Genomic DNA, 57,671 nt, shown 5'->3' with positions numbered 1-57,671 from the left:
GGCCGGTGGCATCAGGCTGCCGGTGGCGCGGGCGGCCTTGCGGGCCATGTTGTAACCCTTGTACACCGCATTGGATTTGGGGGCGGTGGCCAGATGCACCACAAGCTGCGCCAGGGCCAGTTCGCCTTCGGGCGAGCCCAGGCGCTCGAACGTTTCCCACGCCGCCACCGCCAGCGGCAGGGCGTGGGGGTCAGCCATGCCCACGTCCTCGGCAGCGAAGCGGGTTAACCTGCGGGCGATGTAACGCGGGTCCTCACCACCTTCGAGCATACGGGCAAACCAGTACAGCGCCGCGTCCGGGTCCGAGCCACGCATGGATTTATGCAGCGCGGAGATCAGGTTGTAATGCTCCTCCCGGTCCTTGTCATACAACGCCGCGCGTCGGGCCAGCAGGGTGGACAGGCGGGCAGGGTCCAGCGGAGCCTTCTGCGGTGGCAGGGCCAGAAGCTGCTCGACCATGTTGAGCAGGTAACGCCCATCGCCGTCTGCCATGGCGCGCAGGGTGGCGCGGGCTTCGGGTGTAAGCGGCAGGGGCGTGCCGGTCGTGGTTTCGGCGCGTTCCAGCAGTTTTTCCATCGCCGCGTCATCCAGCCGGTGCAATACCAGAACCTGACAGCGCGACAGCAACGCACTGTTCAGCGCAAAGGACGGGTTTTCCGTCGTGGCGCCCACAAGCACCACAGTGCCATCTTCCACCACCGGCAGGAAACCATCCTGCTGCGCGCGGTTGAAGCGGTGGATTTCATCAACGAACAGGAGCGTCCCGCCACCACTGGCACTGGTGCGCCGTGCATCCTCGAACGCGCGCTTGAGGTCAGCCACGCCGGAAAACACGGCCGAAAGCTGGACAAAACGCAGCCCTGCCGCATTGGCCAGCAGGCGGGCGATGGTGGTCTTGCCCACACCCGGACCGCCCCACAGAATCAGGCTGGCCAGCGAACCGCGTGCAAGCATCTGCCGCAGGCTGCCATTAGGCCCAAGCAGGTGGTCCTGCCCCACCACGTCATCAAGCGTGGCCGGGCGCAGGCGGTCGGCCAGCGGCTGGGTGCGCGCCGGTGCGGCGTGGGAAGAGGCGGGAAAGGGCATCGGCCCCCGTTCTGCCTGCTGTAGGGGCGGCGCGCCAAACAGGTCTGCCGGGCCATTATCCATGCTGTCGCGCCTGCCTGCCATGTGCTCCTGCCTGTGCCATGCAGCCCCATGTGGGACCAATCATTCTAGGTGGGATATATCACATCCCAATACCAGTCCTGTGGGTACAATACACGCTGTAACACCGCCACACGCCTGCAATACCACGGGGAACATGCTGCGGGTCAGGACTGGGTTTTGAAGGAATAACTGTCACGGAAAGCCCGGAAGCCACTACTTTTCTGAAAAAAGGCGGCACCCAAAAACTTTTATTATTTCCTGTCAGTGACTTGTCAGAACTGAAAGTAGATGAACGGCTCTGGCGGGCGGCCTCCGATCAGGAATATCAGCAGCACGAAGGCCACGCCCGCCCCCACCGCCAACCATGGCGTAGGCCGTATATGTTCCAGCACCACCTGCTGCGACGCAGGCCCCACCAACGCCATCACGGCGGCCAGCGCCAGCACCAGCGGATGCCTGGCCGGAGCGAGGCCCATGCCGTGCGCGCCAGTCATGCCCGCCAGCACCCTGCCTGCTACAGGCAGGCTGCCGGCACGGAACACAACCCATGTCAGCAGCACGAACAGCAGGGTCAGTGCCTGTCCCGCAAGGCGATGCATGGACATACCCGCCCGCTCCCACGCATGCGCCACCGCCAGTGCCGCGCCATGCAGCAGGCCCCACAGCACGAACGTCCACCCTGCCCCATGCCACACGCCTGCAAGGGCCATGGTCACCATCACATTGCATACCTGGCGAGCAGGCTTGCAGCGGTTGCCACCCAGCGGGATGTAGAGGTAATCGCGCAGGAAGCGTGACAGGGTCATATGCCACCGCCGCCAGAAATCACGCACCGAAACCGCCCTGTAGGGCGCATTGAAATTGAACGGCAGGCGGATGCCCATCATCAGCGCCATGCCGATGGCCATGTCCGAATAACCGGAAAAATCGAAATAGATCTGCAGCATGTAGGCCACTGCCGCCAGCCATGCCGCCCCCAGTCCTGGCGCATGGCCGCTGGCTGCCGCGGCGAACACCGGCGTGCACACATCGCCCAGCGTATCCGCCAGTCCTGCCTTCTTGCCCAGCCCCACCAATACCAGCAGGCCACCCTGCCCAAGGTTAGCCCACATGTGGCCATTGCGCGGGCTGGCATCGAATTGCGGGATCAGTTCGTTGTGTCGCACGATAGGCCCGGCCACAAGTTGGGGAAAGAACGTCACGAATTCCACAAAGTCCGCCAGACGGTAAACCCGTGCCTGCCCGCGCCCCAGGTCGACAAGGTAAGAGATTTTCTGGAACACGAAAAACGACAGCCCGAGCGGCAGGATGACAGGCCACGGCGTATGCACCCGCCCCAGCACCTGAAAGACCACCCCCACCAGCCAATCCATGTATTTGAAACCGAACAGGACCCCCAGGTTGCACCAGACACCGCTCCACAGCCAGCCACGCCAACGCGTGCGCCCCCATGCCATGGCCACCAGCTGGTTGAAGCCGGTCAGACCAAGCAGGAAGGGCACAAACCGCCAGTCCCACAGCCCGTAAAAGACAAGGGATGCACCGATGACCACACCCTGCCGCGCCGCCCGGCTTGCGGCCACGGCATAATAAAGCCCCAGCACCACTGGCAGGAACACCAGAAGAAAAGGCTGGGAGGCAAACAGCATCAGCCGTGGCGTTCCGCTACCGCCTGCCCTGCCGCACGGCCACTGGCCCATGCCCACTGAAAATTGTAACCACCCAGCCAGCCGGTCACGTCCACCGCCTCGCCCACCATGAACAGGCCGGGCACATCGCGGGCTTCCATATCACGCGAGGAAAGACAGTCCGTATCCACCCCGCCGCGCGTGACCTCGGCCTTGACGTAACCTTCGGTGCCATGGGGGTTGAGCCGCCAGACGGACAGCACCCGCGCCATATTGAGCAGAACCGCATCCGGCATGCCCGCAAGCTGCCCTTCCGGCAGGTGCTGGCCTGCAAACAACTGGGCCAGACGCTGGGGCAGCAGCATGGACAGCATGGCCACACTGCCCGCGCGCGGGCGGTCGCGCTTGATCTCAAGCAGCCGGGCCGCCGCGTCCATGCCGGGCAGCAGGTCGATATCAACCGCCTGCCCCGGCTGCCAGTACGATGACGCCTGCAAGATAACCGGACCAGACAGGCCGCGATGGGTAAAGACCATGCCATCGCGAAACGTAACCTGCCGTGCCTGCCGGCCTTCACCCGCATGGCAGGTAATGCCAACCGTGGCGGACAGGCCGGCCAGCGGCTCCATCCATTCGCGGTCCTGCGCGCCGAAGGTCAGCGGCACCAGCGCGGGTGCGGGTGCCACCACACGCAGCCCGAAGCGGCGGGCCAGGTCATGCGCAAGCCCCGTTGCCCCCAGTTTGGGAATCGACAGCCCGCCGGTCGCCACAATCAGGCTGGGGGCATGGAACACGCCATGGTCCGTCTCAACCCGGTAATGGCCCGCCGCATCACGCGATACGTCGATGATGCGGTGCGACAGGCGCATGGTCACCTGTCCGTTCAGGCATTCGCGCAGCAGCATGTCCACAATATCGCGCGCCGAACGGTCGCAGAACAGTTGACCCGCCGCCTTCTCGTGCCACGGAATGCGGTGACGCTGGACCATGGCTACGAAATCGGCCGGGGTAAAACGGGCCAGTGCCGACTTGGCAAAATGCGGATTGGCGGAGATGAACTGTCCCGCCCCCGCATCCATGTTGGTGAAATTGCACCGCCCCCCACCAGAGATGAGGATCTTGCGCCCGGCATGCTGCGCATGGTCCACCACCACGACGCGCGCGCCCCCTTGCCCCGCTGTTGCGGCGGCCATAAGACCCGCTGCCCCGGCCCCCAGCACGATGGCGTCGAAACCAGCCGCAGCCTGAAATGTCATGGCGCTAGAAATCCAGGTCCGCATAATGGGCGGGCGGGTTGAAGCCGGTCATGCGGTCCTGTAGCAGGGAGCGGAAACACGGGCGGCTTTTCACGCGCGCGTACCAGTCCTTGGCCGCAGGCGCGCGCGCCCAGTCCACATCATCAAGGAAGTCGAGGCACGACAGGTGGGCAGCGGCGGCAAAATCCGCCATGGACAGCATGTTACCCGCCAGCCACTGCCGCGTTTCCGCCAGCCAGTCGATATAGGAAAGGTGGGTGCGGATATTGCCATAGGCCATACGCAGGGTCGCGCCATCGGGGTTACCCCGACCGGAAATGCGCTTCATCACCTTTTCATTGAGCAGCCTGCACGAGACCTCGCGGCCGAATTTCTCGTCAAACCACACCACAAGCCTGCGCACTTCCACCCGTTCAGCCAGCGTGCGGCCCAACAGGGGAGTGTCGGGATAGGCTTCCTCCAGATATTCGCAGATCACCCACGAATCGGGTATGCACAGGCCATTCTCCTCCTGCAGCATGGGCACCGTGCCGGCGGGGTTGCGGTCAAGATATTCCGGGCGGCGCTCCCATACCCGCTCGGTCTTGAGCTCGAACGGCAGGCGTTTTTCACCCAGCACCAGACGAACCTTGCGGGAATAGGGCGAAAGGGGGAGATGGTACAGAATACGCATATTTCCGCTTTATTCCATTGTCCCACCATTCGCCAAGCCCATACTGCGTGCCAGGGGCCTGATCCCCATGCAAAAACATACCTGTAAAGTGCAGGAATGGAGTGTGCGGCCCCCAAGGCTTGCCTTAATATAATAAGCTAACCTTCCCACCACGGTCCGGGCATGGCACGATAGCCGAAAAGCATGCCCACCCACCATATCAGGACAGGATCACGTTGCCAGACGAACTGCGCCCCACACCAAAAATCCGTGCACGCGGCCGGTCGTTTCTGGCACTGGTGCTCACCCCCGAACCCATGCTGGCGGACTGGCTGGCCGGGCTGGATGCACAGATTGCCCGCTCCAGCACGTTCTTTGCCGGCAAGCCGGTCATTCTGGACCTTTCCCTGCTGGCGGCCGATACCGAAGGCCTGGCGGAACTCTACCCCGCGCTGTGTGCGCGCGGCATCCGCATCATCGGCATAGAAGGCGGCGATCCCGGCTGGGCCGCCTGTGCGCAGTGGGACTGGCCGGCGGGTTTCATGGGCGGGCGCGCCTCCGGCGCGGTGGACATACCCGATGATGCCGCCCCACCAGGGGCGGAGGTGCCGCGCGCCTCTTCCATGATCATTGAGCAGCCAATCCGTTCGGGGCAGGTGATCATGAACCCGGATGGGGATATCATCATCCTCGGTTCCGTGGGGTCGGGGGCGGAGATCACCGCCGGTGGGTCAATCCATGTCTATGGCCCGTTGCGGGGGCGTGCGATCGCGGGCATGAACGGCCAGCCCGATGCACGTATCTTTGCCCATTCCATGCAGGCCGAACTTCTTGCCATCGACGGATATTACATTACGGCCGAAGAAATCGATCCCCGCTATGTTGAAAAACCAGCACAGATCATTCTTACAAATGACACACTTGTCGTGCAGCCGCTTGTAGCGCCTGCCTTTCCCGGGCGAAAAGCCTGACAGCCCACCCCCATCCCCGTCGCGCCATCCGCGTGCCCACCTCCATCAAAGCGTATCCATCAGCTCATGAACAAGAAAACACCCCCCAAAAGCGGACAAGGAACCACCCCCATGGCAAAAGTGCTGGTTGTCACATCAGGCAAGGGTGGTGTTGGCAAGACAACCTCCACTGCGGCCCTGGGCGCGGCACTGGCACAGACCGGGCAGAACGTGGTTGTGGTCGATTTTGACGTAGGCCTGCGCAACCTTGACCTGGTCATGGGCGCTGAAAGACGGGTCGTGTTCGACCTGATCAACGTAATCCAAGGCGAGGCCAAGCTCGCGCAGGCCCTGATCCGTGACAAGCGGGTCGAGACCCTGTCCATCCTTCCCGCATCGCAGACACGCGACAAGGATGCCCTGACCGCCGAAGGCGTGGCCAAGGTGATGCAGGAACTGCGCGAGAAGTTCGACTGGGTGATCTGTGACAGCCCGGCCGGGATCGAGCGCGGCGCGCAACTGGCCATGTACCATGCCGACCATGCGATTGTGGTGACCAACCCCGAAGTTTCGTCCGTGCGCGACAGTGACCGCATCATCGGCATGCTCGACAGCACGACCGCGAAGGCGAAGGGTGGTGGCAAGATCGAGAAGCACCTGCTGCTGACCCGCTACGACCCGGCACGCGCCGCCCGTGGCGAGATGCTGCGGATCGAAGATGTGCTGGAAATCCTGTCAATCCCGCTTCTGGGCATCATTCCCGAAAGCGAGGAAGTGCTGCGCGCCTCCAATCTTGGCGCCCCGGTTACCCTAAGCAGCCCCGACAGCCCGCCCGCCCGCGCCTATATGGAAGCCGCGCGCAGGCTGGAAGGCGAAAAGCTTGAAGTTACCGTGCCGACAGAACGCAAGGGCCTGCTCGCGCGCTTGTTCAAGGGGAAAAGCTGATGGGCCTGTTCGACTCTTTTTTCGGGCGCAGCACGAAAACATCCGCACCTGTGGCCCGCGATCGCCTGCAGATTTTGCTGGCGCACGAGCGCACGGGCAACGACGGAGATGAATCCGACCTGCTTAACAAGTTACATGCCGAAATCCTCGAAGTGATCAAGCGGCACATTCCCGTTGATCAGGACAAGGTGCAGGTCAAGCTGGACCGGGGCAATTCCGTCTCGATGCTTGAGATCGACATCGAGGTGCCGCAGATCAAGTCCCCCGGCCACCGCTAGGCGCGCAGGGGCCCCCGCCCCTCACCGTCAGGACGACAGGCGGGGTTCGATCCAGCGGCGGGCATGCTCGAAATCCCGCGTGACTGCAAGCTGGGCCGCGGTCACGTCGCGCTGGCGCAAGGCTGCGATCAGATCATCATGCGGGTGAGTGCGGCCTTCATGCTCGCTCTGGACCATGGGGCGTGACAGCGCGTAGAGTGGGCCAATCCGCATCCACAGGTTGCGCAGGATCGTGGCCGTAAGCGGCAGTTCGGCAATGGTCGCCACCGTTGTATGGAAATCGGCATTGAAGGCGGCCATGCCGCCATCATCACGCGCGCGTGAGGCATCCATGAACTGATGCTGGAGAATGACCAGCGCCTCGATGCCATGTTCGGTCGCACGCTGGGCGGCGGCGGCGGCAAGGCGCATTTCCAGATCCACGCGCAGGTCATGGATTTCGGCAAAGCTGCGCTGGGTCATGGCGGGCACCACGGCGGTGTTGCGATCATTGAGTTCCAGCGCATGCTCGGACACCAGGCGTAGCAGCGCCTCGCGCACCGGGGTCGGACTTAGCCCCAGTTCAGCCGCAAGCGGCCGCAGGACCAGGCGTTCACCCGAACGGTACCGGCTACGGATCAGCCCACGGCGCACATGTTCATAGGCTTCCTCACTCAGGGCGCGACGTGGGAGCTTGTCAAACTGGGCCGAGGTGAATGCGACCATGCCGTTCAATCATCCTTAATACAAATAGGTCTTATTAATACGGATCAATAATGGTCTGGTCGTGAATGGCAACGCCTGAACAGGGAGAAAAAGCCATTTTTAACGTATTTCCCCCGTTTCACGCCGGATTTGCCATGGTCACCATCGTTTTGGGGAACCCGTTCCCCATGGTTCCGTTACTCCAGCAATGATCTGCAACAGGCACTTGCCCTGTCGCGCACGTGGAACTGACAAGGGGCACACCATGACCAATGCTGGTGAAAACACTTTCCTGACCGATGTGCAGACACTGCGTGAGCGCGCAAAAAAGGCAATCGAAAAAGGGGCACTGACCCCTGCCTACCAGGGAGATGTCAAAACGGCGATCGACCTGCTGCAGACCGTGGTGGCAACCGAACTTGTGTGTGTTCTACGCTACACGATGCATTCCATTTCCGTCGAGGGAATTACCAGCGAAAGCGTGGGTGCCGAATTTGCCACCCATGCCAAGGAAGAGCGCGCCCACATGATGTGGGCGGCAGAGCGTATCGACCAACTGGGCGGTGTACCCAACCTCTCCCCCGAAGGGCTGGCCACACGCTCGGCCAGCGAATATGGCAAGGGTGGCAACCTGATCGAGATGGTACGCCAGAACCTGGTGGCCGAACGGCTGGTGATCGAACATTACCGCGAACTGATCCGCTACTTTGCCGACCATGATCCCACCACGCGCATCATGCTCGAAAAAATCCTGGCCGAGGAGGAAGAGCACGCAACCGATATGCACGACCTTCTTGTTGCGCATGAGGGCCGTCCCTTCCTGACCTGATCCCTCCACGCACGCCCTTCCTGTCTGTCCCTTTCCGCGTCGGCCCATCCTCTGCCCCCAGCCAAGGGGGCAGAGGATATCCTTACGTGTTCAGGACGGCGGGATGCAGGGCCTTTCCCCACACCAACCAACGGAGACCCGTTACCAATGGCTGAGCTGAAAACCTACGATCTGTTCATCGGTGGTGAATGGACCAGAGCCGATAATCCAGACCATGACACCATCAAAAACCCCGCTACCGGCGCAGTACTGGCCCAAGTGGCCATAGCGGGCGAAGCCGATGTGGAACGTGCCCTGCATACGGCCCGCGACGCCTTTCCCGCCTGGAGTCGGCTGGTGGCGACCGAGCGGGCGGATTACCTGTACCGTCTGATCGAACTGATCCGGCGCGATGCGGAAAAACTGGCCCGCATCATCACATCCGAAAATGGTAAGCCGCTGAAGGAAGCCCGCATCGAGGTCAATTTCGCCATCCAGCTCATCCGCTTCGCCGCCGAGAACGTCCGCAGGCTTGAGGGCAACATCATTCCCGGCAGTCGGCCGGGCGAGAAGATCCTGATCGAGAAAATTCCCCATGGCGTGGTGGCCGGGATCTCGGCATGGAATTTTCCGCTGGCGCTAACCGCGCGCAAACTTGGACCGGTCATAGCGGCAGGCAACACCTTTGTCATAAAACCGCATGAACTGACACCACTCGCCACCCTTGCGCTTGCGGAACTGACGGTAGAGGCCGGATTCCCCAAAGGCGTATTCAATGTAGTGACCGGCGGTGGCGCCATCGTGGGCAACGCGCTGGTGGTCAATCCGATCACGAAGCTCATCACCATGACCGGCAGCACCCCGGCCGGGCGCAAGATCATGGCCGCCGCATCGGAAGGGCTGAAGGAAGTGAGGCTGGAACTGGGTGGCAAGGCGCCTTTCATTGTCATGGAAGATGCGGATATCGATGCCGCCGTGAATGCCGCCGTGGCCGCGCGCTTCATGAACTGCGGGCAGGTCTGCACCGCCAATGAGCGCACTTATGTGCACACTGCCGTATATGACGAATTCCTCAAGCGCCTGCATACGAAGGTAGCGGCGCTGAAAACCGGTAACCCGCTGGATGACAGCACCGACATGGGCCCCAAGATCAGTGCCGACGAACTGAAGAAGGTGGACGATATGGTCCGCCGTGCTGTCGAGCAGGGTGCGAAGGTGGAACTGGGCGGCAGACGCCTGACAGGCGGCGAGTACGACAAGGGCAATTTCTATGCCCCCACGCTACTGACCAACGTGAAGGAGGATATGGACATCGTACGCAATGAGGTGTTCGGCCCTGTGCTGTCGCTCATCCGCGTCCGGGACTTTGATGATGCCATCGCGCAGGCCAACAATTCCCGCTATGGTCTGTCCGCCTACATGTTCACGCAGAACCTGAAATACATCATGCGGATGACCGCTGAACTCAACTTTGGCGAGATTTACGTCAACCGCGAAGGTGGTGAAGCAGCACAGGGCTTCCACCACGGTTATGGCGATAGCGGCCTGGGTGGGGAGGATGGGCAGTACGGCCTTGAGGCCTATGTCGATACCAAGACTGTCTACCTGAACGCCTGAACCACATACGCATGGTTACACACCATGGCGGCCCGGAGCGATCCGGGCCGCCTTTGTTTTCTGGTTAGTTGCGCCCAATGCGCCGCGCCTACGCACCGCGCGAGAGCGCCGATGGCAATCCCATTCCCGATGGATCTGGCCGGCACGGACATTTTTCAAAAAGCCCGCCTTTGGGAACCGGACCGGTCATAAAGAAGTTTTTGGTGGAGCTTTTCCCGAAAAGCTTCAGGGAACGTCACTTTATTTGAAAAAAGGCGACACCCGAAAAACCTTTGATGTCCGTACCAATCTCAGATCTGGCGCATCCACACGGTATCAATCGCATGGCTCGGGCTTTTATGCATGATTACACGCGCGCGTTCGCGCGTGGGCAGGATATTCTGCCGTAGGTTGGGCAGGTTGATCCGCCGCCAGATATCCCGCGCCTTGCGCTCGGCCTCCTGTGGCGAGAGGTCGGCATAGTGCTGGAAATAGGAGTTGGGCTTGTGGAAGGCTGTCTGCTGCAAAAGCATGAAGCGTTTGACATACCAGTCCTCGATCACCTGGGTATCGGCATCGAGATAGATCGAGAAGTCAAAGAAGTCAGAGGCCATGAACGGCTGTTCAGACACGGTCTGCAGGACGTTCAGCCCCTCGAAGATCAGGATATCGGGTTGGTCGATTATCTGATAACGACCGGGCACGATATCATACGCTTCATGCGAATAAACGGGCACGCGCAGGTTGTGCTCCCCCGCCTTGAGCGCGCCAAGGAAGGCGATCATCTGCCGCAGGTCATAACTTTCGGGAAAGCCCTTGCGGTGCATGAGATTGCGCGCCTCCAGCTCCCGCGTGGAATGCAGGAAGCCATCCGTGGTGACCAGCGCCACATTGGGATGGTCCGGCCAGCGCGCCAGCACGGCCTGCAGCAGGCGGGCGAACGTGCTCTTGCCCACCCCCACGCTGCCTGCAATACCGATCACGAACGGCGTGGTCACGGCGGGCGCGCCCATGAAGGCGCTCTTGACCATGTTGTTCAGCCCACGGCTTGCCATGACATGCAAGTTGAGCAGGCGCGACAGCGGCAGATAAATCTCGCTTATATCCTCCAGCGAGACCGGCTCGTTCCGTCCGCGCAGCGATGCGATATCCGCCTCCCCCAGCGATTGCGGCACATTGGCACGCAACGCCGCCCATTCGGGGCGGGGAAAGATCATGTAAGGCTGCACCATGCCGGGGGAAGGATGCGTGGAGAGGACAGGACGCGCCGCGTCCAGCACACAGTTCTCCATGCCCTTGTTCCTTTCTGCTGTGGTGCCCGCGCAGGAAGCACAGACCTTCTGGCGCGTATCACCATCACCCGTGCCAATCCAGACCGGCGCACCCCAAATTAGCGTGTGCAACGGCGTCAGGTCGCACGCTTTCCTGTATCCTGATACAGACGTGACAATTGTAACACACCGCTCCATCCTGCTCTGAGTAGTATGAAACGGAACGCAGGCACGCGCGCGCATGCTGTGGTGCCATCGCGCGTTACACACCGTAATCGTGCCCGGTCAGACCCCTGCCACAGGAGCCACAGACCCAGATGAACGAGCAGACCCCACCCTTCCCTGCCCCGCAACGCGACCTGACCACAATCGGCTGGACAGATGAACGCGCGCGCGCGGCATTACGCCGCATTCTGGATACCGCCATAGACAGCGCCATGCCCGCCAGGGTTCTGGCCCGCTACCTGCCGCCACCGCCAAAGGGGAAATGCGTAGTGGTGGGCGCGGGCAAGGCTGCCGCCTCCATGGCGGCGGCACTGGAACAGGCATGGCCGGATGTCGCCCTGTCCGGCTGCGTGGTCACGCGCGATGGGCATGGCACCGCGACACGACGCATCCGTGTGCTGGAAGCCGGCCATCCCATGCCCGACAGCCGCAGCGAGACGGCAGGCCGCGCCATGCTGGCCGCTGTTGCGGGGCTGGGGGGAGATGATCTGGTCATCGCCCTGATTTCAGGCGGCGGGTCGGCCCTGATGGAATGCCCGCGCGATGGCGTGACGCTGGAGGATATCCGCACCATCAACCGCGCCCTGCTCCATAGTGGGGCCAGCATACGCGACATGAACGTGGTGCGCCGCCACCTGTCCGCCATAAAGGGCGGCGGCCTTGCTGCGGCAGCGGCCCCGGCCCGTGTGATCACGCTGGCGATCAGCGATGTGCCGGGCGACGATCCGCTCACCATCGCCAGCGGGCCGACGGTGGCCGACCCCACCACGGCAGCCGATGCCCTGTCCATCCTGCACCACCATGGGCTGAAGGTGCCCGATGCGGTGGAAAAGGTGTTGAGACAGCCCCCAACCGACCGTACGCTGTCCCCGCGCAACCGCTACACCCTGATTTCCACCCCGTTCATGGCGCTACAGGCCGCAGCCGAAACCGCACGCGAATGCGGGCTTACACCACTGATGCTGGGAGATGCGCTGGAAGGCGAAAGCCGTGATGCAGGTACGCTCATGGCGGGCATTGCCCTGTCCGCCCGCCTGCATGGGCTGCCTGTAGGCGCACCGGCCGTACTCCTGTCGGGCGGGGAAACAACGGTCACGATCAACCCCGCCGGGCCGCCACCGGGGCGCGGCGGACGCAATACCGAGTTCCTGCTGTCCATGGCGCTGACATTACAGAGTAACGTGGGAATATGGGCCATTGCCGCCGATAGTGACGGCATTGACGGCACGGAGGATGCGGCAGGTGCGCTCATTACCCCCGATACCCTGCAACGCGCCCGCGCACAGGGCTGTGACCCGCGCCACTACCTGCGCGGGCATGACAGCTACAGCCTGTTCCGTGCCACGGGGGACCTGATCATGACCGGTCCCACGCTGACCAACGTGAATGATATCCGGGCGGTGCTGGTACTTTAATTGGACTGTCCGGGCTTGCGCCCGTAGCTGACCTGCGTGTCCGGCACCACAAAGTGCTTGCCGTCATCACTATCAGACGGGCCGTCATCATCACCCGCCTGATTGGGATCGTAGCCTGACGAGATCATCTGCATTGCCGCTGCATCCGGCGGTGTGTGATACGGCTCTGTCCCGGCCTCATCACCCGGGTCGGGCGGCTTTGGCAGGTGATGGGAAAGCGGGCGCAGCGCAGCGCTGGCATGAGAGACATGATGGCCACCAGTACGGTGGCCAAGTGGGCGAGGCGCCTCATCCACATCGGCCGGATCATTATTGTCGTCCTGCCCGGCACTACAGGCCGCAAGGCAGGCCAGCAATCCAACCATTGCAAGACGCGGTCTCATCCCGGCCCATCCCCCTGCTTTATCCCTTGCCCCGCCCCTGCGGCTTGTGGCCGGGTGCGGGGACAGTTCTCAGCTTGCCTTAACCGGGCCTGTCCGGGGTATCAAGCCTCGCCGCCTTCCTCATCAGGACCGACCAGCATGGCTTCCGCCACAACGCCGGCCTGCTCGCGCACGCGGCGTTCGATATCGGCCGCCATTTCCGGGTGGTCACGCAGAAACTGCTTGGCGTTCTCACGTCCCTGCCCAATGCGCTGGCTATCGCACGAGAACCAGGCCCCCGACTTCTCGACAATACCGGCCTTGACCCCAAGGTCGATCAGTTCGCCAACCTTGCTGATCCCTTCACCATACATGATGTCGAATTCAACCTGGCGGAAGGGAGGGGCCATCTTGTTCTTGACCACTTTCACGCGCGTCTGGTTGCCCGTAACCTCGTCCTTGTCCTTGATCGAACCGATACGGCGGATGTCCATGCGCACGGAAGCATAGAACTTCAGCGCGTTACCTCCCGTCGTGGTCTCGGGGCTGCCGAACATCACGCCGATCTTGAGCCGGATCTGGTTGAGGAAGATCAGCATGGTGTTGGAGCGCGAGACCGAACCGGTGAGCTTGCGCAGCGCCTGGCTCATCAGACGCGCATGCAGGCCCACATGGCTATCACCCATGTCGCCTTCAAGCTCGGCACGCGGCACGAGGGCGGCCACGCTATCGACCACCAGCACGTCGATTGCACCGGAACGCACGAGTGTGTCGGCAATTTCCAGCGCCTGCTCACCCGCATCAGGCTGGCTGATCAGCAGGTTGTCCACATCCACGCCCAGTTTGCGGGCATAACCCGGATCAAGCGCATGTTCCGCATCAATGAAAGCGCAGGTACCGCCCTTGCGCTGGGCTTCGGCAATGGCATGCAATGCCATGGTGGTCTTGCCCGAACTTTCCGGGCCATAGATCTCAACAATGCGACCGCGCGGCAATCCGCCAATACCCAGTGCAATATCAAGACCAAGGGAGCCGGTTGAAATGACATCAACCTGTTCGCTGGGCCGCTCGCCCATGCGCATGATCGATCCCTTGCCAAACGCGCGTTCGATCTGGCTCAACGCCCCTTCCAGGGCCTTACTTTTGTCGATACCCGGAGCCTGTGCCATTACGTGCCTATCCTGCTGCTTGAGGAAGATGAAATCGAAAACGGGCCACCTGCCCGCCACCACCTGCGCGGGACAGGCGATGCATCATGCACTACAATATGGAACAAAACGGGACCATTTACAATGGCGCCGCCCTGCCCCACGTCGTCAATAATGCCGCCCGGGCATAAAAACGCCAGCCTAACGCGGCCCCATGGCCAGCCCCGCGCCACGCGGATCGGTTGCGGCAACGCAGCTCGCCGCATCACCCGGCAGGCCATGCGGGCAGGATATGGCGTTCACGCGCCCCTGTGCCGTTACGGGATGTGCGTCTGGCACCTGACCCGCCAACACATTGCGCATGGTAATACCAACGGCAGCAGCGGCATCATTCTGCCCTGACCCGGCGGCCACTGCACGGAAGGCATGGCCCTGGCTGGCAATGGCAGCCGTATAGAGCGGTTGCGGCAGCCGCGCGGGGGAGGCACCCAGCACGATACCCGTATTGCCCGCCATCCGGCCCGTACCGAACAGGTTGTCCATACTCAGGCTGCACGCCACGGCCATACCGGCATGGTCCACCACCGTAAACGATGTGGAAGCCGGCAGCGAAGGCAGGCCGCCCCCCGTGCCGCCACCTGCATTGACAAAGGCCTGTGCGCGCGCCACCAAGCCTTGTGCCGTGGCGGAACCGGTCGTGGCACTGCTGGCCGTGCCGTTCTGGGCGCGCCATGCCGCGATGGCACCCTGCGCGCGGGTCGCGGCATCGGATGATGCAGCGCTACGGAAAGCGACCGCGCTGCCCAGCCCGCCATCAGCGGGTGGGGGCAGGAAGGCCACCTGTGTCTCGCCATTGTTCAGGACAAGCGGCATCTGCTCCGATGGTATGGCCCCGCGCATATCCGCCATCAGCAGACCACCCCCCGCCCCCTGGCTACCCGCGATGAAGGACTGCCCCAGCGCCCCGTTATACAGGTCGCCCACCCCCATGCTGCGGATCTGGTCCAGCGCGCCGGACAAGTGCGTCTGCACCAGCGCATCGCCTTCGGCCAGCGCCTTGCCATCCGAACGGCTGAAGACGGCGCGTATGCCCGCATCGGCCAGCAGCGGCCCCTGCACGGCCGCAAGGTCGCCCGCAAGCTGGCGGCTTACATTGATACCGTGCGATGCAAGCGAGATCGCATCGGGCAGCAGTTCGGAAAAGGCGACCGAGCCGTATTGCAGGTGCATGAGGTACAGCCCCCGCGCCATCATGGGCACTGCGGCGGGGCGGTCGACGCGCGGCATGCCGGTGGCTGCAACCGTACCTGCGACCGGCAGGAACATGAACGCCCGACCGCCATTCTGGTCACCCGGCCTGTAGGCAAGGCAGGCCCCGCCCGCACCCAGCGAAGCGCGTGAGGGCAGCGTGACCGAAAGCGCCATGCCCATTGCCGCCGCCGCATCTGCCGCATTGCCACCGCGCTGCAGGATGTCGCGGCCCACCAGTGTCGCTTCCGGCTCATCAGCCGAGACGGTACCGATCAGCGCACCGGGGGACGGCCCGAACATGTGCGACACGATCTTCACAGGGGAATAGTTGTTGAGGGAACACCCCGTAACCGAAATGGCCATGACCACCGAGAACGCAGTACGCACGTACCGGCGGGCGACAGGTGTTATCGAATGCTCAGGCACGCACGCTTCTCCAATGGCAGGTCGGCTCAAATTCATCAAACGGCTTATGCGATCGCCGCAGACCCGTTACGGCTTAGCGGCCTTGAAGTCCATGGGCAACAGGCATGCCAGTAGGCAGCCTACCATGCCCCATTCCTTTCTCGTGTCCGTTCCTTTACACAAACACCCTATCGCGACATGACAACGGAGCAAACCCGTGACATTCATTTCTCCCCGCCGGTACCGTCCGCGCCTGCTGCACGCCCTGCTGGCCATGGGGGCAGTCATGGTCGCCATGCCCGACACTGGCCACGCCGCCGATCCCGCCGAGAGCTTTACCCCCGCCCAGCGGCAGGAAATCGTGGCAATCATGCGCAACGCGCTCAGGACCGATCCCACCATCCTGTCCGATGCCATTGCCGCCCTGCGCAGCAACGCCAACGCAGCCCAGCAGAATGCGGCTCGCGGCGCGCTGGAAAGCCACCGCGCCGACCTGCTCACCCCCGCCGCCAGCGATGCCATACTGGGCAACCCGCAGGGACATACCACGGTGGTTGAATTCTATGACCCGCGCTGCCCCTATTGCCGCAAGGTGCTGCCCGACCTGGACCGCCTTACGCGTGAGGACAAGGACCTGCGTATCGTGGAGAAGGTCATTCCCGTACTGGGTCAGGGCAGCCTGATCACATCACAGGCGCTGGTGGCGGCTTTCGTGCAGGGGGGGCAGGCCGCCTATTTCCGCATGCAGGCGGCTGTGATGGGCGATTCCGCCTCGCCCACGGTTGAGCGCATGCGCACGCTTGCCACCCAGTCTGGCCTAAACGCCACCACCTTGGCCACGGACATGAATGGCGCAAAGGTCACTGCCATCCTGCAGGCCAACATGGAACTGGCCCGCGCCATCGGACTGGATGGCACGCCGACTTTCGTGTTCAACGCCCGTCAGATCATTCCCGGAGCCGTTGGCTATGACGATCTGAAAAAAGCCATCGCACAAAGCCGCTAACAGCGGCACCTGAAAGCCCAACCCAGCCCCATGCTAAAATCGTAAAAACGGTGTCTTTTTAAAAAAAGGCGATACTCGGAAACTTTTATTCTTTTTATCAGCAGGTTGCGTCAAACAGCCTTCCAGAACATCCCAGAAAAATAGCCCGGCAGAAGACAAAGGCTGGAAGCCTGATGCGGCCAGCCTTTGTGCTCCATGCCGGGCCTGCAAGGCAGGCTCAGGCCATGGCAGCGACGGGTGCCCCCTCTGTCAGGTCATTGAGACGCAGCAGATGACCCAGTGCCGCCACCATGTCATCCATCATCTGGTCGGTATGATATGGCCCCGGTGTCAGGCGCAGGCGTTCGGTGCCATGCGGCACGGTGGGATAGTTTATGGGGGTGGCATAGATCCCGTACTCATTGAGCAGCCGATCGCTCAGTTCACGACAGCGCTCGGCATTGCCAACCGGGATCGGCACGATGTGGCTTGGCGTCATGGTAAAGGGCACGCCCGCCTTGCGCAGCTTGTCGCGGAAGGTGTTGACACGCTCGAACATGCGCTCGCGCCGCCAACCATCCTTGCGCACCTGTTTCACGCTGGCCAGGCCCGCAGCCACTACCGCAGGCGGCAGCGACGTGGTGAAGATGAAGCCCGAGGCGGACAGGCGCAGGTACTCCACAATATCGCTTGAAGCGGTGATGTAGCCGCCATGCACGCCAAACCCCTTGGCCAGCGTGCCTTCGATAATGTCCACCTGATCCGCCACGCCATCACGCTGCGATACGCCACCGCCCTGCGCGCCATACAGACCCACGGCATGGACTTCATCCAGGTAGGTCATGGCATTGTACTTGCGCGCCAGCGCACAGGTGGCGGCAATGTCGGATATATCGCCATCCATGGAATACACGCTCTCGAACGCGATCAGCTTGGGCGCATCGGCGGGGGCCGCGGCAAGCTTGGCTTCCAGGTCGGCCAGGTCGTTATGTTCGTAGATGACGGTGGTTGACCCGCGCGCGCCCTTGATGCCCGCAATCATGGAGGCATGGTTCAGCCGGTCCGAAAAGCAGATCCAGCCGGGCATGCTCGTCAGGAGGGTCTGCAGCGATGCCTGGTTGGACACATAGCCCGATATGAACAGCAGCCCCGCTTCCTTGCCGTGCAACTCGGCCAGTTCGGCTTCCAGCGCAGTATGGACCGGGCTGGTTCCCGCAATGTTACGCGTGCCACCAGCACCGGCGCCATGTTCATGGATGGCCTGAATGGCCGCTTCCACCACAACGGGATCAACGCCCATGCCCAGATAGTCGTTGGAAGACCAGACCACCACTTCCCTGTCCTGCGGGCAGGCGGGAGTGGCTGCGGTCGCCACCGTTTCGGGCTGGTCATACAGCGGATACCGCTCGGCCTGGCGTGACAGCGGGGTGAACTGCCGGTATCGGCCCTGTGCGCGGATATTTTCCAGTGCCGTGCGGCAGAACCGGAAGAACGGATGCCCATCCACATGATTACTGGACACTACTGCTTTTCTCCATGCACACCACCCGCTGGCTGGCTGCGGGGGTTTCATTCATTACGGCCATGCACCGGCATGACCTTTCAGGCAAGGTGCGTATTTTCCTGCCACATAGCGCTATTGCTGGCTGTTCATCACCAACAGGCACGTATTTATTGCATGACGGAGGTGATAATTGCAAAACCGCATTCCGCTACTCGACGTAGATGCAGACCTGCGTTGCACTGCCAGATGAGATGGTACGGGCATCCATCTCGGCCTGATCGCTACCCGCACCCGCATCCATGACCGCCTGCAGGACAGGCCGACCACTTGCAGTCACGACCCCGGACATGTCACCCGGCGTGCCGTCCGCCCTGTCGGGCACATTCACGACAATGGTGAACAGGGCGTTGGGCTTGCGCGCCAGCGCATCGACCACGGCCGCCCTGACCGCAGGCCGCCACTGGCTGTCGGGCGTGCCGGCCACAATGGTGACGAGCGCAGGGCGGTCCATGCCCGGCACGGGCGGCGGTGGCGCCAGAGGCAGCCGGGGCGGATCACCGGCATGGCGGTTGAAGGTTTTCTGGCTAATCAGCGCACACCCGCCCAGCACCGGCAGGCACAGGGCGACGGCAAGAACGGCATGGCAGACAGGACGGGCATGGCGGTGGTGCATGGCCCGTTACCGATACAGTATCCCCCCCACCGGGCATAGTAGGCAACATTGCAATGTTGCCGCCATGCGCGCGGCGCATTAGTACAAGCTGTGTGGCTCCAACCGATCCTGCCGCGACACATGGACGATGCCGATGCCAGAAGACCAAGCCTGCGCCTCCCTGCCCGATGATAAAACGCCCGAGCCCCCCACCATGCCCGGGCGCCTGATTGCGGCAATCCGCCACGCCATAGGTATCCATGAACCCGACCGGCGTTACGCCCCGCATGCGCGGGTCATGGCCGGTTTCTGTGCGGTGTTGTGGAGTCGCTTCCTCCGTTTCGATCCCGCCAGCCCCGAATGGCCGGACCGTGACCGCTTTGTCGTCTCCTCCCCCCGCTACCGCGTGCTGCCTGCCATCATGGCCGAACTGTCCGGGCAGGCCCCCCAACCCCCGCATGGCGCCCACCCCGCGCCGCCCGCGCATGAACGCCAGGCCTGTGGCCCCAACGGGCAGGGGCTGGGAGCAGCCATCGGCATGGCCCTGGCCGAATACAGGCTTGCAGCCCGTTTTGGCCGCTCCCTGGTCAACCACCGCATCTGGGCGCTGGGGTGCTGGACGGAACTCTCTACCGGGGTCGCGCTGGAAACAGCGGCCCTGGCGGGCGAACTTGCGCTGGACCGTGTCACTCTGGTGGTGGGCCTGTGGCAGAGCGAGCGTGAGCAGGTGGATGCCATCTTGCCGCGCTACAGCGCATCAGGCTGGTCCGTGCGCAAGGTTGATGCGGGCAATCCCGAGCAGATCGCCGCTGTCATCGCCTCGTCGCAGCGTACGCACAAGCCCTGTCTGATCGCCTGCATCGCCACGCCAGAGACCGGGCCGCTTCCGCCATTCATCGATGATCCCGGTCTGTGGGCAGGGGCCGCGCGACGCGGGGCAAGTGCCCGGCGCTCATGGCTGCGCCGACTGCTCAAGGACCGGCAGAAGGCGGAATTCGAACGTGTGACCCGCAACCAGCGCCCTGCCTTCTGGCAACCCGACTGGCAGCGCTCATGGCGGGAGGAAGGGGCCGCGATTGCCCGTGTCTCCTCCGCTTTCGCAGCACGGCGGGGACTCGAGACCCTGCACGAACTGCTACCTGAACTGATCTGCCTGCGCTCACGCCAGGGCATGGCGGCCGACCTGTCCGCCAGCCGGCGCGGCGGGGGAGATGTGGAACTGAACTGCAACACGCAGGTGCATGGCATGGCCGCCCTGCTCAACGGCATAGCGCAACATGGCGGACTGCTACCGTTCGGGGCTTCCACCATCATCGCGGTGGACCGCATGCGCCCCGCCCTACGCTACGCCGCCATGACCGACCAGCAGGTGATCTACCTGCTGACCGATGACAACCTGCCCAGCAGCGACAGCGCTGGCGGTGGCCGGCCGGTGGAACAGCTTGCCAGCCTGCGCGCTATGCCCAACATGGCGGTTTTCCGCCCCGCCGACCACCGCGAGACCATGGAATGCCTGGAACTGGCCCTGCGCCGCACTACCGGTCCCAGCCTGCTTACACTGGAATCCACTCCCATCCTGAGCGCGCCCGCTCCCGAGCGCGAACTGCACGGACTAACCAACCTGTGCGCGCGCGGTGGCTATGTACTGGCAGAAGCACAGGGCGCACGGCAGGTTACGCTTGTCGCCACCGGGCATGAGGCGATCGTGGCGCTTGCAGCACGCAAACTGTTGAAGGAGGCAGGTATTGCAGCGGCGGTCATATCCCTTCCATGCTGGGAACTGTTCGCCGCCCAAAAAATGACGTATCGTGCCACCGTGCTAGGAACAGCACCCCGGATCGGGATAGAGGCCGCATCGGGATTTGGATGGGAACGCTGGCTTGGCGCGGACGGACTGTTTGTTGGCATTGACGGGTTCGGGGCATCCCTGGACCAGCCCGGCAGCCCGGCTGACATCACACCGGAACGGATCTGTCGCGATGCCATGCGGCTGGTCAATCCCCTGTCCGATACCCAGCCTGGAACCACGGGAGGAAACGGCGCGCCTCCACCCGGAATGGCATCGGTCGATGCCAGTGTGTGAACATGTCTGACCCTTACGGAGAAAATAAGAAAATGGCTGTTAAAGTCGCAATAAACGGTTTTGGTCGCATTGGTCGCCTCGTGCTGCGTGGCATTATCGAAAGCGGTCGCACGGATGTCGTGCCCGTTGCCATCAATGACCTCGGCAGTGTGGAAGATAACGCACACCTGCTGTCCTATGACAGCGTGCACGGCCGCTTTCCCGCCGATGTGAAGGTGAACGGCAACCAGATCATCATCACCGCCAATGGCCGCACCTACGCCCCCATCACCGTTTCGGCCGAAGCCGACCCGACGAAGGTGCCCTTCCAAGGTGTTGACGTGGCACTGGAATGCACCGGCCGCTTTACCGACAAGGAAAAGGCCGCCCAGCTTATCAAGGCAGGTGCGCGCAAGGTGATCGTGTCTGCCCCGGCATCGGGCGTGGACGCCACCATCGTATTCGGCGTGAATCAGGATGTGCTCACGCCGGACATGACCGTCATCTCCAACGCCTCGTGCACCACAAACTGCCTAGCCCCCGTGGCCAAGGTGCTGGATGATGCGTTCGGCATCGAATGCGGCTACATGGTCACCATCCATTCCTATACCGGTGACCAGCGCACGGTGGACACCCTGCACAAGGACCTGCGCCGCGCACGCGGTGCGGCGCTGAACATGATCCCGACCTCCACCGGGGCCGCCCGCGCCGTGGGCCTGGTGCTACCGCACCTCAAGGGCAAGCTCGACGGCACCGCCATCCGCGTACCCACGCCCAATGTCTCGCTGGTTTCGCTTGATTTCGTACCCAAGACTGCCCCGTCCTCCGTCGAGGCCGTGAACGAGGCCGTACGCAAGGCATCCGAATCCGGGCCGCTCAAGGGCATTCTTGCCTACAATACAGCACCACTGGTCAGCACCGACTTCAACCACTCGATCGCGTCCTCCACGTTCGATGCCACCCAGACGGCGGTGATCGATGGCGGCAGGCTGGTACGCATCTGCAGCTGGTACGACAATGAATGGGGCTTCTCCAACCGCATGGCCGACACGGCCGCCGTATTCGGGGCGCTGTAATGGCCGCCACTTCCTTCAAGACGCTGGACAGCCTTGATGCCGCTGGCAAGAAGGTTCTCCTGCGCGCTGACCTGAATGTTCCCGTGCGGAACCGCCAGATTACCGATGCAACCCGTATCATGCGCCTGCTGCCCACCATACAGGAACTGGCGCAGAAGGGTGCGAAGGTGATCGTGGTCAGTCACTTCGACCGCCCAAAGGGCAGGCCGGTTCCCGAAATGTCGCTCGGTCCCATTGCCGATGCGCTGGGGGATGCGCTGGGCCGTCCGGTCACCTTTGTCGATGACTGTATCGGCCCCAAGGCACAACAGGCGGTAGCCGCCATGCAGGATGGCGACGTTGTGGTGCTGGAAAACACCCGCTTCTACCCCGGTGAGGAGCAGAACGACCCCGAACTGGCCAAGGCGTTCGCAGCCCTGGCCGATTACTACGTGAACGATGCGTTTTCAGCAGCGCACCGCGCCCATGCTTCGACCGAAGGGGTGGCGCGCCTGCTGCCTTCATTCGCCGGTCGCCTGATGGAGACGGAACTCAACGCGCTCAACATCGCGCTAGAAAACCCTGCCCGTCCGGTGGGGGCCATTGTGGGCGGTGCCAAGATCTCCACCAAGCTCGACCTGATCGGCAACCTGCTTGAAAAAGTGGACATGCTGATCATAGGCGGGGCCATGGCCAACACTTTCCTTGCGGCACAGGGCGTAAATGTCGGCCGGTCGCTACAGGAAGCGGACATGCATGACACCGCTCGCACCATCATGACCAAGGCGAAAGACAAGGGCTGCGAGATCGTGCTGCCGGTCGATGCCGTGACCGCGACCGACTTCCAGGCCAACGTGCCAACCAAAACCGTGCCGGTCAGCGCCATCCCGGCCGATGCGATGATGCTGGATGTTGGGCCGGAGACGGTCATGCTGATCAATCAGAAGATCGCCACCCTGAAAACGCTGGTCTGGAACGGCCCGCTGGGTGCGTTCGAGATCACGCCCTTCGATGCCGCAACCAACGCGGTGGCGCAGGAAGTCGCCCGCCTGACCGATGCGGGCGCGCTCAAAAGCATTGCCGGTGGCGGCGATACGGTCTCCGCCCTGCGTCATGCGGGGGTGGAGAAGCATATCTCCTACATCTCGAGTGCTGGCGGCGCCTTCCTTGAATGGATGGAAGGCAAGACGCTACCAGGCATCATGGCGCTGGAAAGCATCTTTGAACGCGCCATGCCAATCTGAAGGCAAATCATAAACACTTCCGGGCGCTGCTTTTTTCCAAAAAGGCAGCGCCCTTCAACGCTTTTGAAAACAGCTTCACCAAAAACTTTTCCAGGTTTTCCAAACAGTCCCGGACTGAAATGAAAAAGGGACCATCCTATCGGATGGTCCCTTTTTTATGCCTGACCGGTCGTGCGGGATCAGTCCGGCTATTACGGGTGTTCTGCCTCGGACTGGGGCAGTTCGGTACCTTTCTCCTGCCCTTCGGCAGGAATGTCCTCACGCTCAATGACCTTGATCGAGTCGCCAACCAGCCCCCTGGCAAAAGCCTCGGCGGAGAACGGCCGCAGGTCATCCGCCTGCTCACCTACGCCAACAAGATGCACCGGCAGGCCAAATGCATCGGCCAGCGCCACCACGATCCCGCCGCGCGCCGAGCCATCGAGTTTGGTCACGACCAGTCCGGTCACGTTGACCAGTTCCTTGAACACGCGCACCTGCTCCACCGCGTTCTGCCCGGTGGTGGCGTCCAGCACCAGCAGCACGGAATGGGGTGCCGTTTCATCAAACTTGCGCATGACGCGGATGATCTTGGCCAGTTCCTCCATCAGGGCGCTCTTGTTGTGCAGGCGGCCCGCCGTATCGACCAGCAGCAGATCGGCACCTTCCGCCGTGGCGCGCTTGAGGGCCTCGAACGCCAGACCCGCCGCATCGGCATTGGGCTTACCCGCGATCACGGGCGCACCCGTGCGCTCGCCCCAGACCTGCAACTGTTCAACGGCGGCGGCACGAAAGGTATCGCCCGCAACCATCATCACCTTCTTGCCCTGCTCACCATAAAAACGGGCCATCTTGCCGATGGTGGTGGTCTTGCCCGTACCGTTCACGCCAACAACCAGCACCACATGTGGCTTGAGCTTGGGGTCGGGTTCAAACGGAATGGCAACGGGTTGCAGGATATTGGCAATTTCTTCCGCCAATGCCTGACGCACTTCCTCGTCCGTGACTTCCTTGCCGAATTTGGCGCGACGGAAGGAATCAATCACCTTTTCCGCTACATTCGGGCCAAGGTCGGCAGAGATCAGCAGATCCTCAAGTTCCTCCAGCGCCTCATCATCCAGCTTGCGCCGGGTGAAGACGGCGGTAATACCACCGCTGAGTTTCTGGGTGGAACGCGACAGTCCCGCCTTGAGGCGTGAGAAGAAACCAAGTGCCATATCAGAGAATTTCCGCAACCAGTCCGTTATCGTCAACCGCCGCCGCGCGCACCGTCTCGATGCGCCCGGCCACGGACACCACGCCATCCGCCAGCCTTACAGGAGCGAATTCCTCGCTATGGCCCGCCGTGTCCGTTTCCATCAGAACCCGTAGCGTGCGCCCCATGAGTCGTGCATGGAAATCATGCGCCGCCTGTGCGCCTGCGGCCCGCAGCCGCGCTGCGCGTTCCTTGCGCGCGGGCACAGCAATGGCGGGCATGCGGGCGGCCGGCGTGCCCGGACGCTCACTATAGGGAAAGACATGCAGGTAGGGCAGCGCATTGGTACGCACAAAATCGAGTGTCTGTTCAAACAGGCCCTCATCCTCGGTCGGGAAACCGGCGATGATATCCGCCCCGATGCCGATATCGGGCCGCAAGGACCGCGCCCGCGCCACAACACCCGCCGCATCCGCGGTAAGGTGGCGGCGCTTCATGCGCTTGAGGATGATGTCGCTGCCTGCCTGTAGTGACAGATGCAGGTAAGGCATGAAGCGCGGCTCGCTTTCCAGCAGCTTCCATATGTCCTCATCAATCTCCACCGGATCGACCGAGGACAGGCGCAGCCGCTCCAGTTCCGGCACCAGCGCCAGCAGCCTGCGGCACAACTGCCCCAGCAGGGGCTTGCCGGGCAGGTCATGCCCCCATGATGTAATGTCCACACCGGTCAGCACCACTTCGCGGTAGCCCGAACGCACAAGGGCGCGCACCTGCTCCACCACAACCCCCACCGGCACGGAACGCGACGGTCCGCGCCCGAAGGGAATGATGCAGAAGGTGCAGCGGTGATCGCAGCCCTGCTGCACCTCCACGAAGGCACGGGTGCGGCCGGCAAACTCGGTTACCAGATGGGGGGCCGTCTCGCGTGCCGCCATGATGTCGGATACGGCATTGCCTTCACCCAGCGCCATCTCGCTCCAGCTTGCGGCTTCCAGCTTCTCACGGTTGCCCAGTACGCGGGTCACGCCCGGCAGGGCCGCCCAGCGATCGGGATCGATCTGGGCGGCGCAACCGGTCACTACAATACGCGCATCAGGCCGCTCGCGGTGGGCGCGGCGCACGGCCTGGCGGGCCTGGCGCTCGGCCTCGCCCGTCACCGCGCATGTGTTCACGATCACCACATTGTCCAACGCGGCTGCGTGGTTGCGCATTACCTCGCTCTCATATGTGTTGAGGCGGCAGCCGAAGGTCAGAATTTCAGGCTTCTTCATCGGGGATAGTCTTCGGGGTTGAACGTGCCGGTAAAACTGGTGGTGGCGGGACCGGTCATCAACACATGTCCGTCGCTTTCACGCCATGTGATGGTCAGTTCGCCGCCATCCATCTGCACGGTACAGGTCCGCTCCACCAGTCCACGGCGTATGGCATTGACCACGGCGGCACATGCGCCCGATCCGCACGCCCGCGTCAGGCCGCTGCCGCGTTCCCATACCCGCAGCCGCATGGCGTCACGTCCCATGACATGGGCAAAACCGATATTGGCGCGTTCAGGAAACAGCGGGTGATGTTCAAGTTCCGGCCCCGCCACGCACGGGTCCACCGCATCGGGCGCGGACAGGAAGAACGTAGCATGCGGGTTGCCCATGGACACCGCTGCGGGGTCCCCAGGTATGGGCAGGTGCAGCGTGTCCATGGCTTTGGCCAGCGGCACATCGGCCCAGCCCTGCGCGGGCACACCCATATCCACCCGCACCACGCCCGGCCGCACAAGGGTCGCAGCCAGCACGCCCGCACGGGTCTGCAACCCGACCTGCGCGCGTCCGGTCTCACGCGCCACAAGATCGGCCACGCAGCGCGAGGCATTGCCGCATGCACCGGATTCCGAACCATCAGCATTGAAGAAGCGTACGAACACATCAGCACCTTCCGCACAGGCCGGGCGCAGGGTCACGAACTGGTCGCAGCCAATACCCGTATGCCGGTCACTAAGGGCTGCAATGCGGGCAGGTGTCAGGTCATGGCGGTGGGTGCGTTCATCCACCACCACAAAATCATTACCCAGCCCGTGCATCTTGAGAAAACCGGTCATCATCCGTCCTGTATAAGGCCATCACGCCCCTGTTTGCGAGCGGGATGGCACCGCAGGCGCGCGCTTGCAAGCCCGATCAGACAAAACGCCCCGGCCTGCCGCGCTGCAGAACCTCAATCTTGTAACCATCAGGGTCGGTTATGAAGAAGAACCGCCCTACAAACCGATCCCCGCACGACATGTCCTTTATTGCCAGCGGTGATAGACCGGCAGCGACAAGCCGGACATGTTCCGCATCCACATCGGCAACCGATACCGCCAAGTGGCCATAACCATCACCCAGATCATAGGGCGTGGTCCGGTCATGGTTTACGGTCAGTTCCAGTTCAAACGTCTGTTCAGCGTTCGAGAGGTAGATAAGGGTAAAGGTATCAAAAACAAGCTGGTCAGCCACTTTCAGGCCAAAAGCGGTTTCATAGAAGGCAAGGCTTGCCGCCGCATCACGCACGCGGATCATGGAATGGATCATACGGGCCATCTGTTTTTTCTCCTGTCATACGTGCGCGGACGCATGATAATACGCCCATCGCCCTGCCCCCGCTAAGATCGGGCGCTGTTCCATCTGTACTGTCTGGCACATCCATGAATGACCTGCACGGGTTCCACCCGCAATCCTTCACTGTCGCTTCAGCGGAATCTGACACCCTGTTCTATTCCCGCATGCCTGCTGGCCCCATGCTGGACCAGGGGGCACAGACGGCCATAACCGCTCTGTACCGCACGCTACTGCCCGAGGATGGCAACATCCTTGACCTGATGGCAGGACCTGACAGCCACCTGCCGGCCGATATGGAATTTGGCAACGTGATCGGCATTGGCGTGAACGCGCAGGCGCTCGACAGCAATACCCGCCTGACCGACCGTGTGGTGGAAGACCTGAACGAGACCCCCGAACTGCCCCTGGCCGATGAAAGCATGGATGCCGTGCTATTGTGCGATGTGGTGCCCTACCTACGCCAGCCCGTGGCCCTTCTGCGCGAAGTAGCGCGCGTGCTGCAACCCGGCGGCCTGATTGTCATCACGTTTGGTACACGCTTCATCGCGCACAAGGCCACGGCCCTATGGCAGGCACTGGACGGGACGGACCGCCGCCGCATGCTTGAAACCCTGCTGGCACGCGCGGGTTTTGGCCCGGTGGACTATGGCACCGTCACCCCAGCACCCGAGGACATGTTCTGGCACGATGCGGTCCATGCGATAACGGCCCGCCGCCCGGACAGCATATAAGACCCATGCCACAAGACAGCCCCACGACCAGAACAGGAAAATATAGACGCAACAGTCCATAAAATGGTGCGTTCTTAAAAGAAAATATCATTTACCTGTTTATCTGGAAATGTTTTGACATAATATATGTCTGAAACCTAATCGTGGGGCCTCCTGACCTTAAATGCGGATTCCACCCTTTTCCACCCATCGGCATGCCCGCGTTGCCGGCATGCTGATGGTGTGTTCCTTTCTGGCCCCCCCCTGCGCGGCATGGGCTGATGATGACCCGGAATCGCTGGACATCATGGAACGCCAGATGGAACACCTGCAACAACAGCAGATGGCGCTCCAGAACGATCTCATGGCCATGCGCCAGCAGATCGCCCGCCACCGCGCCCAGACGGGCGGCAACGCGGCGGTAGCCCATTCATTGCAGGTAACCGGTTCGGGCGGCCATGTACGCGGTGGCTGGGTGCCGACCGAAGGCCATACAGCCACCGCGCACATGGCCGCCGGGACGGAAATGGAAACGCACGGCCGCACACCGCATATCGGCGGCACGGCTGCCTCCCCCTTCGAGCCGGCTGACACGCCAACGCTGGAATCCGTCGTGGCTCATCGGGAGGAAGACCTGATCTCCCACATGGCCAACAACAATGTCGGCCCCCACAACCGCGAGACGGTGGGCGCGCAGTCCGCCGGCGCACTGGGCAACAAGGTGTTTCACCTTGGTCCGGTTTCCATTATCCTCGGCGGGTTCTTCGATGCGGCGGCACTGGTGGAAAACCGGCAGGTCTCATCGGGCATATTCAATTACTGGAACGCCATCCCCTTCCGTGACAGCTCGAATTTCCACACCACCAACTTCAATGGTGATGCGCGGTATTCGCGCTTCTCGCTCATGGCACGCGGACAGCTCAACCCGCACCTGACCGTAGCAGGATTCGTGGAAACCGATTTTGGCGCCAGTGCCGAGACCACCAATCCGTACGAGAGCAATTCCTACGTGCCCCGCCTGCGTCAGGCGTATCTGACACTCGATGATTCGCGCGCGAACACCCATTTCCTGATTGGTCAGGCATGGACCATGCTCACCCCGGACCGCGTGGGCATCGTGCCCCGACAGGAGAGTCTGCCAGAAACCATCGAATCCTCCATTCTGGCGGGTCAGACATGGTCTCGGCAGTGGCAGGTACGTGTGGTCAAGGACTTCCTGCAGCACCGGCTGTGGACGGGCCTTTCCATCGAAAACCCGGCCACGATCTATGACACCACCGGCTTTGGTACCGCAGGCGATAACGGCGAATATGCCCTGCCCAATGGCGGTTATGCCAAGATCGGCTCCAACGGCGTGGGGCTGAGCAGTGCGACCACCAACTATTCCAACGAGATCGCACCCGACGTAATCGGCAAGCTGGCATGGGACCCACACTGGGGCCATTACGAAGTGGAAGGCGTGGTCCACTTCCCGCATGACCGCTCTGTCATCAACGGCGTGGGCCAGAACCATACCGCCGTTGCATGGGGTGCGGGCGGGTCGATGATCCTGCCGGTCATCCCGCACCGGCTGGAAGTGCGGCTGGCGGGGCTGGCGGGGCGCGGCATTGGCCGTTACGGCTCCGTGCTGCTGCCTGATGCCACGCTGCGCGCCAATGGCGCGCCGGCGCTGCTGTCCTCCGCCCAGACCACAGCGGGCGTGATCGCGCACCCCAACAAGGTACTCGACGTATATGGCTATTTCGGCATGCAGCGTTCGGGCCGCAGTTCTTTTGATGCGGATGGGCAGGCTTATGGTTACGGCAACCCGCTGGCAGACAATACCGGCTGCATGACGGAAGGCTCCAACCTCAACTCCGCCGCCCTTGGGGGCTGCACCGCCAACATCCGCTCGGTGGAAGAGTTTACCATCGGTGCGTGGTACCGCTTCATCCACGGCCAGTACGGCACGGTGCAGGCGGGCACGCAGTTGGCCTATTCACGCGTGCATACATGGGGTGGCATGGGTGGCGCGCCCACGACCAGCCTGAGCGAGATCTTCTTCGACTTCCGCTACCTGCCCTTCCAGTAAGGGCTTCCATGCCGGGCGCGATATTGCGTCCAGCATAGAAAAAGGGGATGGTGGCCCGCTATCTGGAACGAGGGAAGGACCTGCGCTCATGTCAATCGGGTTGCGGCGGTGGATGCTGTGGGGATGGTTGTGCTGCGGCGTGGGGCTTTTGCCGGGCGTGGCACTGGCTGAGGGTGGCCATGCGGACGCTGGCAATGAAGACCCCGGCGAAGCCTCGCAGCGCCATGCTTCCATGCACCAGCTTTCCAGAAGGCCGCCCCTGCCGCGGCTGCATATGGATTACAGCCAGTACCGCTACATTCCGCAAGGCGACAAGGTCAAGGAACAGCCGGACGTGAACCGCCTGCTGTTCTGGACGCCAACGGGGGAACCTGATGGCTATGCCGAAAAACGCGGCACGGCCATCCTGTATTATGATCGTACCGGCAAGGCCATACGGGTCGATACCAATCCCTACAACCGTTAACTGACAAAAGCTTTTGGGCGCTTCCTTTTTTTAAAGCGGTGTTCCTCCGAAGCTTTTTGAAAAAAGCTTCACCAAAAACTTCCTTGTTTTTAATGCGGTTCAGCCTGAAGCATAGAGCCGTGCCAGCATGGCTTCATCCAGCAGCAGGTCGGCGGCAGCTCCATCGGCCATCAGGCGGCCATGGCGCAGCAACAGCGCACGGTCAAACACGCAGGCGGCCTGAATCGGGTCATGCGTGGTGGCGATGATGGCATGCCCCTGCCCCGCAAGACGGCGCAGCAGAGCATACAACCGCTGCTTCTGTCCGTAATCCAGCCCGGTTTCCGGCTCATCGAGCACCAGCATGCCCGCCCCCTGCGCCAACGCACGTGCCAGCAGCACGGCCTGCCGTTCGCCACCCGAAAGGTCAGTGTAGGCACGATCAGCCAGATGGGTAATGGCCAGTTCCCCCAGCGCATGGGCCACCGCATCCCGGTCGGCTTCCCGCAGGTGGGGGGCGAAGGGTGCCTCCGCCAGTCGCCCCATGCCTACGATGTCGCGCACACTATAGGGAAACAGCGGCACATGCCCCTGCGGCACATAGGCAATGCGGCGTGCGATCTCACGCCGCGACCAGGTCGCCATCGGCTGCCCCTCCAGCCAGACCTCCCCGCCATCGGGCCGCGCAAGCCCCAGCAGCAGGCGCAAAAGCGTGGTCTTGCCCGCGCCATTAGGCCCCAGCAGGGCCACAAGCTCACCGCGGTTTACGGAAAACGAAAGGTCATGCAGCACGCCGCGCCTGCCACGCTGAAAGCCCACATGGTCCATGCACAGCAGGATATCGGCACAACTCATGCCCGCCACCCCCGGCGCAGCAGCGGCAGTACGGCAATGAACACCACCACCCCCAGCAGGTCGGCAATCAGGCCCACGGGGATTTCCTCGGCCGAGAGGGTGCGCGCCAGATCATCGCAGACCAGCAGGAACATCGCGCCAATACACGCGCTGACCGGCAGCACCCGCATGTTGCACGGCCCCACCAGCAGCCGCGCCACATGCGGCACCACCAGGCCAACCCAGCCAATCATGCCCGCAACCGATACGGTCAGCGCCGCCAGCACGGTGGCGGCACCAATCACCCCATAACGCAGCGCCACAACGGGTATGCCAAGCGTGCGGGCTTCCTCATCGCCCATGGCCAGCCCATCCAGCATCCGGCCGCAGGCGGATAGCAGCACGATCCCGACCGCAACCGGCCCGGCCAGCACGCCCAGCGCCCCCGGTGTAACCTGCGTAAGGCTGCCCAGCAGCCAGAATACGATGTCAGGCAACTGGTTCTGCGGGTCTGCCACGTATTTGAGCAGTGACAGCAATGCCGTGAACAGCGCCGAACTGATCAGCCCGCCAAAGACCAGCATCATCATAGAAGCCGCATCAAACACCTGTGCAATCCCGACCCCCACACCTACGGCCACCAGTCCGCCAAGGAAGGACAGCCCGGCCACGCCGCCATGCCCCAGATTCCACACAATGCCCAGCGCCGCACCAGTGCCCGCCCCCGCCAGCACGCCGAGTAGGCCGGGCGAGACCAACGGGTTGCGGAACACGGCCTGATACGCTGCCCCCGCCACCGACAGCGCGGCCCCCATGCACACCGCTCCGCCAATACGCGGCAGACGCGCGCCAAGCAGGATGCTCCGCACCATGTCCGCGCCATTACCCGTGGTATGCGGTGCCAGCAGCACATGAAACACCTGCCCCACGGCAAGCGGAAACCGCCCCACGCAGGCTGACACCACGATCAGTGCCAGCAGCCCAAGACCACACAGCCCCCCTACCAGACCTGCGCGCAGGTTCACGGGTGCAGGCCTGCCGGGGGGTGCGGCAGGGGCTGTGGTGGGCGGGCGGCCAGAATAAGCTGTGCCTGCTCCGCACTCAGTTCATAATGGAACCACGTGTGGTAGAAATCCCGTGTCATGGCTACAGGGTCGAGATCGGCAAACAGTTCGGGATGAAGGGTCTTTGCCGCCCAACGGATCTGCAAAGGCAATTCGCTGCCATAGCGGTCCCATGTAAAGGCACCCGACGGATTCTGGTGCACATGCCCCTCACGCACCGCGCGCAGGTTCTGCCATGCCGCCTGCACCCCCGCATCAGGCGTGCCGGAGTCGGGACCAAGAATGATGACATCGGGGTCCCACGCCGCCACCTGCTCGATGGAGACGGGCTTCATGTTCCCGCTCACCCCCGTTGCGGCGTTCCGGCCACCGGCAAGGCTGATCCATTCATCAACAATACTGTCCGCCCCATCCACGCGCAGCGGGTGGAGCGACTGCACATGCAGCACGCGCGGCCTTGCCCCGGCCGGGACATGCGTCAGGCGGTCACGCACGTCATTGACGCTCTGCGTCATCATCTGGCGATAGCGGGTAGCAGTATCATGCGCCTGGGAGGTGCCAAGTGCGGTTGCGGTCATGTCCACCACCCGCAGCAGTCCTGCCACATCGTGGAAAGAGGCCATGAGCGTCGGCACGCCCACCCCCCGAAAGGCCGTGATGGTGGCCGTTGCGTCAGGCACGAAAACAAGGTCAACCCGGTCGCGCAGCAGGGCCTCGGCAGTGACCTGCGGCCCGTTGACGACGCGCGCCTGGAACAGCACGGGAAAGACGGTGTACATCCATGGCCGCGCCTGCGGGCGGTCCACGGTCATGGCAATCTGCCCCGCACCACCCAGCATGAGCACCAGTTCGTTATGGGCAAACCACAGATCGGCAATCCGCGCCGGTTGGTCCGGCACGGACTGGATGGTGCCCGCCATGTCGGTCACGTCGCGTGCCATGGCGGGACGGTGGGCGACCATGCCAGCCACCATGAGGCAGGCCAGCGCCCTGATCCCTGCATGCCCCATACCCCTGTTCACCATGCTGCCCCCTGTGGTCCATATTATATCGTGTCAGATATATACATGAACCACGGGCGCGCAATCAGCCCCTAGTCAGCATAGGTGCTGATATCGGGGCAGGAACAGACAAGGTTGCGGTCCCCATAGGCGTTATCAAGCCGGTTGACGGGCGACCAGTATTTGCTGGCCGGGTTCATGCCGCCTGGCAGGCAGGCCACCGCGCGGTCATAAGCCCGCACCCAGTCCGCATCAGTCAGGTCACGCACAGTGTGGGGGGCGTGGCGCAAGGGGCTGTCCTCAACGCCCAGCGCGCCATTTTCAACTGCCGCGATTTCAACGCGGATGGCGATCATGGCATCACAGAAACGGTCCAGTTCGGCCCGGCTTTCAGATTCCGTGGGCTCGATCATGAACGTGCCTGCCACCGGAAAGCTGACGGTGGGCGCATGGAAGCCATGGTCGATCAGGCGCTTGGCAATATCATCCACCGTAACGCCCGTCGCATCCTTGAGCGGACGCAGGTCGAGGATGCATTCATGCGCCACACGCCCATTCGCCCCCCGGTATAGCACCGGGTAATGATCCGACAGGCGGGCGGCGATATAGTTGGAGTTCAGGATCGCGATTTCGGTCGCGCGCTTCAGCCCCGCATCGCCCATCATGACCATGTACATCCACGAAATCGGCAGCACATCGGCGGAGCCAAAAGGGGCGGCCGAAATAGCATTGGCCCCACCCAGTTGCGGCGCGCCCGGCAGGTAGGGCGCCAAATGCGCCCCCACCCCGATCGGCCCCATGCCGGGGCCGCCGCCGCCATGGGGAATGCAGAAGGTCTTGTGCAGGTTGAAATGGCTGACATCGCCGCCATACACGCCCGGCTGCGCAAGGCCGACCTGTGCGTTCAGGTTCGCGCCATCTACGTAAACCTGCCCGCCTGCCGCGTGAACCTGTTCACAGATCTCGCGTACGTTCTCTTCAAACACGCCGTGGGTGGAAGGATAGGTGATCATGATCGCGGCAAGCTGGTCGGCGTGTTTTGCGACCTTGGCCTTCAGGTCCGCCATATCCACGTTGCCCTGCGCATCGCATGCCACAACCACCACCTTCATGCCCGCCATCTGGGCGGAAGCCGGGTTGGTGCCATGGGCGGATGCCGGAATCAGGCACACATCGCGCCCCGCTTCACCGCGCGCGCGGTGGTAGCCGCGAATGGCCATAAGCCCCGCGAATTCGCCCTGCGCACCCGAATTGGGCTGGAGCGAGACCGCATCATACCCACTGATCTGGCACAACATGCGCTCCAGATCGGCAAACAGGCGGGCGTAGCCGCGCATCTGGTCAGCAGGTGCGAAGGGGTGGATGTCGCAGAATTCGGGCCATGTGATTGGCAGCATTTCCGCCGTAGCGTTGAGCTTCATGGTACACGAACCCAGCGGGATCATGGAGCGGTCCAGCGCCAGATCACGGTCAGCCAGGCGGCGCAGGTAGCGCAGCATGTCGGTTTCCGACCGGCAGGCCGAGAAAATGGGCTGGGCCAGCAGGCCGCCCGTGCGGGCAAGGCTGGCAGGAATGGCATCGGGCGCATCGGCAAGGCCGGATTCCATGGCCGCCACACGCGCGCCATCCCCGCTTACGCTGCTCCAGATGGCCCGTACGATCTCAGGCGTGGTGGTTTCATCAAGGCTTATACCCACATGCGCATCATCTACGCGGCGCAGGTTCATGCCTGCCGCCAGCGCGCGCGCCATAACCGCACCGGTCTGCGCACCAGTGTTGAGTGTAATGGTGTCAAAGAACGCATGCGTCACCACATCGGCACCCAGCGCACGCAGGCCAGCAGCCAGAAGACAGGCCAGCCGGTGCACACGGGCGGCAATGGCCTTCAGCCCTACCGGCCCATGGTACAGCGCATACATGGATGAGACGATGGCGGGCAGCGCCTGCGCCGTGCAGATGTTCGAGGTCGCCTTCTCGCGCCGGATATGCTGCTCACGCGTCTGCAGTGCCAGGCGGTAGGCGGGCTTGCCGCGCGTATCGATGGAAACACCCACGATACGCCCGGGAATATTGCGGCGGAAAGCATCGCGCACCGCCATGTAGGCCGCATGCGGCCCCCCTGCCCCCATGGGCATGCCGTAACGCTGCATGGAGCCAACAGCAATATCCGCCCCCAGTACGCCGGGGCTTTGCAGCAGCATCAGCGCCAGCGGATCGGCACACAGGGCGGCAACCGCACCGGCGGCATGCAGCGCCGTGATCCACGGGCGCGGATCGCGGATTTCACCTGATGAGCCGGGATACTGGAACACCGCGCCAAATACCGCGCCCGCATCCAGATCGGTTGCGGGATTGCCCACCACAACCTGCCAGCCCATCGGCTCGGCGCGGGTGCGGATGACCGCAATGGTCTGCGGGTGGCAGTCGGCATCAACAAAAAAGGCGTTTGCCCTGCTTTTCGCCACGCGTCGCGCCATGGCCATGGCTTCGGCCGCCGCCGTGCCCTCATCCAGCAGCGATGCATTGGCCACGTCCAGCCCGGTCAGTTCCATAACCAGTGTCTGGAAGTTCAGCAGCGCTTCGAGCCGCCCCTGGCTAATCTCGGGCTGATAGGGGGTATAGGCCGTGTACCAGGCCGGGTTTTCCAGTACGTTGCGCTGGATCACGCCGGGCAGGATGGTGCCGTAATAGCCCTGCCCGATGAGCGAGGTCAGCACGCGGTTCTCATCCGCAATGGCGCGCAGGCGGGCCAGCGCCACGTGCTCGGGCACACCCGCGCCAAGGCCCATCGCCCCATCCAGGCGGATGCTGCCCGGCACGGTCTGCGCCATCAGGCTGTCAAGCGTGTCAGCGCCCACCACACGCAGCATCCCGGCCACGTCATGCGCACCGGGACCGACATGGCGGGTGCAGAACGCACCCCCATCATCACCCACATCATGCCACAGGGAAGAAGAACTACGGGAGGAAGACGTCACGGCCAGCATACTCCGTAAAGGCTGAACAGAAGGGGGTTAAGGGTCAGCCAACCAGCGCGGTGTAGGTGGCGTGGTCCAGCAGACCTTCAAGCTGGGATGCATCGGCCACGGTCATGCGCACGATCCAGCCTTCGCCCTCGGGGTCGCGGTTGACGAGGGCGGCGTCATCGGTCAGCGCATCGTTGAAAGCCAGCACATCACCTGTAACCGGTGCATAAATGTCCGATGCGGCCTTGACGGATTCGACTACCGCCACACTGTCGCCCTGCTCCACCGTGGTGCCGGGGTCGCGGGCTTCAGCAAAGACCAGTTCACCCAGTTCACCTGCCGCATGCGCGGTAATGCCAACCACCGCGACATTGCCCTCAACGCGCAGCCACTCATGTTCCTTCGTGTAATAGACAGTCATCTCGATCACTCCATTGCTCTTGAATTACAGGCTGAAAAACAGGCCGTCCTAGCGTTTGAACGTGGGGGCCACAAACGGCAGGGCGCTGACCTGCACGGGCAGCAGGCGCCCGCGCACGGAAGCAAAAAGCCGCGTGCCGGTACCGGCATGGTCGGCGGCGACATACCCCATGGCCACGGGGCCGCCCACGCTGGGGCCGAATGCGCCAGAGGTAACGCGGCCCACGGGCGTAGTCCCGACCTCATCGGCAAACAGTTCGGTGCCGCCGCGCACCGGGGCACGGCCTTCGGCGCGCAGGCCAACACGGCGGCGCGTGGTGCCATCCGTCAACTGGTCGGCCACGATGGCAGCACCGGGATAGCCACCCGCACGCGCGCCACCGGGCCTGCGGCTTTTCTGGATGGACCATTCAAGGGCTGCCTCGACCGGGCTGGTGGCCAGGTCGATATCGGCACCATACAGGCACAGCCCGGCTTCCAGCCGTAGGCTGTCACGCGCGCCAAGGCCCGCAGGCGCCACACCGGGGCAGGTCAGCAGGGCGCGGGCCACCGTTACGGCATCATTATCCGCCATACCGATCTCGTAGCCGTCCTCACCCGTGTAGCCTGAACGCGAGACGATGCAGGAAACACCGGCAAGTTCCAGTTCCGCCACATCCATGAAGCGCATGGTGGCGGCTCCGGGGTTGAGGCTGGCAAGGGCTGCTTCCGCCGCCGGCCCCTGCAGCGCGATCAGCGCGCGGCCTTCGAGCATCTCCACCATGCAGGTCTGGCTCAGGGCTTTGTGCACATGGGCAAAATCGGCCTGCTTGCATGCGGCATTGACCACCAGCAGCAGCCACTCCCCCATGTTGGCGACCATCAGATCATCGCTTATGCCACCATCGGGCGTGGTGAATACGGCATAGCGCTGGCGACCGGGTTTGAGGGCCACGATATCGGCTGGCACCAGCGCTTCCAGTGCGCGGGCGGCATCGGCCACCTGGCTGGACTGTGTGCGGATACGGACCTGCCCCATATGCGAGACATCAAACAGCCCTGCCTGTGCACGCGTATGCAGATGTTCAGTCATGACACCGGCAGGGTACTGCACCGGCATCTCGTACCCGGCGAACGGCACCATGCGGGCACCAAGCTCAAGGTGCAGATCGTATAACGGAGTACGCAGCAATGGCTGGTTCATGCGGGCAGGGCCTTATGCAGGTCCGCATGCGCGCAGGCAGCCCCACATGCGCGGCATGCGGGCGACGTGGCACGATACGCGCCAGCGGAACAGGAATGGGAAAACGGAGGTGGAACGGGGATAGGCAGCAGGCTGGACATGCGGGACTCCTGGCGAATCCATAAGGACCCTGAAGTGCCCCTTCTGTCGCATGTGCCTGAGATCGCTATCCCGTCGGCGGGTCTCCTTTGCAGGAGACCTCTTTCCAGAAGTCTTGTTCGACCGGTCCTTTGGCCTGAGAGTTTCCGGGGCGGTTGCTCCTTCGGCGCCAGCGCTGGGCTGGTCTCTCCCGTATCGACACTGCCGACTTGACATGACCCACCGGGCCAAGTCAATCCATGAAAAGCGCCCCGCGGCACAACGGCATGGCCTGTGCCCTGCGGGCAATACGTTCCTGCTACGCAACATAAACCCAAGGATAGTCCCGCCATGACCACAAGCCCGCTGACCATTGTGGCCGAATTCCGCATTGCAGCCGAACACCGCGCGCATTTTCTTGAACTGTGCGCTTATGACAGCGCGCATTCCGTGGCGGATGAAGCCGGTTGCCAGCGCTTTGAAGCGGTCAGCCCGTCAGATGACCCGCAGACCATCATCTTGCTGGAAGTCTATGATGATGAAGCCGCGTTCGAGGCCCACCTGGCCACTCCTCACTTCAAGGTTTTCGAAACCGGGGTGAAGGAACTGGGCGCGGAACTGGTCAGCCTGCGCAAGGCGGCTCGCATGGCTCCTGTTGCCTGAAGCACAGCCCTATCATGCAAAAAGGCCGGGGGCATGCGCTCCCCGGCCTTTTTGCATGCGATACACCTGCCATGGGCGCGTAATCAGCGCGGCAGGTTCTGCGCGATGTAGGGCGGCAGGGTGAAGGAGGCAACGTGCATTTCCGGCGTCCAGTACCGCGTGCCTTTGATACCCGCCTTTTCCGCGCGTGCACGGATCATATCCACTGTCTGCCGGCCCGGCACGCTGCCCTTGGCCGCAACGCCCAGCGTCATGAATCCACCAACATAGGTGGGCACGGCTGCGACATAGGCCGATACGTGGTCAAAGAACTGCCCACGCCGCGCGCTGGTGTCACGCAGTTCATCCGCCTGCATGAATGGCACGCCGCACTGGTTCACGATAATGCCGTTGGCGGTGAGAATGCGCGCGCAGTGCTTGTAGAACGAATCGGTAAACAGCACTTCGCCAACCCCGATCGGGTCGGTGCTGTCCACGATAATCACGTCAAACGACCCATCAGCCGCGTTGGTGACATACTCGATCCCGTCACCCACAATCACTTCGGCGCGCGGGTTGGTCCAGGCATCACCTGCAATGGCGGGCAGGAACTTCTTGGACAGTTCGATGACATCGCCGTCGATCTCGACCATCACCGCCTTTTCAACGGTGCCGTGTTCCAGCACGCGGCGCAGCACGCCGCCATCGCCCGCGCCAATGACCAGCACGCGCTTCGCATCGCCATGTTCGAGCAGCGGCACATGGGTCAGCATTTCCTGATAGACGAATTCATCGCGTTCCGTGATCTGGACCACGCCATCAAGCATCAGCACACGGCCAAGATCGACGTTCTCGAACACGGCGATATCCTGGAACGCGCTTTTCCTGCGCGCCAGCATCCGGTCCACACGCAGTTCCTGCCGCCAGCCTTCGTACAGGCCTTCGCTGATCCACTCACGGGACATTGCGATCCCCTTTCCGTCCTAATCAATACACATGAAAAAGCACGGGCCGGAAATCAATCCGGCCCGGCACTTCGACTATTTTTAGTGAAAGATACACCGGGGCCAATCGGTAGCCATACCCCGGTTACCGCCGCTCAGAGCGGCACGCGCCCACGGCGCTGCTCATCCACCTCGATCCGGCCGGCCTGGAACAGGCGCTGCATGACCGGAATCGCAAGATGCGGATCGCATGCCCCACACATGAAAATGTCCACGGCGGCAAAGTTGCGCTCGGGCCATGTGTGGATGGAAATGTGGCTTTCCGCCAGCACGACCACACCCGACACGCCGCCATTGGGCGTGAAGTGATGGAAGTGGCTGTGCAGAATCGTAGCCCCGGCCGTTACGGCGGCCTCACACAGGGTACGGTCAATCTGCTCGGGATCATCAAGATTCCGGGCGTCCCAAAGATCGACAAGAAGATGCGTTCCCGCAAACTTCATCCCGTCTTTTTCGACGAAGTAATCTTTCCGGTCGTCCTCGGACGAAAACGGCGCTGAAGAGATCTGGTTATCGCTCGGGTGTTCCGAGACCATCCCCAGTTGAGCAAGTGCGTTCATCACGTACCCCCAAACCAGTAGACAGCCTGTTGGGCAGAATTGCCCCCTTGGGCCAAGAAAGGCGCTGATAAGGCCTGCGGGGCCTGGGGTGCAAGTGTTTTCCGCACCCCTGCCAAAGTTTTTTTAAGCCAGGCCCCCGACATCAGCAAAAACAGACGTCTATTTTACAGGTTTACGACTGCTCTTTGCCGGTTTCCCTTTCTTTTTAGCAGGTTCAGCCACCTTGGCCGCTGTGGCTTTTCTGTCGCGTGTCCCTGCCCTGCCCACAGGCTTCACCGCCGGTTCGGGAACCGGGACCAGCGGCCTGTGCTCCAGCAACGGGCGCAGGAATCGCCCGGTATGGCTGTCGGGGCTGGCGGCCACATCTTCCGGTGTGCCGCAGGCCACGATCCGCCCCCCGCCATCGCCGCCTTCCGGCCCCATGTCGATAACCCAGTCAGCGGTCTTGATGACTTCGAGGTTATGTTCGATCACCACCACCGTATTGCCCTGGTCCACCAGCGCATGCAGCACTTCCAGTAGCTTGCGTACATCCTCGGTATGCAGGCCCGTGGTGGGTTCATCGAGGATGTACAGCGTGCGACCCGTAGCCCTGCGCGCCAGTTCCTTGGACAGCTTGACGCGCTGCGCCTCGCCGCCCGAAAGGGTGGTCGCCTGCTGGCCCAACGCAACGTAGCCCAGCCCCACCTGCTGCAATATGGCCAGCCGGTCACGGATGCGCGGCACGGCAGAGAAATAGGGCAGCGCCTCATCCACCGACATGGCCAGCACGTCGGCAATCGACTTGCCGCGGAACTTCACGTCCAGCGTCTCGCGGTTGTAGCGGGCACCCTTGCAGGTATCGCAGGTGACGAACACATCGGGCAGGAAGTGCATCTCTATCTTGAGCACGCCGTCGCCCTGACACGCCTCGCACCGCCCACCTTTTACATTAAACGAGAAGCGTCCGGGCTTGTATCCTCGCGCCTTGCTTTCCGGCAGTTCGGCAAACCAGTCGCGGATGGGACCGAACAGATCGGTATAGGTAGCCGGGTTGGAACGCGGGGTGCGGCCGATGGGCGACTGGTCGATGTCGATGATCTTGTCCAGCTGATCCAGCCCGTCGATCGCCGCATAGGGTGCGGGGTTCTGCCCCGACCCCATAAGCCTGCGTGAAAGCGCCTTGTACAGCGTGTCGATCACCAGCGTGGACTTACCGCCGCCTGATACCCCGGTCACACAGGTAAAGGTGCCCAGCGGGAACCTGGCCGTCACATCCTTCAGGTTGTTGCCCGTCGCCCCGCGCAGCACCAGTTCACGTGCGGGATCGATGTCCCGGCGTTTTGCCGGTACGGGAATGCATTTGCGGCCCGACAGGTACGCCCCCGTCAGGCTATCGGGGTTTTCGGCCACTTCCTGCGGTGTGCCAGCGGCCACGACCATGCCGCCATTCACGCCCGCGCCCGGCCCCATGTCGATCAGCCAGTCGGCGGCGCGGATCGCATCCTCGTCATGCTCGACCACGATCAGGGTATTGCCCAGTTTCTTGAGCCGATCCAGCGTGCCCAGCAGGCGTTCATTGTCACGCTGGTGCAACCCGATGGAGGGTTCGTCAAGCACATACAGCACGCCCGTCAGGCCCGACCCGATCTGGCTGGCCAGGCGGATGCGCTGGCTCTCGCCCCCCGACAGCGTAGCCGACCCGCGTGACAGCGTGAGGTAGTCCAGCCCCACATCATCAAGGAAGCGCAGTCGGTCAAGGATTTCACGCAATATGCGGTGCGCGATCTCGGCGCGCTGGGGCGTAAGCGTCGCTTCCACCGTGCCGAACCAGTCCAGCGCCTTGCGGATGGGCATGTCCGATGCCTGCGCAATGTTCAGGTCCGCCACCCTGACCGACAGCGCCTCGGGCCGCAGGCGTGCGCCACCGCACACATGGCATGGCTTTTCGGACTGGTAGCGCGACATCTCCTCGCGCACCCATACGCTGTCGGTTTCCGCCATGCGGCGGCGCAGGTTGGTGACCACGCCCTCGAACGGTTTGGTCAGGCTGTAGGCCCGGCGGTCGTCACGATACGTGAACTCGATCGGGTCCTTGCCGCCTTCAAGGATCACGTCACGCACGCCTTCGGGCAGGTCCTCCCAGGGTGTATCCATCGACACGCCATAATGCGCGGCAATGGAGGCCAGCGTCTGAGTGTAATACGGGCTCTGGCTGTTGCGCCACGGGGCGATGGCACCCCCGCCCAGCGAAAGCGATTCGTCAGGCACGATCAGGCGCGGATCGAAAAATGTTTCCAGCCCGATACCATCACAGGCCGGGCACGCACCCTGCGGCGCGTTGAAGGAGAACAGGCGAGGCTCCACCTCCTCCAACGTGAAACCGCTGACGGGACAGGCGAAACGTGAGGAAAAGACCGTGCGCGGGGCTTCCTCGCCCTCCGGCAGCTTCTTTACCACTTCTTCGGCATAGACCAGGCCATCAGACAGGCCGAGTGCTGTCTCGAAACTGTCGGCAAGACGGCTTTCTATACCTTCCTTGACCACGATGCGGTCCACCACCGCTTCCACCGTATGGCGCAGGCGGCGGTTGAGTTCGGGCACCTCGTCAATAGTATAGAGCGTGCCGTCCACCTTGGCGCGGGTGAAGCCCTTGCGCTGCAGTTCGGCCAGTTCCTTCTTGCACTCACCCTTGCGGTCCCGCAGCACCGGGGCCAGCAACATCAACCGCGTACCTTCCGGCATGGCCATGACGCGATCAACCATCTGGCTGATCGTCTGCGCCTCGATCGGCAGGCCGGTAGCGGGCGAATACGGCACGCCCGCGCGCGCCCACAGCAGGCGCATGTAATCATGTACCTCCGTGACCGTGCCGACGGTGGAACGGGGATTCTTTGAGGTCGTCTTCTGCTCGATGGAAATCGCGGGCGACAGCCCCTCGATCGAGTCGACGTCCGGTTTTCCCATAAGTTCGAGAAACTGCCGCGCATAGGCTGACAGGCTTTCCACATACCGGCGCTGGCCTTCGGCATAGACGGTATCGAACGCAAGCGATGACTTGCCCGACCCCGATAGCCCGGTCATGACCGTCAGCGCGTCACGCGGTATGTCAATATCGACATTTTTCAGGTTATGTGCCCGTGCGCCCCGCACGCGGATGGACTGCTGGCTGACATGCTGGGCCGCCGGAACCTTCTGCCCCGGACGTGAAGAAACGCTCATGAACTCTCCCTGTTCCGCCCCCGCGCGCGAGAGCGGGATGCCGACCGCCATTGCCGGCCTGCCCCATTATCTGGCCCTGCCTGACCGTTACGACAAGAGCAGCAGCATGCTCCGCACCCGGTCATGTCACCACTGACTGCCCGGCAGGCCGATACCCCGCCGGAAAACCGCTGCCTTCCCCTAAAGAGGAGTCTCCGGTAAGATCACCACATCTATTTCGCCACGGCTGCCCAAGGGCGGCCACGGTGGCACCCGGCAGGGGCCTGTGGCCCCACCTACCTGCCGGTCCCATACTCGAACTGCAGCAGGACAGCACATGGCGGGCAGCGTCAACAAGGTCATTCTGGTCGGCAACCTGGGCAAGGACCCCGAAGTCCGCACCAGCCAGAGCGGGGCGAAGATCGTCTCGCTGACATTGGCCACAAGCGACACATGGAATGACCGCGCATCGGGCGAGCGGCGCGAACGGACGGAATGGCACCGCGTCGTCATCTTCAACGAACGCCTGGGCGACGTGGCGGAGCGCTTCCTGCGCAAGGGCCGCAAGGTCTACCTTGAAGGTTCGCTCCAGACCCGCAAATGGACCGACCAGAGCGGGCAGGACCGCTACACGACCGAGGTCGTGGTGGACCGCTTCCGTGGTGAACTGGTGCTTCTGGACAGCAACCGTGGCGGTGATGGCGGCGGAGACGATACAGGCGGCGGTTACAGTGGCGGCTATGGCGGCGGCAGTGGCAGTGGCAGTAGCGGCGGCGGATACAGCGCACCCGCGCGCCAGCAGCCCCAGCGCAACGACCGCCCGGCAGGCGGCGGGGGCGGCGGCACGGGGGGCGGCTGGGACGCTCCTTCCGGCGGGAGTGACCTGGACGACGAAATTCCGTTCTGAACCCCTTAACACCCCCGCGCGGCGCTTCGCGCCGGGGGGCAAGACATGCTATTGTACAGGCACGGACATGGTGCCGCCCGCGCCGTGCCTGCCTGCCTTTTACGTCCTGCCCATGCGCCAGTGCGGCCATGGGCGGGATAACCCTGACATGACGGAACTGCCTTGACCGAGATACCCGACGATCCCCTGCCCCCGTCCGACATGATGCCGGTCACGATCGAGGAGGAAATGCGCTCCTCCTACCTCGCTTACGCGATGTCCGTCATTGTCAGCCGCGCCCTGCCGGACGTGCGCGACGGGCTGAAGCCGGTGCATCGCCGCATCCTGTATTCCATGCGCGAAAGCGGGTTCACCCACGACAAACCCTACCGCAAGTCGGCCCGCGCGGTCGGTGACGTGATGGGTAAATATCACCCGCATGGCGACTCTTCCATCTACGACGCCATGGTACGCATGGCGCAGTCATGGTCGATGCGGGTGAAGCTGATCGACGGGCAGGGCAATTTCGGGTCGGTGGACGGGGATTCGCCCGCCGCCATGCGTTATACCGAAGCACGCCTGGCCAAGGCCGCGTCCTTCCTGCTTGATGACATCGACCGTGACACTGTCGATTTCCAGCCCAACTATGATGAAAGCGAGCAGGAACCGAAAATCCTGCCCGCCGCCTTCCCCAACCTGCTGGTCAATGGCGCATCCGGCATCGCGGTGGGCATGGCGACGAACATTCCGCCCCACAACCCCGGCGAGATCATTGACGCGACCCTGGCCATGATCGAACGGCCGGACATGACACTTGATGACCTGCTGGAATACGTGCCGGGGCCTGACTTTCCCACCGGCGGCACCATTCTGGGCCGCGCGGGCATCCGTAGCGCGTTCGAGACCGGTCGCGGATCGGTCATCATCCGCGCCAAGGCCGAGATCGAGGAAATCCGCAAGGACCGCAAGGCGATCATCGTGACCGAGATCCCCTACCAGGTAAACAAGGCCACGCTACAGGAGCGCATTGCCGACCTGGTGCGCACCAAGCAGGTCGAGGGCATTTCTGACATCCGCGACGAGAGCGACCGCTCGGGCATGCGCATCGTCGTTGAAATCAAGCGTGAGGCGACGCCGGAGGTGGTGCTCAACCAGCTCTACCGCTTCACGCAGCTCCAGACCTCGTTTGGCGTGAACATGCTGGCCCTTGATGCAGGCAGGCCGCGCCTGATGGGCCTGAAGGACGTGCTGGAAGCGTTCATCCGCTTCCGCGAGGACGTGATCCTGCGCCGCGCGCGCTTTGACCTCAACAAGGCCCGTGACCGCGCCCACCTGCTGGTTGGTCTTGTCATTGCGGTAGCCAACATTGATGCCGTGATCGCGCTGATCCGCGCCGCCCCCGACACCACGAGCGCGCGCGCGGCGCTGATGGCGCGCGGGTGGGATGCAGCCGATGTGGCGCCTCTGCTGGAACTGATCCATGACGATGGCAATGTCATCGTTGAGGGCAAGGTCCACCTGACCGAAGCGCAGGCGCGCGGCATCCTGGAGCTGCGCCTGCAGCGCCTGACAGGGCTGGAGCGTGACAAGATCCAGCAGGAACTCTCCGAAGTGGCGGTCAAGATCAACGACCTGCTGGAGATCATCGCCAGCCGCCCGCGCCGGCTGGAAGTCATGCGCAACGAACTGGTCGCCATCCGCGCGGAGATTGCCACCCCGCGCGCGACCGACATTGCCGATTACGCCGGCGACCAGACCGATGAAAGCCTGATCGAGCCGGGGCAGATGGTGGTCACCATCACGCGCGAAGGCTTCATCAAGCGCACACCGCTCGATGTGTTCCGCGCGCAGAACCGTGGCGGGCGCGGTCGCACGGCAGCAGGCAGGCGGGGGGATGACATCATCGTCCGCTCGTTCAATGCACATACGCACCAGTGGGTGCTGTTCTTCTCCTCGGGCGGAAAGGCGTATCGGGAAAAGGTCTGGCGCCTGCCCGAAGCCAGCCCCACCGCCAAGGGCCGCGCGCTGGTCAACCTGCTGCCCGACCTTGGCAGCGACACGATCACCGCGGTCCTACCCCTGCCGCAGGATGAGGAACTGTGGGAAAACCTGCACCTTGTCTTTGCCACCGCATCGGGCAGCGTGCGGCGTAACCGGTTGAGCGATTTCCGCAATATCCGCTCGTCGGGCCTGATCGCCATGAAGCTGGAAGACGAGGACCGCCTGATCGGCGTCGCCACCTGCCGCGAGGGTCAGGACGTGTTCCTTGCCACCCGTAACGCGCGCTGCATCCGCTTCCAGATCACCGATGACACGCTGCGCGTGTTTGCCGGTCGCGGCAGTTCGGGCGTACGCGGCATCAGGCTGGCCGAAGGCGACAGCGTGAACAGCCTGTGCGTGCTCAACCATGTCGAGGCCACGGTGGAAGAACGCGCCGCCTACCTGCGCATGGCCAATGCTCGCCGCCGGGCCGAGGCCGCCATGGAAGGCGAGGAAGCAGAAGACGCCATGGTACCGGATGAAGGCGAAGCCACGGGCGACCTGCCGCTTACCCCCGAACGCTTTGCCGAACTGGAAGCGACCGAGGAAGTGTTGCTGATCGTCAGCAATGCAGGCTTTGGCCGCCGTTCTTCCGCCTATGACTACCGTGTAAGCGGGCGTGGCGGGCAAGGCATCAACAACATGACCTTCTCCACCAACAAGCGCGGCAACGCGGTGGTGGCGACCCTGCCGGTGCTGGACGGCACCGATGTCATGCTGGTGACCGATGCGGGCCGCCTGATCCGCCTACCCATCAACCAGGTGCGCATCATGTCGCGCCAGGCCAGTGGCGTCACCCTGTTCCGCCTGAACGACACGGAAGAAGTTACCAGTGTTTTCCCGGTGATGGATGACGGGGAGGACGGGGAGGAAGAAGGCGTTTCCCCCGCAACTGACGCACCGACCGACGGCGCGGGGCAGGATGACTGAGGCCGCCACCATGCGCACGGGGTTCTATCCCGGCACGTTCGATCCCGTGACCAGTGGCCACATGGACATCATCGAACGTGCCGCCGCGTTGGTGGACCGTCTGGTGATCGGGGTTGCGGAAAACCGGGACAAGCACCCCCTCCTTCCGCTGGAGGAACGGATCCTGTGCCTGCGCACCGATATCGAACCGCTCAATATCGGGCGCGCCACCCCCATTACCGTGGTCGGCTTTACCGGACTGGTGGTGCATGCGGCCCGTACGCATGGGGCGCATGCAATCATTCGCGGGCTGCGGGCGGTTGCGGATTTCGAGTATGAGAACCAGATGTTCGGTATGAACCAGCACATGGCACCGGACATTGATGCGCTCTTCCTTATGGCACGGGAAGGACACCAGTACGTCTCTTCCCGGCTGGTGAAGGAGATCGCGCGGCTGGATGGGGACATTTCCGGTTTTGTCCCACCCTTTACCCGCAGGCATATCCTCGCGCGCCTGCGCGGCTGATCAGGGCGGGCGCCATCTGGCCCCGTCCTTCTACACCCCAATTTACGAAACGGATCACGATGTCTGCTACAGAAAACAAGTCCGACCTGATCAACGTCGATCTCAAGACCGGGCGGGTGGTGATCCGCCTGCGTCCCGATATTGCGCCGCTGGCGGCCGAACGCATCCGCACGCTGGCGGCGGAAGGCTTTTATGACAACACGCCCTTCCACCGCGTGATCCATGGCTTCATGGCACAGGGCGGCGACCCGACGGGCACCGGCACATCGGGCAGCAAGCTGCCGGACCTGAAGGCCGAGTTCACCCGTAACGCCAAGTTCGAGCGTGGCACGGTGGGCATGGCGCGCACCATGAACCCGGACAGCGCGAACAGCCAGTTCTTCATCATGTTCGAGCCCTCCCCCCACCTCGATGGCCAGTACACCATCGTAGGCCAGGTGATCGAGGGCATGGACCATATCGACCAGATCAAGCGCGGCGCAGGCCAGAGCGGCATGGTGCAGGACCCCGACCGCATCATCAAGATGCGCCCGGCAGACGCCGAAGCCTGATGGCATACCGGCCGGATGGCGTGCCATCCGGCCAACAGGACACCTTGCGGGCAGCCACCTGCCTTACAGACGCGCCGCCCGTCCCTGCCGCCTGTTACAGTCAGACGGCCCCAATAAGGGTTCGGCACCGGTTGACACTCCCGCCCCGTATGTTTAGAGACCTGCCCAAGGCGCCATGCCGCAGGGTTCTACCCCGCAGGTCGGCCCTTCATACAGATAATGTGAGCCGGTAGCTCAGTCGGTAGAGCATTCGACTTTTAATCGAATGGTCGTGGGTTCGAATCCCACCCGGCTCACCATTTTATCTTCTGCTCCCCCACCATACCTGCCTGTCCCTGTACCAAGCGGGATGACCGCCGCCCTTCACAGCGCGGGCGCGCCTATTCGCACGCCCTATGGCGAACTTTCCGTCGCGTCTCCCTTTATACATGCTCCTGTAAATATCCTGATCTTTCCCCCTGTCAGGCAGGGCTGAAGAAGGGGTGTACGGATCCAGATGGCAGGCCATCCGGGGAAAACAGGTGCGTTCGTATACCCTTGGATATTCGCTATAATAATTATGTTATTGGATTTATATTTTTTTTATAATTTTATGTCTTGATGACAGGGAGTTTTTTGCAATAGATAACAATATGCCGTGCGGTCACAGAATAATCGCACATCTGGCCCCTATTCAAACCCGCTGTCGTTTACAATAGATGGCGGCCCCACCCCCCTGCGGGGCGGGTCATATAATGTCTGTGAGAAGCCATGAGCCTGCACCCCGTCCTGACTGCCGTGACCGAACGGGTCATTACCCGTTCGGCGCGTAGTCGTAAGATCTATCTGGACCTGATTGCCCGCGAGCGTGAAAACGGCATCAGCCGCCCCCGGCTGGCCTGCGGCAACCTTGCCCACGCCATCGCGGCATCGGAGGGGGACAAGGCGGGCCTACGCGCGGCATCCGGCATGAATGTGGGCATCATCACGTCGTATAACGACATGCTTTCCGCCCATCAGCCCTATGGCCGCTATCCCGACCAGATCAAGCTGTTCGCACGCGAAGTGGGTGGCACGGCCCAGGTGGCTGGCGCAACACCCGCCATGTGCGATGGCGTGACCCAGGGCCAGCCGGGCATGGAAATCTCGCTGTTCAGCCGCGACGTGATCGCACTCTCCACGGCGGTAGGGCTGAGCCATGGCATGTACGAAGGTGTCGCCATGCTGGGCATCTGCGACAAGATCGTGCCCGGCCTGCTGATCGGTGCGCTGCGCTTTGGCCACCTGCCGACCATCCTCATCCCGTCCGGCCCCATGCCCTCGGGCCTGCCCAACAGTGAGAAGCAGCGCATCCGCCAGCTCTATGCCGAAGGCAAGGTAGGCAAGGACAGGCTGATGGATGCAGAATCCGAATCCTACCACGCCGCCGGTACCTGCACCTTCTACGGCACGGCCAACACCAACCAGATGCTGATGGAAGTGATGGGGCTGCACCTGCCCGGCTCCTCCTTCGTGCCACCTAATACAAGGCTGCGGCAGGAACTGACGCGCGCGGCCATCCATCGCCTGAGTGAAATCGGTGCACGTGGCGAGGACTATCGCCCGCTGGGCCTGTGCGTGGATGAACGTGCGATCGTCAATGCCGCCGTCGGCCTGCTGGCCACGGGCGGGTCCACCAACCTTGCCATCCACCTGCCCGCCATGGCGCGGGCGGCGGGGATCGTGATCGACTGGAATGACCTCGACCAGCTTTCCGCCATCGTGCCGCAACTCACACGCGTCTATCCCAACGGGTCGGAAGACGTGAACGCCTTCCATAACGTGGGTGGCATGCCCAGCCTGATCGGCTCGCTGCTCGATGCCGGGCTGCTGCACCCCGATATCCTGACCGTGGCCCGTGGCGGCTTTGCCGAATACCGCAAGAAACCCGACCTGCGCGATGACGCATTGGTATGGGAAGAGGCTGGCCCTTCCACCAACGACAGCATCCTGCGCGCGCCCGCCAACCCCTTCCGCGCCGATGGCGGCATGAAGGTGATGGAGGGCAATCTGGGGCGCGGCATCTACAAGACCAGTTCCGTCGCCCCCGAACGCTGGACGATCGAGGCTCCGGCAGCCGTATTCGACCACCAGGAAGACGTGCTGCGCGCCTTCCGTGATGGCAAGCTGGATCGTGATGTGGTCGTCGTGGTGCGCTTTCAGGGCCCCGCCGCCAACGGCATGCCTGAACTGCACAAGCTCACGCCCACACTCGCCGTATTGCAGGATCGGGGGCACAAGGTGGCACTGGTGACCGATGGCCGCATGTCGGGCGCGTCGGGCAAGGTGCCCGCCGCCATCCATATCGGCCCCGAAGCCTATATGGGCGGCCCGCTGTCGCTGCTGCGCGATGGGGACGTAGTGCGCGTATGCGCCCAGACCGGGCGGATCGAGGCAATGGTGCCACAGGCCACGCTGGCGGATCGTACCCCTGCCCGGCCGCCCGCACCCCAGTCCGGCACAGGGCGGGAACTGTTCGCGCTGATGCGCGGCGGCGTGGACACGCCCGAACGCGGGGCATCCGCCATCCTTGCCTCCATGGACCATATGGCGGCACAAGAAGACGCATGATTACGGCCACCCGGCCACCCTACAGGCACACAAAACAGGGAGCCAGCCATGGCCCAGATTGAAGACATCATGACGATTGCCCCGGTTATCCCGGTGCTGATCATCAACGACCCCGCCCATGCCCGCCCCGTGGCCGAGGCCCTTGTGGCCGGTGGCCTGCGCGCGCTGGAAGTCACGCTGCGCACGCCGTGCGCGCTGGAAGTGATTGCCGAGATGGCAAAGGTAGATGGTGCTGTTGTGGGCGCTGGCACCGTGCTGAACGGCGATGACCTGAAGCGTTCGGTTGATGCCGGTGCGCGCTTTATCGTAAGCCCCGGCCTGACCGCCAATGTGGCCAATGCCGCGCGCGCAGCCAGCGTGCCGCTGCTGCCCGGCACCGCCAATGCCAGCGACATCATGCGCGGTCTGGACCTGGGGCTGACGCATTTCAAGTTCTTCCCCGCAACGGCGGCGGGTGGCATTCCCGCGCTCAAGGCACTGTCCGCCCCGTTTGGCCAGGCGCGCTTCTGCCCCACCGGCGGCATCAAGGCAGAAACGGCAGCAGAGTGGCTGGCGCTGCCGTCCGTGCTGTGCGTGGGAGGGTCGTGGCTGGTGCCCGCTGGCACGCCCGATGTGACGGCCATTACCGCACGCGCCCGGCAGGCGACAACGCTTGCCGCCTGACAGGCTAAAAATAAGGAAAAAGTTTCTGATGAAGCTTTTTCAAAAAGCTTCAGGGAGTGCCGCCTTTTTAAATAAAGGGGGCACCCAAAACTTTAATCATCCATCAATACGCTATGCACCGACCCGCCTGAACGTCAGGTTGTAACGACAGGGGCCTGTAACCGGGTGCTCACCCGCGCGCAACGGGGCGATAGCGTGAAATACAAGCCGCGACGGGCCGCCCCACACCACAACATCCCCATGCAGGAGCGGTATGCGCCGGCATGCATCCGTGCGCTTCAGGCCGCCCCATAAAAAAAGTGCAGGCAGCCCGAAAGAGAGCGAGACCACTGGTGCGTCCAGCCGTTCATCACGGTCCTGATGCAGGCCCATGCGCGCACCGGGGCGGTAGCCATTGATCAGGCAGACATCGGGCACGAACCCCGTATATCCCGCACGCTCCGCTGCCCCGCAGGCAAGCTCGCGCCATGCATCGGGCAGGGGCGGCCAGGGCCGGTCCGTGCGCGGGTCGCGCGCCACGTAACGGTAGCCTTGCGTGTCGCTGCACCACCCAGCGGCCCCGCAGCCTGTCATGGCGACCGACATTACGCCGCCGCCAGGCGTTGGCATACGGCGAAAGGGGGCGGCACGGGCAATGCCCCTTATACCCGCAATCATCTCCGCAGCATGAGTCACAGCCAGTCCCCGCATTACGCAGGCCCCCGTATCCAGCCATTCGGGCACATGGCTGCCACATTGCGGCGGGTCCAGTGCAAATTCCTGCTGTGCCATGTCCAACCCCATAAAAAAGGGCATCCGTAGCGGATGCCCTTTTCAGTATTCCTTCAACCCGGTCGATCAGAAACTGTTGTCATCACCCGAATCAAAACCGCCGCCGTCAAACCCGCCCGAATCACCGCCACCGGCGTCAAACCCGGAATCCGCACTGGTGCCACCACCCGCGAACGGATCGGCCCCGCCGGTGCCGGCCGTGCTGTCACCATAGTTGTTATTGATAATGGTCTCGCCCGTGCCGCCCTGCGGCATGCCACTGGCAAAGCCACCCTCGTCATGATGGCCGCTGAACAGGCCGGTCAACGCGTTGCCCATCATCATGCCACCGGCCACACCGGCCGCCGTGGTCAGCGCGGAACCGAGGAAGCCCGAACCACCCGAGCGGAACATCCCCGGCTGCATGCCCGGCGGGTAGACCGGCTGCGGCGGCGGGCTTGAGGGGGCGGCTCCCCCACCCCAACCCGGCGGTGGTGCCGCCTGCGCGCGCTGCCCGCCGCCGAACATGCCGCTGAAGAAACCGCCGCCAGTGCTGGGCTGCGGCTGGGGAGGAGCGGCCTGCTGTTGCTGGAGTTGCTGCTGCGCCTGCTGGAGCTGCCACTGGAGCTGGCGAATCCGGTTCTGTGCCTCGGCCAGTGCCGCTTCCTGCACCACGGCCATCTGGGTTACACGGTAGCGCGCTTCGGGATATTTCTGGAACATCTGCCCGATATACTGATCGGCCTGCGGGTCGATCGGCGGGAGGGAAGATGCCGTCTGCGGCACGCTCCCTGTGGTAACACCACCCACACGGGCAAAAAACTGTGTGATCAGATCACGTTCCTGGTCATTCATGCTGTCTGTCCTGCCTTGGGGTGGGGATAGCGTCTCCCCATCCGATGTGGCGCGTCGGAGCGCATTGTGCAAGACCCGACACCCGCCATGCGGGACGGATGCAGGCCGGTTGCATGCCCTCCCTTCCGGTCGGGGCGGCATAACGGTATGCTGCCGCGCGATTTTGCGCCAGATGGCGCATACTCCTGTCCCTGTTTAGCGGAGCATCCTGTTCATGGACCCGGCCCCCGTGCCCCGATCACCCACCACCCCGCGCCCGCTGTCGTTTCAGGGTCTGATCCTGAAGCTGCACCAGTTCTGGTCCGATCAGGGCTGCGCCATTCTCCAGCCCTACGACACGGAAGTCGGCGCGGGCACGCTCTCACCACACACCACGCTGCGCGCACTGGGAAAAAAACCGTGGAAGGCCGCCTACGTGCAGCCCTGCCGCCGCCCGTCCGATGGCCGTTACGGTGAAAACCCGAATCGGCTGCAGCATTACTACCAGTATCAGGTGCTGCTCAAACCCACGCCGGAAGACAGCCAGAAACTGCTACTCGACAGCTACCGCGCCATTGGCATCGACCCGCTGGAACACGACATCCGTTTTGTGGAAGATGACTGGGAAAACCCCACCATCGGCGCCTGGGGCCTGGGGTGGGAAGTCTGGTGCGACGGAATGGAGGTGACGCAGTTCACCTATTTCCAGCAGGTTGGCGGCATTCCCACCGTCATGCCTTCGACCGAACTAACCTACGGGCTGGAACGCCTCGCGATGTACGTGCAGGGGATCGAGAATGTCTATGACCTCGATTTCAACGGACAGGGCCTCAAATATGGCGACGTGTTCCTGCGCGCGGAGCAGGACTACTCCCGCCACAACTTTGAAGTAGCCGATGTGGACATGCTGCACCGTCACTTCATTGATGCCGAGCGCGAATCCACCGCCCTTGCCGAAGCCGGGCTGGCGCAGCCCGCCTATGACCAGTGCCTCAAGGCCAGCCACCTGTTCAACCTGCTTGATGCGCGCGGCGTGATCAGCGTAAGCGAGCGCGCTTCCTATATCGGTCGTGTGCGCACGCTAGCCAAACGCTGCTGTGAAACATGGCTGGCGGGCGAGGAATAAGAGACCATGCCCGAACTTCTGATCGAACTCTTCTCCGAGGAAATCCCCGCCCGCATGCAGGCACGCGCGGCGGCGGACCTTGAACGCCTTGTGTGCGAGGCACTGGCCCCGCTCAACCCGCAGGGCGCCACGTCCTATGCCGGCCCGCGCCGCATTGCGCTGTCCCTGACAGTGGATGCAACGGTGCCCGGCGGCACGGTAGATGAACGCGGCCCGCGTGAAAGCGCGCCGGAAAAGGCGCTGGCCGGCTTCATGCGCAAGCATGGCGTGGAACGTGACGCACTGGTGCTTGAAAACGGCTTCTGGGTACTGCACCGCACGATCCCGCCCGTTGCCGCGGCACGGCAGGTTGCCGATGTGCTGCCCGGCCTGCTGCGTCGCTTCCCATGGCCCAAATCCATGCGTTGGGGTGTTAGCAGCGCCTTTACATGGGTGCGCCCGCTGCGCCGGATCGTGTGCCTGCTTGATGGTCAGGTCGTGGACTTCACGCTGGCGGAAGGCGAAGATAACGGCCATGGCCTGAAGGCGGATAACCTGACCGAAGGCCACCGCTTTACCGCGCCCGGTGCCTTTGCCGTTGCCAGCACGAAGGAATGGCTGAACGGCCTGCGCGCCCGCCAGGTGGAACCCGATGCAAGCGTGCGCCGCACCACCATTGCCGAAGGTGTTGCCCGCCTTGCGCGTGAGGAAGGGCTGAACGTGGTGGCCGATCCCGGTCTGATTGATGAAGTGGCGGGCCTGACTGAATGGCCGGTACCCTTCCTTGGCCAGATCGATGATGCGTTCATGACCCTGCCACCCGAGGTGATGCAGGTCTCCATGCGCGTGAACCAGCGCTACTTCGCGCTGCGCAACAGCGATGGCTCGGCCGCGCCGCGCTTTGCGTTTGTCGCCAACCTGCTGCCCAGCGATGGCGGGGCGCTGACCATTGCGGGCAACGAGCGCGTGCTGCGCGCGCGTTTTGCCGATGCCCGCCATTTCTGGGATCTGGACCGTGCGCGCACGCTGGCAAGCCGGGTACCCGACCTTGACCGGATTGTCTTCCATGCATCCCTTGGCAGCCAGGGCGAGCGTGTAAAACGCATCACCCGCCTTGCAGGCGTGCTGGCAGGCATGACCGGGGCCGATGTGGCGCAGGCCGAACGCGCGGCCCTGTTGTGCAAGGCCGACCTGACCACCGGCATGGTTGGCGAGTTTCCCGAATTGCAGGGCATCATGGGGGCTTATTACGCCCGTCATGACGGGGAACCCGATGCCGTGGCCAATGCCATTGGCGCGCATTACATGCCACGCGGCCCTCAGGATGACGTGCCCACCGCCCCGGTTGCGGTGGCCGTGGCGCTAGCCGACAAAATCGACATGCTGGTCGCCTTCTTCGCGGTGGGTGAAAAGCCCGGTGGCTCAGGCGATCCTTATGCCCTGCGGCGCGCGGCGCTGGGCGTGATCCGCATCATCCGTGAAAACGGGCTGCGGCTGGACCTGGCCAAGGTGTTGTGGGAAGCGGCACAGGGCCTGCCCGAAGCCCTGCGTCTTGCACCCGACCTTGATGTGCTGCCCGAGTTCATAGCTGACCGCCTGCGCGTACAGTTGCGCAGCGAAGGTGCGCGGCATGACATTCTGGCCGCTGTATCGGTTGGCAATACCGATACCGACATCGTGCGCCTGCTGGCACGTGCCACCGCCATAGCCGACATGCTGGCCACCGATGACGGGCGCAACATGCTGGCGGCGACCAAGCGCGCGGCCAACATCCTGCGTATCGAAGACCGCAAGGACGGCCCGCATGAAGGCACGCCCAACCCCGCGCTGTACACCCAGACAGAGGAAAAGGTTCTGGCCGAGGCCCTGCAGAAGGCCATCCCCGCCGTGGAACAGGCCACAGCACAGGAACGCTATGCCGACGCCATGCGTGATGTTGCCAGCCTGCGCCCCGTGCTGGATCGCTTTTTTGAAGTGGTCACAGTCAACGATCCCGACCCGGCAGTCCGCGCCAACCGCCTGCGCCTGCTGTCCGAACTGTGCCGCATGACGGTACTGATCGCGGATTTCAGCCAGATTGAAGGCTAGGAGACTGCCTGCAAAACAAGAGACGTTCCTGGATGCCGCCTTTTTTGCAAAAGGGCGGCATTCTTTTTAAGGTTTCTCAAAAGCTGCCCGGCAAACAGCCCGTAATCATACAAAAGTTTTTGGTGAAGCTTTTTTCAAAAAAGCTTCAGAAGACGTCACCTTTTTGAAAAAAGGCGACACCCAAAAACTTCCTTACGGTTATCCGGTTTTTTCAAGGTCAGGCCAGGTACACCAGTCGCGCGGGCCTATTGCCATGCAGCACGACCACCGCGTTCTGCCGGAACCGCCGCGCCAGCACGATCCCGCGCGCAAGCGGCATTCGGACGGCATAAAGCGGTTCGGACCACCGCCCCAGCCGCCCTTCACCCAGCACATGTGGCAACCCCGCCAGGGCACTGGCCAGCCGCCGCATCATACGCCGGTTCCAGCCATCGGGCCGCCGCCTGCCGCCAGGATTGTACGCGCTGAGCAGGACCACATCACCCTGCGGCACCACGCCCCGCCACGACGGCCGGTGGCCAATGCGCACAACCGGCAGGCCGGGTGCGTGATAGGTGCTGAGGCGGTAGGCACGCGCAACGGCAGGCGTGGGCGGCATAATGGCCGCCATCAGTCCTTTTCCCCCTGTGTGGCCTCGCCAAAGGTGGAATTGCGATGCACCCATGCGGACATGAGCAGCCCGAAACCAAACATGACCATGAGCATGGCTGACCCGCCATAGGAAATAAGCGGCAGCGGCACGCCACCAACCGGGATCGCCCCCATCACCATGGACAGGTTGACCGCGCAGTACAGGAAGAAGTTCATCGAAATGCCCAACCCCAGCAGGCGACCGAACTGGTTGCGGCTGCGCATGGCGATCAGCATGCCGCCAAAGACCAGCAGCAGCAGCATGCCAATGACGGTAATGCCGCCAACATAACCCCATTCCTCGGCAATCATGGTGAAAATGAAATCGGTCTGCTTTTCAGGCAGGAAGTTAAGCTGTCCCTGCGTGCCGTGCAGGTAGCCCTGCCCCCACATACCGCCAGACCCCAGCGCGATCTTGGACTGGATGATATTGTAGCCCGCCCCCAGCGGATCGCTTTCAGGATGCAGGAAAGTAGTGACCCGCGCCTTCTGGTAATCATGCAGGTGGCTGTAGGCAACCTTGGCCAGCATGGGTACCGGCAGGATGAGCAGCGCGATCTGCCACAGCCGCATCCCCGCGCCAAAAAACATGCTTGCCCCCACCGTACCGATGATAACG

51 protein-coding genes, 1 tRNA gene and 1 riboswitch (2 of these 53 cut by a window edge) are annotated in these 57,671 nt (G+C 63.0%); of the genes, 24 read left to right on the top strand and 28 right to left on the bottom strand.

The annotated features are described in order from the left end of the window. The 4 genes from GLX_RS12845 to fzlA form a co-directional block, all read right to left on the bottom strand. Positions 1-1,170, bottom strand: partial view of a replication-associated recombination protein A gene (locus GLX_RS12845; protein WP_014106390.1) — the 5' portion only. 219 nt of this gene lie to the left of the window's left edge; only the first 1,170 of its 1,389 coding nucleotides appear in the window; the start codon lies at positions 1,168-1,170; its stop codon lies off the left edge, out of view. Between the two features lie 251 nt (positions 1,171-1,421). After that, positions 1,422-2,798, bottom strand: coding sequence for an MBOAT family O-acyltransferase (locus GLX_RS12840; protein WP_014106389.1), 1,377 nt, complete (start codon positions 2,796-2,798; stop codon positions 1,422-1,424). Next, positions 2,798-4,033 (bottom strand): BaiN/RdsA family NAD(P)/FAD-dependent oxidoreductase, encoded by a 1,236-nt coding sequence (locus GLX_RS12835; RefSeq protein WP_014106388.1) that lies wholly within the window; start codon positions 4,031-4,033, stop codon positions 2,798-2,800. The genes GLX_RS12840 and GLX_RS12835 overlap by 1 nt, the downstream gene beginning before the upstream one ends. A 4-nt stretch (positions 4,034-4,037) precedes the next feature. Further along, positions 4,038-4,706, bottom strand: coding sequence for an FtsZ-binding protein FzlA (gene fzlA / locus GLX_RS12830; protein WP_014106387.1), 669 nt, complete (start codon positions 4,704-4,706; stop codon positions 4,038-4,040). Positions 4,707-4,921: 215 nt separating this feature from the next. On the opposite strand from fzlA, the gene minC reads away from it, so the two are divergent. From minC to minE, 3 genes are all read left to right on the top strand, one after another. After that, complete coding sequence (gene minC, locus GLX_RS12825; protein WP_014106386.1) at positions 4,922-5,656, top strand: septum site-determining protein MinC; 735 nt, start codon at positions 4,922-4,924, stop codon at positions 5,654-5,656. A 111-nt stretch (positions 5,657-5,767) separates the two neighbouring features. Then, on the top strand, positions 5,768-6,580 hold the full coding sequence (minD, locus tag GLX_RS12820) for a septum site-determining protein MinD (RefSeq protein WP_014106385.1): 813 nt from the start codon (positions 5,768-5,770) through the stop codon (positions 6,578-6,580). Continuing rightward, complete coding sequence (gene minE, locus GLX_RS12815) at positions 6,580-6,858, top strand: cell division topological specificity factor MinE (RefSeq protein ID WP_014106384.1); 279 nt, start codon at positions 6,580-6,582, stop codon at positions 6,856-6,858. The genes minD and minE overlap by 1 nt, the downstream gene beginning before the upstream one ends. 27 nt (positions 6,859-6,885) lie before the next feature. Here minE and GLX_RS12810 read toward each other — a convergent pair whose 3' ends face one another. Beyond that, positions 6,886-7,563: a GntR family transcriptional regulator gene (locus GLX_RS12810; RefSeq protein WP_014106383.1), complete on the bottom strand. Its 678-nt coding sequence runs from the start codon at positions 7,561-7,563 to the stop codon at positions 6,886-6,888. 244 nt (positions 7,564-7,807) lie between these two features. On the opposite strand from GLX_RS12810, the gene GLX_RS12805 reads away from it, so the two are divergent. Both GLX_RS12805 and aldA read left to right on the top strand, forming a co-directional pair. Continuing rightward, entirely contained in the window at positions 7,808-8,371 is a 564-nt protein-coding gene (locus tag GLX_RS12805; RefSeq protein ID WP_041247421.1) for a ferritin-like domain-containing protein, read from the top strand. A 147-nt stretch (positions 8,372-8,518) separates the two neighbouring features. Then, entirely contained in the window at positions 8,519-9,967 is a 1,449-nt protein-coding gene (aldA, locus tag GLX_RS12800) for an aldehyde dehydrogenase (protein ID WP_014106381.1), read from the top strand. Positions 9,968-10,257: 290 nt separating this feature from the next. Here aldA and coaA read toward each other — a convergent pair whose 3' ends face one another. Next, positions 10,258-11,238: a type I pantothenate kinase gene (coaA, locus tag GLX_RS12795; RefSeq protein WP_081477939.1), complete on the bottom strand. Its 981-nt coding sequence runs from the start codon at positions 11,236-11,238 to the stop codon at positions 10,258-10,260. A gap of 296 nt (positions 11,239-11,534) precedes the next feature. On the opposite strand from coaA, the gene GLX_RS12790 reads away from it, so the two are divergent. Then, entirely contained in the window at positions 11,535-12,857 is a 1,323-nt protein-coding gene (locus GLX_RS12790) for a glycerate kinase type-2 family protein (RefSeq protein WP_014106379.1), read from the top strand. Here the strand turns inward: GLX_RS12790 and GLX_RS12785 are convergent. The 3 genes from GLX_RS12785 to GLX_RS12775 form a co-directional block, all read right to left on the bottom strand. Next, the gene (locus tag GLX_RS12785; protein WP_041247420.1) at positions 12,854-13,222 is read right to left on the bottom strand and encodes a hypothetical protein; all 369 of its coding nucleotides are present in this window, start codon (positions 13,220-13,222) and stop codon (positions 12,854-12,856) included. The two genes, GLX_RS12790 and GLX_RS12785, sit on opposite strands and share 4 nt — an antisense overlap. Before the next feature lie 119 nt (positions 13,223-13,341). Beyond that, positions 13,342-14,388: a recombinase RecA gene (gene recA, locus GLX_RS12780; RefSeq protein ID WP_014106377.1), complete on the bottom strand. Its 1,047-nt coding sequence runs from the start codon at positions 14,386-14,388 to the stop codon at positions 13,342-13,344. Between the two features lie 180 nt (positions 14,389-14,568). After that, positions 14,569-15,981 carry a gamma-glutamyltransferase gene (locus GLX_RS12775; protein ID WP_407927271.1) on the bottom strand — a complete coding sequence of 471 codons (1,413 nt, stop codon included), beginning with the start codon at positions 15,979-15,981 and terminating at the stop codon, positions 14,569-14,571. Positions 15,982-16,240: 259 nt separating this feature from the next. On the opposite strand from GLX_RS12775, the gene GLX_RS12770 reads away from it, so the two are divergent. Continuing rightward, complete coding sequence (locus tag GLX_RS12770; protein ID WP_014106375.1) at positions 16,241-17,029, top strand: DsbA family protein; 789 nt, start codon at positions 16,241-16,243, stop codon at positions 17,027-17,029. Positions 17,030-17,246: 217 nt separating this feature from the next. On the opposite strand, the gene hemA is transcribed toward GLX_RS12770, so the two are convergent. After that, entirely contained in the window at positions 17,247-18,530 is a 1,284-nt protein-coding gene (gene hemA / locus GLX_RS12765; RefSeq protein ID WP_193360646.1) for a 5-aminolevulinate synthase, read from the bottom strand. 190 nt (positions 18,531-18,720) lie between these two features. Continuing rightward, on the bottom strand, positions 18,721-19,185 hold the full coding sequence (locus tag GLX_RS12760; protein WP_014106373.1) for a hypothetical protein: 465 nt from the start codon (positions 19,183-19,185) through the stop codon (positions 18,721-18,723). Between the two features lie 133 nt (positions 19,186-19,318). On the opposite strand from GLX_RS12760, the gene GLX_RS12755 reads away from it, so the two are divergent. The 3 genes from GLX_RS12755 to GLX_RS12745 are packed head-to-tail and all read left to right on the top strand — an operon-like array spanning position 19,319 to position 23,525. Then, positions 19,319-21,247 carry a transketolase-like TK C-terminal-containing protein gene (locus tag GLX_RS12755; protein ID WP_041247418.1) on the top strand — a complete coding sequence of 643 codons (1,929 nt, stop codon included), beginning with the start codon at positions 19,319-19,321 and terminating at the stop codon, positions 21,245-21,247. Positions 21,248-21,279: 32 nt separating this feature from the next. Then, positions 21,280-22,302 (top strand): type I glyceraldehyde-3-phosphate dehydrogenase, encoded by a 1,023-nt coding sequence (gene gap / locus GLX_RS12750; RefSeq protein WP_014106371.1) that lies wholly within the window; start codon positions 21,280-21,282, stop codon positions 22,300-22,302. Then, positions 22,302-23,525 carry a phosphoglycerate kinase gene (locus tag GLX_RS12745; RefSeq protein WP_014106370.1) on the top strand — a complete coding sequence of 408 codons (1,224 nt, stop codon included), beginning with the start codon at positions 22,302-22,304 and terminating at the stop codon, positions 23,523-23,525. The genes gap and GLX_RS12745 overlap by 1 nt, the downstream gene beginning before the upstream one ends. Positions 23,526-23,716: 191 nt before the next feature. Here GLX_RS12745 and ftsY read toward each other — a convergent pair whose 3' ends face one another. The 4 genes from ftsY to GLX_RS12725 all read right to left on the bottom strand — a co-directional run bounded on the left by ftsY (position 23,717) and on the right by GLX_RS12725 (position 27,266). Continuing rightward, positions 23,717-24,721: a signal recognition particle-docking protein FtsY gene (gene ftsY / locus GLX_RS12740; RefSeq protein WP_014106369.1), complete on the bottom strand. Its 1,005-nt coding sequence runs from the start codon at positions 24,719-24,721 to the stop codon at positions 23,717-23,719. Between the two features lies 1 nt (position 24,722). Beyond that, positions 24,723-25,970 carry a tRNA (N(6)-L-threonylcarbamoyladenosine(37)-C(2))-methylthiotransferase MtaB gene (gene mtaB, locus GLX_RS12735; protein ID WP_014106368.1) on the bottom strand — a complete coding sequence of 416 codons (1,248 nt, stop codon included), beginning with the start codon at positions 25,968-25,970 and terminating at the stop codon, positions 24,723-24,725. Further along, complete coding sequence (gene dapF / locus GLX_RS12730; protein WP_014106367.1) at positions 25,967-26,791, bottom strand: diaminopimelate epimerase; 825 nt, start codon at positions 26,789-26,791, stop codon at positions 25,967-25,969. Before dapF ends, mtaB begins: the two co-directional genes overlap by 4 nt. Positions 26,792-26,864: 73 nt before the next feature. Beyond that, complete coding sequence (locus tag GLX_RS12725; RefSeq protein ID WP_014106366.1) at positions 26,865-27,266, bottom strand: VOC family protein; 402 nt, start codon at positions 27,264-27,266, stop codon at positions 26,865-26,867. A gap of 104 nt (positions 27,267-27,370) precedes the next feature. Between GLX_RS12725 and GLX_RS12720 the strand changes: the two genes are divergently transcribed. The 3 genes from GLX_RS12720 (at position 27,371) to GLX_RS12710 (ending at position 30,531) form a co-directional block, all read left to right on the top strand. Further along, positions 27,371-28,015 carry a class I SAM-dependent methyltransferase gene (locus GLX_RS12720; protein ID WP_014106365.1) on the top strand — a complete coding sequence of 215 codons (645 nt, stop codon included), beginning with the start codon at positions 27,371-27,373 and terminating at the stop codon, positions 28,013-28,015. 163 nt (positions 28,016-28,178) lie between these two features. Beyond that, positions 28,179-30,065, top strand: a complete 1,887-nt coding sequence (locus GLX_RS12715; RefSeq protein ID WP_014106364.1) for a hypothetical protein — start codon at positions 28,179-28,181, stop codon at positions 30,063-30,065. A gap of 88 nt (positions 30,066-30,153) precedes the next feature. Next, positions 30,154-30,531 carry a hypothetical protein gene (locus tag GLX_RS12710; RefSeq protein ID WP_014106363.1) on the top strand — a complete coding sequence of 126 codons (378 nt, stop codon included), beginning with the start codon at positions 30,154-30,156 and terminating at the stop codon, positions 30,529-30,531. A 99-nt stretch (positions 30,532-30,630) separates the two neighbouring features. Here the strand turns inward: GLX_RS12710 and GLX_RS12705 are convergent, their stop codons facing one another. The 6 genes from GLX_RS12705 to gcvT form a co-directional block, all read right to left on the bottom strand. Further along, positions 30,631-31,365 (bottom strand): ABC transporter ATP-binding protein, encoded by a 735-nt coding sequence (locus GLX_RS12705; protein WP_014106362.1) that lies wholly within the window; start codon positions 31,363-31,365, stop codon positions 30,631-30,633. Beyond that, entirely contained in the window at positions 31,362-32,369 is a 1,008-nt protein-coding gene (locus tag GLX_RS12700) for a FecCD family ABC transporter permease (RefSeq protein ID WP_014106361.1), read from the bottom strand. Before GLX_RS12700 ends, GLX_RS12705 begins: the two co-directional genes overlap by 4 nt. Beyond that, positions 32,366-33,433 (bottom strand): ABC transporter substrate-binding protein, encoded by a 1,068-nt coding sequence (locus GLX_RS12695; protein ID WP_014106360.1) that lies wholly within the window; start codon positions 33,431-33,433, stop codon positions 32,366-32,368. The genes GLX_RS12700 and GLX_RS12695 overlap by 4 nt, the downstream gene beginning before the upstream one ends. Positions 33,434-33,501: 68 nt before the next feature. Further along, positions 33,502-36,396: an aminomethyl-transferring glycine dehydrogenase gene (gene gcvP, locus GLX_RS12690; RefSeq protein ID WP_014106359.1), complete on the bottom strand. Its 2,895-nt coding sequence runs from the start codon at positions 36,394-36,396 to the stop codon at positions 33,502-33,504. A gap of 34 nt (positions 36,397-36,430) precedes the next feature. Further along, positions 36,431-36,796 (bottom strand): glycine cleavage system protein GcvH, encoded by a 366-nt coding sequence (gcvH, locus tag GLX_RS12685; protein ID WP_014106358.1) that lies wholly within the window; start codon positions 36,794-36,796, stop codon positions 36,431-36,433. Between the two features lie 48 nt (positions 36,797-36,844). Then, the gene (gcvT, locus tag GLX_RS12680) at positions 36,845-37,978 is read right to left on the bottom strand and encodes a glycine cleavage system aminomethyltransferase GcvT (RefSeq protein WP_014106357.1); all 1,134 of its coding nucleotides are present in this window, start codon (positions 37,976-37,978) and stop codon (positions 36,845-36,847) included. Between the two features lie 253 nt (positions 37,979-38,231). Further along, positions 38,232-38,319, bottom strand: a riboswitch (glycine riboswitch). A gap of 127 nt (positions 38,320-38,446) precedes the next feature. Here gcvT and GLX_RS12675 point away from each other — a divergent pair. Then, entirely contained in the window at positions 38,447-38,758 is a 312-nt protein-coding gene (locus tag GLX_RS12675) for a putative quinol monooxygenase (RefSeq protein WP_041247417.1), read from the top strand. An 83-nt stretch (positions 38,759-38,841) separates the two neighbouring features. Here the strand turns inward: GLX_RS12675 and speE are convergent, their stop codons facing one another. The 3 genes from speE to uvrA all read right to left on the bottom strand — a co-directional run bounded on the left by speE (position 38,842) and on the right by uvrA (position 43,502). Further along, a complete protein-coding gene (gene speE, locus GLX_RS12670) occupies positions 38,842-39,702 on the bottom strand; it encodes a polyamine aminopropyltransferase (protein ID WP_014106355.1) in 861 nt (286 codons plus the stop codon). Between the two features lie 134 nt (positions 39,703-39,836). Beyond that, entirely contained in the window at positions 39,837-40,301 is a 465-nt protein-coding gene (gene speD, locus GLX_RS12665) for an adenosylmethionine decarboxylase (RefSeq protein WP_014106354.1), read from the bottom strand. Between the two features lie 159 nt (positions 40,302-40,460). Next, complete coding sequence (uvrA, locus tag GLX_RS12660) at positions 40,461-43,502, bottom strand: excinuclease ABC subunit UvrA (RefSeq protein ID WP_041247871.1); 3,042 nt, start codon at positions 43,500-43,502, stop codon at positions 40,461-40,463. Between uvrA and GLX_RS18500 the strand changes: the two genes are divergently transcribed. The 8 genes from GLX_RS18500 (at position 43,501) to eda (ending at position 51,645) form a co-directional block, all read left to right on the top strand. Then, positions 43,501-43,638: a hypothetical protein gene (locus GLX_RS18500; RefSeq protein WP_158309240.1), complete on the top strand. Its 138-nt coding sequence runs from the start codon at positions 43,501-43,503 to the stop codon at positions 43,636-43,638. The two genes, uvrA and GLX_RS18500, sit on opposite strands and share 2 nt — an antisense overlap. Positions 43,639-43,818: 180 nt before the next feature. Beyond that, the gene (gene ssb, locus GLX_RS12655) at positions 43,819-44,388 is read left to right on the top strand and encodes a single-stranded DNA-binding protein (RefSeq protein WP_014106352.1); all 570 of its coding nucleotides are present in this window, start codon (positions 43,819-43,821) and stop codon (positions 44,386-44,388) included. A 162-nt stretch (positions 44,389-44,550) separates the two neighbouring features. Then, the gene (gene gyrA, locus GLX_RS12650) at positions 44,551-47,337 is read left to right on the top strand and encodes a DNA gyrase subunit A (protein WP_014106351.1); all 2,787 of its coding nucleotides are present in this window, start codon (positions 44,551-44,553) and stop codon (positions 47,335-47,337) included. After that, on the top strand, positions 47,330-47,842 hold the full coding sequence (gene coaD, locus GLX_RS12645; RefSeq protein ID WP_014106350.1) for a pantetheine-phosphate adenylyltransferase: 513 nt from the start codon (positions 47,330-47,332) through the stop codon (positions 47,840-47,842). The genes gyrA and coaD overlap by 8 nt, the downstream gene beginning before the upstream one ends. A 59-nt stretch (positions 47,843-47,901) precedes the next feature. Further along, the gene (locus GLX_RS12640) at positions 47,902-48,393 is read left to right on the top strand and encodes a peptidylprolyl isomerase (RefSeq protein WP_014106349.1); all 492 of its coding nucleotides are present in this window, start codon (positions 47,902-47,904) and stop codon (positions 48,391-48,393) included. Positions 48,394-48,616: 223 nt separating this feature from the next. Continuing rightward, positions 48,617-48,692, top strand: a tRNA-Lys gene (locus GLX_RS12635). A gap of 451 nt (positions 48,693-49,143) precedes the next feature. Further along, complete coding sequence (edd, locus tag GLX_RS12630) at positions 49,144-50,982, top strand: phosphogluconate dehydratase (RefSeq protein ID WP_014106348.1); 1,839 nt, start codon at positions 49,144-49,146, stop codon at positions 50,980-50,982. 48 nt (positions 50,983-51,030) lie between these two features. Beyond that, entirely contained in the window at positions 51,031-51,645 is a 615-nt protein-coding gene (gene eda, locus GLX_RS12625; RefSeq protein WP_014106347.1) for a bifunctional 4-hydroxy-2-oxoglutarate aldolase/2-dehydro-3-deoxy-phosphogluconate aldolase, read from the top strand. A 111-nt stretch (positions 51,646-51,756) separates the two neighbouring features. Here eda and alkB read toward each other — a convergent pair whose 3' ends face one another. Then, complete coding sequence (alkB, locus tag GLX_RS12620; RefSeq protein WP_041247870.1) at positions 51,757-52,416, bottom strand: DNA oxidative demethylase AlkB; 660 nt, start codon at positions 52,414-52,416, stop codon at positions 51,757-51,759. Between the two features lie 66 nt (positions 52,417-52,482). Beyond that, positions 52,483-53,250, bottom strand: a complete 768-nt coding sequence (locus GLX_RS12615; protein WP_041247416.1) for a DUF2076 domain-containing protein — start codon at positions 53,248-53,250, stop codon at positions 52,483-52,485. A gap of 214 nt (positions 53,251-53,464) precedes the next feature. On the opposite strand from GLX_RS12615, the gene GLX_RS12610 reads away from it, so the two are divergent. Together GLX_RS12610 and glyS are read left to right on the top strand one after the other, a co-directional pair. Further along, complete coding sequence (locus tag GLX_RS12610) at positions 53,465-54,355, top strand: glycine--tRNA ligase subunit alpha (protein ID WP_014106344.1); 891 nt, start codon at positions 53,465-53,467, stop codon at positions 54,353-54,355. Positions 54,356-54,361: 6 nt separating this feature from the next. Continuing rightward, positions 54,362-56,422: a glycine--tRNA ligase subunit beta gene (gene glyS, locus GLX_RS12605; protein WP_014106343.1), complete on the top strand. Its 2,061-nt coding sequence runs from the start codon at positions 54,362-54,364 to the stop codon at positions 56,420-56,422. Between the two features lie 217 nt (positions 56,423-56,639). On the opposite strand, the gene GLX_RS12600 is transcribed toward glyS, so the two are convergent. Both GLX_RS12600 and rodA read right to left on the bottom strand, forming a co-directional pair. After that, positions 56,640-57,032: a DUF3293 domain-containing protein gene (locus GLX_RS12600; RefSeq protein ID WP_014106342.1), complete on the bottom strand. Its 393-nt coding sequence runs from the start codon at positions 57,030-57,032 to the stop codon at positions 56,640-56,642. Then, positions 57,032-57,671, bottom strand: partial view of a rod shape-determining protein RodA gene (gene rodA / locus GLX_RS12595; protein WP_041247869.1) — the 3' portion only. 518 nt of this gene lie beyond the right edge of the window; only the last 640 of its 1,158 coding nucleotides appear in the window; its start codon lies off the right edge, out of view; its stop codon occupies positions 57,032-57,034. The genes GLX_RS12600 and rodA overlap by 1 nt, the downstream gene beginning before the upstream one ends.

Origin of the sequence: Komagataeibacter medellinensis NBRC 3288 (assembly GCF_000182745.2) — a bacterium.
In the GTDB taxonomy this organism is placed as follows: Bacteria; Pseudomonadota; Alphaproteobacteria; order Acetobacterales; family Acetobacteraceae; genus Komagataeibacter; species Komagataeibacter medellinensis.
The sequence above is the reverse complement of the archived record's forward strand: the minus strand, read 5'-3'. Positions and strand labels throughout refer to the sequence as shown.

Excerpts from the sequence above, each read along its gene's own strand:
- GLX_RS12840 (WP_014106389.1), bottom strand. The coding sequence starts at position 2,798 with ATGCTGTTTGCCTCCCAGCCTTTTCTTCTGGTGTTCCTGCCAGTGGTG.
- GLX_RS12835 (WP_014106388.1), bottom strand. The coding sequence starts at position 4,033 with ATGACATTTCAGGCTGCGGCTGGTTTCGACGCCATCGTGCTGGGGGCC.
- fzlA (WP_014106387.1), bottom strand. The coding sequence starts at position 4,706 with ATGCGTATTCTGTACCATCTCCCCCTTTCGCCCTATTCCCGCAAGGTT.
- minD (WP_014106385.1), top strand. The coding sequence starts at position 5,768 with ATGGCAAAAGTGCTGGTTGTCACATCAGGCAAGGGTGGTGTTGGCAAG.
- minE (WP_014106384.1), top strand. The coding sequence starts at position 6,580 with ATGGGCCTGTTCGACTCTTTTTTCGGGCGCAGCACGAAAACATCCGCA.
- GLX_RS12810 (WP_014106383.1), bottom strand. The coding sequence starts at position 7,563 with ATGGTCGCATTCACCTCGGCCCAGTTTGACAAGCTCCCACGTCGCGCC.
- GLX_RS12805 (WP_041247421.1), top strand. The coding sequence starts at position 7,808 with ATGACCAATGCTGGTGAAAACACTTTCCTGACCGATGTGCAGACACTG.
- aldA (WP_014106381.1), top strand. The coding sequence starts at position 8,519 with ATGGCTGAGCTGAAAACCTACGATCTGTTCATCGGTGGTGAATGGACC.
- coaA (WP_081477939.1), bottom strand. The coding sequence starts at position 11,238 with ATGGAGAACTGTGTGCTGGACGCGGCGCGTCCTGTCCTCTCCACGCAT.
- GLX_RS12790 (WP_014106379.1), top strand. The coding sequence starts at position 11,535 with ATGAACGAGCAGACCCCACCCTTCCCTGCCCCGCAACGCGACCTGACC.
- GLX_RS12785 (WP_041247420.1), bottom strand. The coding sequence starts at position 13,222 with ATGGTTGGATTGCTGGCCTGCCTTGCGGCCTGTAGTGCCGGGCAGGAC.
- recA (WP_014106377.1), bottom strand. The coding sequence starts at position 14,388 with ATGGCACAGGCTCCGGGTATCGACAAAAGTAAGGCCCTGGAAGGGGCG.
- GLX_RS12775 (WP_407927271.1), bottom strand. The coding sequence starts at position 15,981 with ATGGCCATTTCGGTTACGGGGTGTTCCCTCAACAACTATTCCCCTGTG.
- GLX_RS12760 (WP_014106373.1), bottom strand. The coding sequence starts at position 19,185 with ATGCACCACCGCCATGCCCGTCCTGTCTGCCATGCCGTTCTTGCCGTC.
- GLX_RS12755 (WP_041247418.1), top strand. The coding sequence starts at position 19,319 with ATGCCAGAAGACCAAGCCTGCGCCTCCCTGCCCGATGATAAAACGCCC.
- gap (WP_014106371.1), top strand. The coding sequence starts at position 21,280 with ATGGCTGTTAAAGTCGCAATAAACGGTTTTGGTCGCATTGGTCGCCTC.
- GLX_RS12745 (WP_014106370.1), top strand. The coding sequence starts at position 22,302 with ATGGCCGCCACTTCCTTCAAGACGCTGGACAGCCTTGATGCCGCTGGC.
- ftsY (WP_014106369.1), bottom strand. The coding sequence starts at position 24,721 with ATGGCACTTGGTTTCTTCTCACGCCTCAAGGCGGGACTGTCGCGTTCC.
- mtaB (WP_014106368.1), bottom strand. The coding sequence starts at position 25,970 with ATGAAGAAGCCTGAAATTCTGACCTTCGGCTGCCGCCTCAACACATAT.
- dapF (WP_014106367.1), bottom strand. The coding sequence starts at position 26,791 with ATGATGACCGGTTTTCTCAAGATGCACGGGCTGGGTAATGATTTTGTG.
- GLX_RS12725 (WP_014106366.1), bottom strand. The coding sequence starts at position 27,266 with ATGGCCCGTATGATCCATTCCATGATCCGCGTGCGTGATGCGGCGGCA.
- GLX_RS12720 (WP_014106365.1), top strand. The coding sequence starts at position 27,371 with ATGAATGACCTGCACGGGTTCCACCCGCAATCCTTCACTGTCGCTTCA.
- GLX_RS12715 (WP_014106364.1), top strand. The coding sequence starts at position 28,179 with ATGCGGATTCCACCCTTTTCCACCCATCGGCATGCCCGCGTTGCCGGC.
- GLX_RS12710 (WP_014106363.1), top strand. The coding sequence starts at position 30,154 with ATGTCAATCGGGTTGCGGCGGTGGATGCTGTGGGGATGGTTGTGCTGC.
- GLX_RS12705 (WP_014106362.1), bottom strand. The coding sequence starts at position 31,365 with ATGAGTTGTGCCGATATCCTGCTGTGCATGGACCATGTGGGCTTTCAG.
- GLX_RS12695 (WP_014106360.1), bottom strand. The coding sequence starts at position 33,433 with ATGGTGAACAGGGGTATGGGGCATGCAGGGATCAGGGCGCTGGCCTGC.
- gcvP (WP_014106359.1), bottom strand. The coding sequence starts at position 36,396 with ATGCTGGCCGTGACGTCTTCCTCCCGTAGTTCTTCTTCCCTGTGGCAT.
- gcvH (WP_014106358.1), bottom strand. The coding sequence starts at position 36,796 with ATGACTGTCTATTACACGAAGGAACATGAGTGGCTGCGCGTTGAGGGC.
- gcvT (WP_014106357.1), bottom strand. The coding sequence starts at position 37,978 with ATGAACCAGCCATTGCTGCGTACTCCGTTATACGATCTGCACCTTGAG.
- GLX_RS12675 (WP_041247417.1), top strand. The coding sequence starts at position 38,447 with ATGACCACAAGCCCGCTGACCATTGTGGCCGAATTCCGCATTGCAGCC.
- speE (WP_014106355.1), bottom strand. The coding sequence starts at position 39,702 with ATGTCCCGTGAGTGGATCAGCGAAGGCCTGTACGAAGGCTGGCGGCAG.
- speD (WP_014106354.1), bottom strand. The coding sequence starts at position 40,301 with ATGAACGCACTTGCTCAACTGGGGATGGTCTCGGAACACCCGAGCGAT.
- GLX_RS18500 (WP_158309240.1), top strand. The coding sequence starts at position 43,501 with ATGAACTCTCCCTGTTCCGCCCCCGCGCGCGAGAGCGGGATGCCGACC.
- uvrA (WP_041247871.1), bottom strand. The coding sequence starts at position 43,502 with ATGAGCGTTTCTTCACGTCCGGGGCAGAAGGTTCCGGCGGCCCAGCAT.
- ssb (WP_014106352.1), top strand. The coding sequence starts at position 43,819 with ATGGCGGGCAGCGTCAACAAGGTCATTCTGGTCGGCAACCTGGGCAAG.
- coaD (WP_014106350.1), top strand. The coding sequence starts at position 47,330 with ATGACTGAGGCCGCCACCATGCGCACGGGGTTCTATCCCGGCACGTTC.
- GLX_RS12640 (WP_014106349.1), top strand. The coding sequence starts at position 47,902 with ATGTCTGCTACAGAAAACAAGTCCGACCTGATCAACGTCGATCTCAAG.
- edd (WP_014106348.1), top strand. The coding sequence starts at position 49,144 with ATGAGCCTGCACCCCGTCCTGACTGCCGTGACCGAACGGGTCATTACC.
- eda (WP_014106347.1), top strand. The coding sequence starts at position 51,031 with ATGGCCCAGATTGAAGACATCATGACGATTGCCCCGGTTATCCCGGTG.
- alkB (WP_041247870.1), bottom strand. The coding sequence starts at position 52,416 with ATGGCACAGCAGGAATTTGCACTGGACCCGCCGCAATGTGGCAGCCAT.
- GLX_RS12615 (WP_041247416.1), bottom strand. The coding sequence starts at position 53,250 with ATGAATGACCAGGAACGTGATCTGATCACACAGTTTTTTGCCCGTGTG.
- GLX_RS12610 (WP_014106344.1), top strand. The coding sequence starts at position 53,465 with ATGGACCCGGCCCCCGTGCCCCGATCACCCACCACCCCGCGCCCGCTG.
- glyS (WP_014106343.1), top strand. The coding sequence starts at position 54,362 with ATGCCCGAACTTCTGATCGAACTCTTCTCCGAGGAAATCCCCGCCCGC.
- GLX_RS12600 (WP_014106342.1), bottom strand. The coding sequence starts at position 57,032 with ATGGCGGCCATTATGCCGCCCACGCCTGCCGTTGCGCGTGCCTACCGC.